53 protein-coding genes, 1 tRNA gene, 2 pseudogenes and 1 riboswitch (1 of these 57 running past the window's edge) are annotated in these 57,671 nt (G+C 43.2%); of the genes and pseudogenes, 33 read left to right on the top strand and 23 right to left on the bottom strand.

The features are described 5' to 3' along the window. Positions 1 to 348 carry the 5' portion of a hypothetical protein gene (locus tag PseudUWO310_RS01955; RefSeq protein ID WP_142598556.1) on the bottom strand. 105 nt of this gene lie to the left of the window's left edge, so only the first 348 of its 453 coding nucleotides appear in the window; it begins with the start codon at positions 346 to 348; its stop codon lies beyond the left edge, outside the window. After that, positions 345 to 839, bottom strand: coding sequence for a hypothetical protein (locus PseudUWO310_RS01950; RefSeq protein ID WP_142598555.1), 495 nt, complete (start codon positions 837 to 839; stop codon positions 345 to 347). The genes PseudUWO310_RS01955 and PseudUWO310_RS01950 overlap by 4 nt, the downstream gene beginning before the upstream one ends. Positions 840 to 1,324: 485 nt before the next feature. On the opposite strand from PseudUWO310_RS01950, the gene PseudUWO310_RS01945 reads away from it, so the two are divergent. The 10 genes from PseudUWO310_RS01945 (at position 1,325) to rpsB (ending at position 8,845) form a co-directional block, all read left to right on the top strand. Next, positions 1,325 to 1,654 carry a hypothetical protein gene (locus PseudUWO310_RS01945; RefSeq protein ID WP_055075113.1) on the top strand — a complete coding sequence of 110 codons (330 nt, stop codon included), beginning with the start codon at positions 1,325 to 1,327 and terminating at the stop codon, positions 1,652 to 1,654. A gap of 120 nt (positions 1,655 to 1,774) precedes the next feature. Next, entirely contained in the window at positions 1,775 to 3,298 is a 1,524-nt protein-coding gene (locus PseudUWO310_RS01940; RefSeq protein WP_055075114.1) for an AAA family ATPase, read from the top strand. A gap of 174 nt (positions 3,299 to 3,472) precedes the next feature. Next, complete coding sequence (locus tag PseudUWO310_RS01935) at positions 3,473 to 3,823, top strand: DUF1257 domain-containing protein (protein ID WP_009625432.1); 351 nt, start codon at positions 3,473 to 3,475, stop codon at positions 3,821 to 3,823. 287 nt (positions 3,824 to 4,110) lie between these two features. Continuing rightward, positions 4,111 to 4,794, top strand: coding sequence for a hypothetical protein (locus PseudUWO310_RS01930; protein ID WP_142598553.1), 684 nt, complete (start codon positions 4,111 to 4,113; stop codon positions 4,792 to 4,794). Between the two features lie 139 nt (positions 4,795 to 4,933). Next, positions 4,934 to 5,182 (top strand): 30S ribosomal protein S16, encoded by a 249-nt coding sequence (gene rpsP / locus PseudUWO310_RS01925; RefSeq protein ID WP_009625435.1) that lies wholly within the window; start codon positions 4,934 to 4,936, stop codon positions 5,180 to 5,182. 26 nt (positions 5,183 to 5,208) lie between these two features. Continuing rightward, positions 5,209 to 5,586 (top strand): KH domain-containing protein, encoded by a 378-nt coding sequence (locus tag PseudUWO310_RS01920; protein ID WP_142598551.1) that lies wholly within the window; start codon positions 5,209 to 5,211, stop codon positions 5,584 to 5,586. 74 nt (positions 5,587 to 5,660) lie between these two features. After that, positions 5,661 to 6,920 (top strand): competence/damage-inducible protein A, encoded by a 1,260-nt coding sequence (locus tag PseudUWO310_RS01915; RefSeq protein ID WP_142598549.1) that lies wholly within the window; start codon positions 5,661 to 5,663, stop codon positions 6,918 to 6,920. 33 nt (positions 6,921 to 6,953) lie between these two features. Beyond that, on the top strand, positions 6,954 to 7,097 hold the full coding sequence (locus PseudUWO310_RS22685) for a hypothetical protein (protein ID WP_190315874.1): 144 nt from the start codon (positions 6,954 to 6,956) through the stop codon (positions 7,095 to 7,097). Between the two features lie 224 nt (positions 7,098 to 7,321). Continuing rightward, positions 7,322 to 7,840 (top strand): hypothetical protein, encoded by a 519-nt coding sequence (locus PseudUWO310_RS01910; RefSeq protein WP_142598547.1) that lies wholly within the window; start codon positions 7,322 to 7,324, stop codon positions 7,838 to 7,840. Positions 7,841 to 8,065: 225 nt separating this feature from the next. Then, positions 8,066 to 8,845: a 30S ribosomal protein S2 gene (rpsB, locus tag PseudUWO310_RS01905; protein ID WP_009629489.1), complete on the top strand. Its 780-nt coding sequence runs from the start codon at positions 8,066 to 8,068 to the stop codon at positions 8,843 to 8,845. A gap of 70 nt (positions 8,846 to 8,915) precedes the next feature. Here the strand turns inward: rpsB and PseudUWO310_RS01900 are convergent, their stop codons facing one another. Further along, complete coding sequence (locus PseudUWO310_RS01900; RefSeq protein ID WP_142598545.1) at positions 8,916 to 10,109, bottom strand: anhydro-N-acetylmuramic acid kinase; 1,194 nt, start codon at positions 10,107 to 10,109, stop codon at positions 8,916 to 8,918. A gap of 137 nt (positions 10,110 to 10,246) precedes the next feature. Then, positions 10,247 to 11,260 (bottom strand): ribonuclease T2, encoded by a 1,014-nt coding sequence (locus PseudUWO310_RS01895; RefSeq protein WP_142598543.1) that lies wholly within the window; start codon positions 11,258 to 11,260, stop codon positions 10,247 to 10,249. Between the two features lie 427 nt (positions 11,261 to 11,687). On the opposite strand from PseudUWO310_RS01895, the gene PseudUWO310_RS01890 reads away from it, so the two are divergent. Then, the gene (locus PseudUWO310_RS01890) at positions 11,688 to 12,653 is read left to right on the top strand and encodes an alpha/beta fold hydrolase (RefSeq protein WP_142598541.1); all 966 of its coding nucleotides are present in this window, start codon (positions 11,688 to 11,690) and stop codon (positions 12,651 to 12,653) included. A 337-nt stretch (positions 12,654 to 12,990) separates the two neighbouring features. Here the strand turns inward: PseudUWO310_RS01890 and gnd are convergent, their stop codons facing one another. After that, the gene (gene gnd, locus PseudUWO310_RS01885; protein WP_142598539.1) at positions 12,991 to 14,415 is read right to left on the bottom strand and encodes a decarboxylating NADP(+)-dependent phosphogluconate dehydrogenase; all 1,425 of its coding nucleotides are present in this window, start codon (positions 14,413 to 14,415) and stop codon (positions 12,991 to 12,993) included. 756 nt (positions 14,416 to 15,171) lie between these two features. Here gnd and PseudUWO310_RS01880 point away from each other — a divergent pair. Further along, the gene (locus PseudUWO310_RS01880) at positions 15,172 to 16,281 is read left to right on the top strand and encodes a hypothetical protein (RefSeq protein WP_142598537.1); all 1,110 of its coding nucleotides are present in this window, start codon (positions 15,172 to 15,174) and stop codon (positions 16,279 to 16,281) included. Between the two features lie 437 nt (positions 16,282 to 16,718). Here the strand turns inward: PseudUWO310_RS01880 and PseudUWO310_RS01875 are convergent, their stop codons facing one another. Together PseudUWO310_RS01875 and deoC are read right to left on the bottom strand one after the other, a co-directional pair. Beyond that, positions 16,719 to 17,228, bottom strand: a complete 510-nt coding sequence (locus tag PseudUWO310_RS01875; protein WP_142598535.1) for a hypothetical protein — start codon at positions 17,226 to 17,228, stop codon at positions 16,719 to 16,721. 319 nt (positions 17,229 to 17,547) lie between these two features. Next, entirely contained in the window at positions 17,548 to 18,204 is a 657-nt protein-coding gene (deoC, locus tag PseudUWO310_RS01870) for a deoxyribose-phosphate aldolase (RefSeq protein WP_009628707.1), read from the bottom strand. 143 nt (positions 18,205 to 18,347) lie between these two features. On the opposite strand from deoC, the gene PseudUWO310_RS01865 reads away from it, so the two are divergent. The 3 genes from PseudUWO310_RS01865 to PseudUWO310_RS01855 all read left to right on the top strand — a co-directional run bounded on the left by PseudUWO310_RS01865 (position 18,348) and on the right by PseudUWO310_RS01855 (position 22,864). After that, complete coding sequence (locus PseudUWO310_RS01865) at positions 18,348 to 19,379, top strand: DUF2325 domain-containing protein (RefSeq protein WP_055074366.1); 1,032 nt, start codon at positions 18,348 to 18,350, stop codon at positions 19,377 to 19,379. A 105-nt stretch (positions 19,380 to 19,484) separates the two neighbouring features. Continuing rightward, complete coding sequence (locus PseudUWO310_RS01860; RefSeq protein ID WP_055074365.1) at positions 19,485 to 19,757, top strand: TIGR03643 family protein; 273 nt, start codon at positions 19,485 to 19,487, stop codon at positions 19,755 to 19,757. Positions 19,758 to 19,963: 206 nt separating this feature from the next. Then, positions 19,964 to 22,864, top strand: a complete 2,901-nt coding sequence (locus PseudUWO310_RS01855) for a CHAT domain-containing protein (protein ID WP_142598533.1) — start codon at positions 19,964 to 19,966, stop codon at positions 22,862 to 22,864. A 118-nt stretch (positions 22,865 to 22,982) separates the two neighbouring features. Here PseudUWO310_RS01855 and PseudUWO310_RS01850 read toward each other — a convergent pair whose 3' ends face one another. The 4 genes from PseudUWO310_RS01850 to PseudUWO310_RS01835 all read right to left on the bottom strand — a co-directional run bounded on the left by PseudUWO310_RS01850 (position 22,983) and on the right by PseudUWO310_RS01835 (position 26,053). Then, a complete protein-coding gene (locus PseudUWO310_RS01850; protein WP_142598532.1) occupies positions 22,983 to 24,053 on the bottom strand; it encodes a response regulator in 1,071 nt (356 codons plus the stop codon). A gap of 334 nt (positions 24,054 to 24,387) precedes the next feature. Next, positions 24,388 to 24,780 (bottom strand): DUF1636 domain-containing protein, encoded by a 393-nt coding sequence (locus tag PseudUWO310_RS01845; protein ID WP_142598530.1) that lies wholly within the window; start codon positions 24,778 to 24,780, stop codon positions 24,388 to 24,390. Between the two features lie 31 nt (positions 24,781 to 24,811). Then, positions 24,812 to 25,017: riboswitch (cobalamin riboswitch) on the bottom strand. Positions 25,018 to 25,324: 307 nt separating this feature from the next. Beyond that, complete coding sequence (locus PseudUWO310_RS01840) at positions 25,325 to 25,603, bottom strand: DUF2973 domain-containing protein (RefSeq protein WP_142598528.1); 279 nt, start codon at positions 25,601 to 25,603, stop codon at positions 25,325 to 25,327. Between the two features lie 132 nt (positions 25,604 to 25,735). Beyond that, positions 25,736 to 26,053: a DUF2605 domain-containing protein gene (locus PseudUWO310_RS01835; protein WP_009628715.1), complete on the bottom strand. Its 318-nt coding sequence runs from the start codon at positions 26,051 to 26,053 to the stop codon at positions 25,736 to 25,738. 110 nt (positions 26,054 to 26,163) lie between these two features. On the opposite strand from PseudUWO310_RS01835, the gene mazG reads away from it, so the two are divergent. After that, positions 26,164 to 26,973 carry a nucleoside triphosphate pyrophosphohydrolase gene (mazG, locus tag PseudUWO310_RS01830; protein WP_142598525.1) on the top strand — a complete coding sequence of 270 codons (810 nt, stop codon included), beginning with the start codon at positions 26,164 to 26,166 and terminating at the stop codon, positions 26,971 to 26,973. A 184-nt stretch (positions 26,974 to 27,157) separates the two neighbouring features. Here mazG and PseudUWO310_RS22680 read toward each other — a convergent pair whose 3' ends face one another. Both PseudUWO310_RS22680 and PseudUWO310_RS01825 read right to left on the bottom strand, forming a co-directional pair. Further along, entirely contained in the window at positions 27,158 to 27,334 is a 177-nt protein-coding gene (locus tag PseudUWO310_RS22680; RefSeq protein ID WP_190315873.1) for a hypothetical protein, read from the bottom strand. A gap of 215 nt (positions 27,335 to 27,549) precedes the next feature. Next, a tRNA-Leu gene (locus tag PseudUWO310_RS01825) sits at positions 27,550 to 27,630 on the bottom strand. Positions 27,631 to 27,785: 155 nt separating this feature from the next. Here PseudUWO310_RS01825 and PseudUWO310_RS01820 point away from each other — a divergent pair. After that, positions 27,786 to 28,706 carry an alpha/beta hydrolase gene (locus PseudUWO310_RS01820; RefSeq protein ID WP_142598523.1) on the top strand — a complete coding sequence of 307 codons (921 nt, stop codon included), beginning with the start codon at positions 27,786 to 27,788 and terminating at the stop codon, positions 28,704 to 28,706. 238 nt (positions 28,707 to 28,944) lie between these two features. On the opposite strand, the gene gatB is transcribed toward PseudUWO310_RS01820, so the two are convergent. The 4 genes and pseudogenes from gatB to PseudUWO310_RS23190 form a co-directional block, all read right to left on the bottom strand. Further along, positions 28,945 to 30,426 carry an Asp-tRNA(Asn)/Glu-tRNA(Gln) amidotransferase subunit GatB gene (gene gatB / locus PseudUWO310_RS01815; protein WP_142598521.1) on the bottom strand — a complete coding sequence of 494 codons (1,482 nt, stop codon included), beginning with the start codon at positions 30,424 to 30,426 and terminating at the stop codon, positions 28,945 to 28,947. A 114-nt stretch (positions 30,427 to 30,540) separates the two neighbouring features. Further along, a pseudogene (locus PseudUWO310_RS23845) lies at positions 30,541 to 30,803 on the bottom strand (Txe/YoeB family addiction module toxin). Next, on the bottom strand, positions 30,800 to 31,042 hold the full coding sequence (locus tag PseudUWO310_RS01805; protein ID WP_142598519.1) for a type II toxin-antitoxin system Phd/YefM family antitoxin: 243 nt from the start codon (positions 31,040 to 31,042) through the stop codon (positions 30,800 to 30,802). Before PseudUWO310_RS01805 ends, PseudUWO310_RS23845 begins: the two are co-directional and overlap by 4 nt. A 241-nt stretch (positions 31,043 to 31,283) precedes the next feature. Further along, a complete protein-coding gene (locus tag PseudUWO310_RS23190) occupies positions 31,284 to 31,469 on the bottom strand; it encodes a hypothetical protein (RefSeq protein WP_223805497.1) in 186 nt (61 codons plus the stop codon). A gap of 265 nt (positions 31,470 to 31,734) precedes the next feature. Between PseudUWO310_RS23190 and PseudUWO310_RS01795 the strand changes: the two genes are divergently transcribed. The 6 genes from PseudUWO310_RS01795 (at position 31,735) to groL (ending at position 37,839) form a co-directional block, all read left to right on the top strand. Continuing rightward, positions 31,735 to 32,052 carry a hypothetical protein gene (locus tag PseudUWO310_RS01795; protein ID WP_231663696.1) on the top strand — a complete coding sequence of 106 codons (318 nt, stop codon included), beginning with the start codon at positions 31,735 to 31,737 and terminating at the stop codon, positions 32,050 to 32,052. A 668-nt stretch (positions 32,053 to 32,720) separates the two neighbouring features. Further along, complete coding sequence (locus tag PseudUWO310_RS01790) at positions 32,721 to 33,680, top strand: orange carotenoid-binding protein (RefSeq protein WP_009626163.1); 960 nt, start codon at positions 32,721 to 32,723, stop codon at positions 33,678 to 33,680. Positions 33,681 to 33,847: 167 nt separating this feature from the next. Continuing rightward, positions 33,848 to 34,621, top strand: coding sequence for a fatty acid desaturase (locus tag PseudUWO310_RS01785; RefSeq protein WP_142598517.1), 774 nt, complete (start codon positions 33,848 to 33,850; stop codon positions 34,619 to 34,621). An 89-nt stretch (positions 34,622 to 34,710) separates the two neighbouring features. Next, on the top strand, positions 34,711 to 35,403 hold the full coding sequence (locus PseudUWO310_RS01780; RefSeq protein WP_223805496.1) for a 5-formyltetrahydrofolate cyclo-ligase: 693 nt from the start codon (positions 34,711 to 34,713) through the stop codon (positions 35,401 to 35,403). 315 nt (positions 35,404 to 35,718) lie between these two features. Beyond that, positions 35,719 to 36,030, top strand: a complete 312-nt coding sequence (gene groES / locus PseudUWO310_RS01775; protein WP_142598515.1) for a co-chaperone GroES — start codon at positions 35,719 to 35,721, stop codon at positions 36,028 to 36,030. Between the two features lie 144 nt (positions 36,031 to 36,174). Beyond that, positions 36,175 to 37,839: a chaperonin GroEL gene (gene groL, locus PseudUWO310_RS01770; RefSeq protein ID WP_009626159.1), complete on the top strand. Its 1,665-nt coding sequence runs from the start codon at positions 36,175 to 36,177 to the stop codon at positions 37,837 to 37,839. Positions 37,840 to 38,134: 295 nt separating this feature from the next. Here the strand turns inward: groL and PseudUWO310_RS01765 are convergent, their stop codons facing one another. Further along, positions 38,135 to 38,698 (bottom strand): antibiotic biosynthesis monooxygenase, encoded by a 564-nt coding sequence (locus PseudUWO310_RS01765; protein ID WP_142598513.1) that lies wholly within the window; start codon positions 38,696 to 38,698, stop codon positions 38,135 to 38,137. A gap of 376 nt (positions 38,699 to 39,074) precedes the next feature. Between PseudUWO310_RS01765 and PseudUWO310_RS01760 the strand changes: the two genes are divergently transcribed. The 4 genes from PseudUWO310_RS01760 (at position 39,075) to PseudUWO310_RS01745 (ending at position 46,361) form a co-directional block, all read left to right on the top strand. Further along, positions 39,075 to 39,785 (top strand): DUF1995 family protein, encoded by a 711-nt coding sequence (locus PseudUWO310_RS01760; protein WP_142598511.1) that lies wholly within the window; start codon positions 39,075 to 39,077, stop codon positions 39,783 to 39,785. A gap of 250 nt (positions 39,786 to 40,035) precedes the next feature. Beyond that, positions 40,036 to 42,786 (top strand): phycobilisome rod-core linker polypeptide, encoded by a 2,751-nt coding sequence (locus PseudUWO310_RS01755; protein WP_142598509.1) that lies wholly within the window; start codon positions 40,036 to 40,038, stop codon positions 42,784 to 42,786. Between the two features lie 285 nt (positions 42,787 to 43,071). Then, positions 43,072 to 44,085, top strand: a complete 1,014-nt coding sequence (locus PseudUWO310_RS01750; protein WP_009626155.1) for a type I glyceraldehyde-3-phosphate dehydrogenase — start codon at positions 43,072 to 43,074, stop codon at positions 44,083 to 44,085. 329 nt (positions 44,086 to 44,414) lie between these two features. Beyond that, positions 44,415 to 46,361: a CHASE2 domain-containing protein gene (locus tag PseudUWO310_RS01745; RefSeq protein ID WP_142598507.1), complete on the top strand. Its 1,947-nt coding sequence runs from the start codon at positions 44,415 to 44,417 to the stop codon at positions 46,359 to 46,361. 216 nt (positions 46,362 to 46,577) lie between these two features. Here the strand turns inward: PseudUWO310_RS01745 and PseudUWO310_RS01740 are convergent, their stop codons facing one another. Together PseudUWO310_RS01740 and PseudUWO310_RS01735 are read right to left on the bottom strand one after the other, a co-directional pair. After that, a complete protein-coding gene (locus tag PseudUWO310_RS01740; RefSeq protein ID WP_142598506.1) occupies positions 46,578 to 48,452 on the bottom strand; it encodes a hypothetical protein in 1,875 nt (624 codons plus the stop codon). Positions 48,453 to 48,468: 16 nt separating this feature from the next. Beyond that, on the bottom strand, positions 48,469 to 48,801 hold the full coding sequence (locus PseudUWO310_RS01735; RefSeq protein ID WP_142598504.1) for a hypothetical protein: 333 nt from the start codon (positions 48,799 to 48,801) through the stop codon (positions 48,469 to 48,471). Between the two features lie 20 nt (positions 48,802 to 48,821). Here PseudUWO310_RS01735 and trpC point away from each other — a divergent pair, with 20 nt between their 5' ends. The 4 genes from trpC to PseudUWO310_RS01715 all read left to right on the top strand — a co-directional run bounded on the left by trpC (position 48,822) and on the right by PseudUWO310_RS01715 (position 52,488). Beyond that, a complete protein-coding gene (trpC, locus tag PseudUWO310_RS01730) occupies positions 48,822 to 49,685 on the top strand; it encodes an indole-3-glycerol phosphate synthase TrpC (RefSeq protein WP_142598502.1) in 864 nt (287 codons plus the stop codon). Positions 49,686 to 50,154: 469 nt separating this feature from the next. Then, positions 50,155 to 51,054, top strand: coding sequence for an alpha/beta hydrolase (locus PseudUWO310_RS01725; protein ID WP_142598500.1), 900 nt, complete (start codon positions 50,155 to 50,157; stop codon positions 51,052 to 51,054). 376 nt (positions 51,055 to 51,430) lie between these two features. Continuing rightward, entirely contained in the window at positions 51,431 to 51,832 is a 402-nt protein-coding gene (locus tag PseudUWO310_RS01720; RefSeq protein WP_009626150.1) for a pre-16S rRNA-processing nuclease YqgF, read from the top strand. A gap of 212 nt (positions 51,833 to 52,044) precedes the next feature. Continuing rightward, the gene (locus PseudUWO310_RS01715) at positions 52,045 to 52,488 is read left to right on the top strand and encodes a photosystem I reaction center subunit II PsaD (RefSeq protein ID WP_055076687.1); all 444 of its coding nucleotides are present in this window, start codon (positions 52,045 to 52,047) and stop codon (positions 52,486 to 52,488) included. A 176-nt stretch (positions 52,489 to 52,664) separates the two neighbouring features. On the opposite strand, the gene lnt is transcribed toward PseudUWO310_RS01715, so the two are convergent. Beyond that, on the bottom strand, positions 52,665 to 54,260 hold the full coding sequence (gene lnt, locus PseudUWO310_RS01710; protein ID WP_142598498.1) for an apolipoprotein N-acyltransferase: 1,596 nt from the start codon (positions 54,258 to 54,260) through the stop codon (positions 52,665 to 52,667). Positions 54,261 to 54,441: 181 nt separating this feature from the next. On the opposite strand from lnt, the gene PseudUWO310_RS01705 reads away from it, so the two are divergent. Together PseudUWO310_RS01705 and PseudUWO310_RS01700 are read left to right on the top strand one after the other, a co-directional pair. Further along, on the top strand, positions 54,442 to 55,764 hold the full coding sequence (locus PseudUWO310_RS01705) for a class I SAM-dependent methyltransferase (RefSeq protein ID WP_142598496.1): 1,323 nt from the start codon (positions 54,442 to 54,444) through the stop codon (positions 55,762 to 55,764). Between the two features lie 62 nt (positions 55,765 to 55,826). Beyond that, on the top strand, positions 55,827 to 56,726 hold the full coding sequence (locus tag PseudUWO310_RS01700; protein WP_142598494.1) for a hypothetical protein: 900 nt from the start codon (positions 55,827 to 55,829) through the stop codon (positions 56,724 to 56,726). A gap of 10 nt (positions 56,727 to 56,736) precedes the next feature. Here the strand turns inward: PseudUWO310_RS01700 and PseudUWO310_RS01695 are convergent. Next, a pseudogene (locus PseudUWO310_RS01695) lies at positions 56,737 to 57,021 on the bottom strand (transposase); the annotation flags it as partial. 135 nt (positions 57,022 to 57,156) lie between these two features. After that, on the bottom strand, positions 57,157 to 57,303 hold the full coding sequence (locus tag PseudUWO310_RS22675; RefSeq protein WP_190315872.1) for a hypothetical protein: 147 nt from the start codon (positions 57,301 to 57,303) through the stop codon (positions 57,157 to 57,159). Positions 57,304 to 57,671 lie beyond the last annotated feature (368 nt).

Raw genomic sequence — 57,671 nt, 5'->3', positions numbered from 1 at the left:
GGGATTTTTGCCACTACGACAGTAAACACCATCGGGACCTTGGACGAGTAGGGAGAGATTGCGATCGCTAATTAACTTCAATGCTAAAAAACCAAAATTCTTTTGTAATGTCAAAGAATGATTGGCAGACTGCTGTGTTAAACCTTGACATTGTCCATTAGCTTTGCGGTTAGCAACTGACTGCAACGGTAAACCTCCACTTGCATTCCCAGAATAAACCTGAGGATCGGGAGTGAATTTCGGTGAGATCGGTCTTAAGACTTCCTGACTCATCGCAGGGGTCGCGGATAGCAAAACTGCTATTAGGGAGTATCCCAATACAGCAATCGGTAGTTTCAATAATTTCATTTTTGACGTATTTCACTTAAAGACAATGTGTAACTAAAGGAGTGGTTAATATTTTTAGAACCAACCCAAACCTGATAAATCCCCTTAGGTAAACGGCGACTAGCTTGAGGATTGCGTCCACCAGCCTCACCGTTAGCACAAATGACAATACCATTTGGTCCCTTAACCAACATTGTGGGCTCATCATTGATATTGCCTGTATAAATCAAAAAATCCATTAAAGGAAAAGTTTCGGTCAAAGTAATCGTGTGATTGGGTTTAGCATTGGAAAAGCCACGACAATTATCAGCAATCCCCGCAATGCTAGCAATACTGACTTTCCCCCCAGCATTTCCGTCTAAAGTGGCAGGATCAGGGCGAAAGTTACGCCCAAGCGTGAGTGCACTTTGAGCAAAGCTAGGTGTAACGTTCGTCAAAGTTATGGCAATACCTGCTAAAGCTCCCCAACCTAAATTAAAGATGTTGGAATGACCAATTTTAGAAACGTTCATAACTCACTCCATGTAGGATGCATTAGCAACGTAGATGCATTTCAAGTGTATTGTTTGGGATTCATGTTGCTAAGGATCATGACCAAATTACTGCCAATCTTGTTCCTAAGGATAAGTTTATAGCGATTCTTGAATCTGGGTAAAGAGATTTTCGGCAATTCCTAAAATTTAGGCAAACAACAAACCAGAAGCATATATAGCTACCTCCAGTCTTATTAGGACAAAATTAAAACCCAAAATCATGTTGTCGCGCGGAGCGCGACAACATGATTTTGGGTTTTATGTCCTGATACAGTTGGCGGTGGCTATACTCCTTTCCCAGTCAAGAAATAGCGGTATGGGGCTTTGCCCCGCACCGCTATTTCTTTGGCAGTAATATAATGAAATGTTAAGATATTACTGGCATAGCGACATAACGGCTTGACAGCAGAATATTTCACCTGTACCTTAAATACATACCCGGGTATTCACAGTTCTTAACCACTATGCAAGATAAGCAAAAGGTAACGCAAAAAGTTACGTTCTATCTCCCCGAACGACTACACCAGCAGCTTAAAATTCGTTCTGCGATTGATGGGGATTCGATGTCAGACTTGGCAGAAAAAGCAATTAGTTTTTATCTTGCCCATGCCGATATCGTCGAGTCTTCTGGTGTTGGGCATACCCATCAAACCTATAGTTGTCCTAGCTGTTCCCAAACAGTTGTGATCCGTAATGGTGAATTACTAGCGATCGGGGGCAACCGAAATCAACCTTCACCAGTCACCGTCAGTAAAGCTGATAGTCAAGATGAGGAACTGGTTTCTATCGGTTAAATCAGCTTGTTAAATCAGCCTTGATCAGCTTTGAATTAGCTACTTATATACCCAAACTATTCCTAGACATTTTTTCTGTAGACAAGGTGAGGACAGAGGCATAGACCTCAGTATTACTATATGCAAGAGCAACTTAGCATTTTAATTCAAGCCCAATATCCCTTGATCTACCTCAATACGCCAGAGGAAGAAAGAGCAGAAAGGGCGATCGCTACTATTTCTCAGATAAAACCCGTACGTCGCATGTTTACATGGACAGTTACCCATGGCATAGTCGAGTACGGACAAACAACAGGCACTGCCCAGCACAACACTGAGTCAGCCGAAGCAGCCCTAAAATGGATCACAAGAGCCGATCAAAAGGATCCAGCCATCTATGTTTTTAAAGATGCACATCCTTTTTTCGACCATCCAGTGATTGTTCGTTGCTTGCGTGATGCAGTAGCTAACTTTAAAGGCACTCAAAAAACTATTATTTTGATGTCGCCAATCCAAGTTATCCCTGTTGAATTAGAGAAAGAGATCGTTGTTCTTGACTTTCCTCTGCCAGATATTAAAGCGATCGAAGAGGTTCTCGATCAACAGCTCGGACAGGTTCGCACTAAAAAGGTGTCAGCCGAAACCCGCGAAAAGTTGGTTAGAGCCACCTTAGGCTTAACCCAAGATGAAGCTGAAAAGGTCTATCGCAAAGCTCAGGTTACCAATGGTAAATTAACTGAAGAAGAAGTCGATATCGTCCTTTCTGAAAAGCAGCAATTGATTCGTCGAAATGGAATCCTCGAATATATCGAAGATGAAGAAGACCTAGAAGCAGTAGGGGGACTTGAAGAACTAAAACACTGGTTGCAACAGCGTTCCAATGCTTTTAGTCAGAGAGCGCGTAACTATGGACTACCCCAACCTAAAGGGATGTTGATTCTCGGTGTCCCTGGCTGTGGAAAGTCACTGATTGCGAAGACGACAGCTAGACTCTGGTCATTACCCTTAATTCGTCTCGATATGGGAAGGGTTTATGATGGTTCCACCGTTGGCAAGTCAGAAGCAAATCTACGCAATGCTTTAAAGGTTGCAGAATCAATCTCGCCAATGATCCTATTTATTGACGAACTTGACAAAGCTTTTGCTGGTGGAGCGGGTTCGGCGGATTCGGATGGTGGCACATCATCGCGAATATTTGGCACGTTCCTTACATGGATGCAAGAGAAAAAATCACCTGTATTCGTTATGGCTACGGCTAATCGGATCGAAAAGCTTCCAGGGGAATTCTTACGCAAAGGTCGTTTTGACGAGTTATTCTTTGTAGACTTACCCAATGCTGAGGAACGCCGAGACATCTTTAAAATTCACCTTTGCAAGCGTCGTCCTGATGTCGAAAAGTTAGAAAGGTTTGATTTTGAACAACTATCAAAGGTAAGCGATGGTTTTTCGGGGGCGGAAATTGAACAGGCGGTAATTGCCGCTATGTATGAAGCTTTTGCCCAAGATCGGGAGTTTACACAGCTAGATATCATTTCGGCTGTAAAATCGACAACTCCTCTCTCACGCACGATGACTGAGCAGGTTGCTGCTCTGCGTGACTGGGCAAGAATGCGGGCAAGACCCGCAGCTACTTCAGTCGCTGAATATCAGCGTATGGAGTTTTAAAAAGCTTATCCTGCTGTTTTGTCGGCAGCAGGGTTAAGGCTAGATTCTAAAGAATGTCTTATTGAAAGGCAATCGATCTAGCAGCTAACATAGGAGTAAGAACCACCAAAACTCTTATGTCTCTCGCCTGAGTTAACAGTTGAGTTCACATTTATTTACAGGAGCAAAACTATTATGTCTCATTTCAGCACTCTTCGCACAAAAATTACTGATGCCGAAGTCCTCAAGTCGTCTTTGCGCGATCTGGGTATCACTGTCAAGACTGAAGCTGATGTTCGTGGTTATAACAGCCAACGCATCCGTGCCGACATTGTGGCTACTTTAGAAGGTGACTATGATTTGGGTTGGTCTCGTAATACTGATGGCTCTTTCGATCTGATCGCCGATCTCTGGGGCGTTGCCAAAAAGCACAACCAGACCGAGTTGATCAATTCGATCAATCAAAAGTATGCTGTGAACAAGGCTTTGACTGAAGTAAAGCGTCCTGGGCTAAGCAATGCCAACGTTAAACTCGTCTTGCAGTAAGAGGCATAATCTTGCTATCTAATTATGCAAATTAACGGGCTAGTTATACATAACTAGTCCGTTTTTTCATTAGCTATATCTACCATAGCTGCCGCCAACTGTATCAGGACATAAAACCCCAAAGAGAGTTGCCGCGCTCCGCGCGGCAACTCTCTTTGGGGTTTTGATTTTGTCATAACAAAACTGGCGGCAGCTATACCAATTCACTGGGTAGGGCTTGCGGATCTTCACATTTCTTGCTTTTAAATGTAGGATAGTGATACATAACTTGAAATATTGTCGCCCTAATGGAAATAGCGATCGCCCTTTTGCAGCATTATAGTTTCGATTTGGGTGGGTATACCATCAATGATTTGACTCGTGCTTGGGGGAATTTTCGACCTGAATGGGTGCGTCAGGCGGTAATTGAATCTCTATTTCAAGGAAGATATAAGGCTGTCTCTGTTAATCAAATTCTGCATCTTTGGGAACGTAAAGGGGAACCCAATTGTCGCTACAATCGCGAGTTTGAGCGATTGGTTTGTGGTGATGTAGCTGTAATTTACGAAGATCGGATTTTTTATACGCCTCCAAGAACGGCAAATCGTGAAACTGCGATTTCAGAAATCCCCCCATTTAAAACAAACGAAGCATCTGCTGAGCCTATGCCCTTTCCACGTCGGTCAATGCTGGGAGCAGTTAAAATCCAACCCACAACTCAAGCTGCTCCGATCGCTGAACCTAAGCCTCTAAGATACCCTAGTCGTTTAAGCTCTCCTTCAGGGACTTCTGAACCTGCCAAGGTCTATCCTGTAGTTGCTGAATCTGAGTATTCTGAGGTTTATCGATCGGCTTACGAAAATATGACTTTGCTAGCTGAGACTTCACTGTTTGTTGATAAATTGCGATCTATGTGTGGCGATCGCACATTTCTAAACATTGCTGAAAACCTTCTCGATAGTAATGAAGTAAAAGTCCCGATTGAAAATTAGTACCTTGTTTAGAACCTTGAAAAAAGTTCTTCGTAAAAAGCTCTTAACCAAACGAGACAAGGTTATCTAAATAATGTTATATTAATAAGCCTGCTAAAATATTGAACTGGATCACCCCTAAAACTAGAGCCATAAACCCATGATGAAGTTGAGACTAAAGCGATTTGGCAAAAAATTTGAAGCCAGCTATCGTATCGTCGCCGTAAACAGCACCAGCCGCCGTGATGGTCGCCCCCTTGCTGAGCTTGGTTTCTATAACCCACGCACCAAAGAAACCCAACTCGATGTACCTGAGATCGTTACTCGCATTAAGCAAGGCGCTCAACCTACGGATACAGTACGTCGCATCCTTGAAAAAGCTAAGGTATTCGATCTCGTTACTGCCTAATTCTAAATATCTGCCAATTTAAACTTGTGCCAGACTACAATGCCTTAATTAGTTTTTTGCTGAAGCCATTACTAGCTCGTCCAGATGCCTTGCGGGTAGATTTTGAGTCAAATAGCAAAAGCGATCGCGTCTGGATTAGAGTTGCTTTCGATCCAGAAGATCGGGGGCGAATTTTTGGTAAAGGGGGACGAATGATCCAAGCAATTCGGACAGTGGTTATGACTACTGCCGAAGAAGCTGGGCATAATGCCAGATTTGAAGTTTTCGATCCTACCCCCAATGTAAATTCTGACGGCTATCAAGATCGCCAAACTGATCGTGATGGGCAAAGCGAACCGAAGGAAAAGGTTGAGCGTCCTCGGATTGACGTGGAAAAGCCAAAGCGGCGCGAGATAAATAATTAAAATAAAGGGGGCGCTTAGCGCCCCCTTTATTTTAATTTGTGTAATTTGTGCAATTTACGATTGGGAGCGAACCTATGAATGTCGGTGCAGAAGTTCTTTGTATTGGTACTGAGCTATTGCTCGGAGAAATCCTCAATAGTAATGCTCAGTATTTAGCACAGCAACTAGCTTTGCTGGGAGTCCCTCATTTTTATCAAACAGTGGTCGGGGATAATCCCGATCGCATTCATCAGGCCTTAGCGATCGCCGCCAGTCGCTCTAATTTAATTATTACTACGGGTGGGTTGGGACCTACACCTGACGATCTCACTACGGAAGCGATCGCGAATTTTTTTGATACTCCCCTAGAAGAACGTCCTGAGATCTGGGAACGTATTCAAGAGATGGCAGCCCAAACGGGTCGAACGCTTACCGCCAACAATCGCAAACAAGCCTTGCTACCTAAGGGAGCAGATATTCTACCGAATCCCGTGGGCACAGCTCCAGGCATGGTCTGGGAAGCAAGACCAAACTTGTTGATTTTGACTTTTCCTGGGGTTCCCAGCGAGCTTTATCCCATGTGGCAGCAAACCGCTTCTCCATTGTTAAAAGCGCGTAACTACGGAAATGGCACATTTCACTCCAAAGTATTGTTGTATTGGGGAATTGCTGAGTCAGCGCTTGCTACGAAAGTTAATCACTTATTCGCGCTTCAAAATCCTACCGTTGCTCCCTATGCTAATTACGGACAGGCAAGACTGAGAATTACGGCAAGGGCAAATTCTCAGGAGGAAGCGATCGCTTTAATTGCTCCCGTTGAGGCGGAAATTCTCGAACTGACAGGTGAGTTTTGCTATGGTGCTGATGAAGATACACTAGCGACGGTGGCTGGCAGACTTTTGCAAACATCTGGTCAGACCTTAGCGGTAGCTGAGTCCTGCACAGGTGGCTGGCTTGGGGAAACTTTAACCGAGGTCTCAGGCAGTTCCAGTTACTTCCTTGGCGGTGTGATCAGTTATAGCAATGATGTCAAAGTTGATTTACTCAATGTCGAGCCTCAAGCACTCGAGCAATATGGGGCGGTAAGTGAGATCGTTGCCCAGCAAATGGCGATCGGTGTTAAAACCAAATTGCATTCTGATTGGGGAATTAGTATCACAGGGATCGCTGGACCAAGTGGGGGGACAGACGCTAAACCTGTAGGCTTAGTTTATGTGGGGATCGCCCACCCCGATGGCAAAGTCGAGGCGATCGAGTTGCGTTTTAGTCCCTCTAGAGGTAGAAATTGGATTAGAAAAGCAACTGTAATGTCAGCTTTAGATTTGTTTAGGAAAAGATTTGTTATGATTGGGTAAATAAACCTAGACGATGATAGGGAGCCAAGTATAGTGAAAGCGATCAAGAAAGCACTGAAAGAGATCGGCGAAATTCTAAATCGCGTTCTGGAAGCCCTATTGGGTCAAAATCAACCCCAACCAGAGTTGATTCCTATACCCGTAAGAAGTAACTCAAGACGCAACCATCGCCGTTAAGGTTATAAGACTCGCAATGCGGGTCTTATATTTTGCTGGGGGAATATGTAGAGATCGCTCGTTGCATTTAGTTATATGGCGTTTGAACTTGACCATTTTTTTATCTGTACTGATATAAATGCTTGGGAAGCAGATCGTTTAGTATCCTTTGGATTCACAGAAGGGTCAGCTAGCATACATTCAGGACAAGGCACAGCCAACCGTCGTTTTTTTTTCGCAATGCGATGATTGAAATGCTGTGGGTGCATAATTTAAAAGAGGCTGAATCTGAGTCAATTCGACGCACTGGGCTTGGGGAAAGATGGGCATATCGTCACTCTACCTGTCCTTTTGGAATCTGCTTGCGGTCAGTAGCAGCAAACAATAGAACCTTGCCATTTTCTCATTGGGCATATCATCCACCCTATTTGCCTGAGACTATGAGTATTGTTGTAGGCACAAACAGTAATTTATTAAATGAGCCCTTGCTTTTCCAGACTCCTTTTGGGAAACGTCCAGATCAATATCCTCCCGAGAAAGCCCAGCCCCTAGAGCACCGCAATGGTTTGCGTGAAATAACTCGGTTAGGAATGGTTAGTCCTACGGCAAATAATATTTCACCAGAATTTCAAGCGGTGATTGATAGCAATATTCTCACCATAAGAGAAGGCAAAGATTATTGTATGGAGATTGGTTTTGATGGAGAGTTAAAAGGTAACCAATTAGACTTTTGTCCTGAATTACCCATACGCTTATTTTGGTAGTCCATTTATAGATAAAAGAATTGACTGGCGGTGCTTCGCACCGCCAGTCAATTCTTGGGGTTTCGACAGCTATATATCGTTATTTTGCTATTGAGCCACTTATGCGCTATCCTAGACAAGCTGTTAAAAAACACACGCTTGAGGTTTCGGGTGTTTAGAGTTACTTGTAACTACTAGATTCCATCTCAGGCGCAAGGATAAACCCGAACACAGGAGAAAATTTAAATGGGAGTCGTAACCCTAGCACAATTGCTAGAGTCAGGAGTTCACTTCGGACATCAAACCCGTCGCTGGAACCCCAAGATGGAGCCTTACATCTTCACCGAGCGTAATGGCGTTCATATTATTGACCTCGTGCAAACCGCACAGTACCTCGAAGAAGCCTATGCTTATTTGCGTCAAGCTTCTGAGCAAGGTAAAAAGGTATTATTTGTAGGCACTAAGCGTCAAGCTGCTGGTCTCATCGCTCAGGAAGCGGCTCGCTGTGGTAGCTACTACATCAACCAACGCTGGTTGGGTGGAATGCTCACCAACTGGACGACCATTAAGACCCGTGTCGATCGCCTCAAGGATCTCGAACGTCGCGACGAAAGTGGCGCACTTGATCGCTTGCCTAAGAAGGAAGCATCGACCCTTCGCCGTGAAATGGAAAAACTGCGCAAGTATCTCGGCGGGATCAAGCTTATGCGTAAGCCCCCCGACATCGTGATCGTGGTTGACCATAAGCGCGAATACAATGCCGTTCAAGAATGCCAAAAGCTCAGAATTCCCATCGTTTCATTGCTTGACACCAACTGCGATCCCGATAGTGTTGACATCGGGATTCCTGCCAACGATGATGCAATTCGCTCGATCAAGTTGATCGTCGGTAAGCTTGCCGATGCTATCTATGAAGGTCGTCATGGCGATATCGAAGATATCGAATATGAAATCTCTGCCGAAGAAGCAGAAGCCTATGTCGAAGATGAAGCGATCATTACTGGCGATGAAGAAGAAGAAGTTTAAAGCTTCATAAAAAACTACATAAATCACATAAATAAAGAGAGGGTGCTTTGCACCCTCTCTTTATTTATGCTTAGGCGATCTTACCCAATAAAACCGATCGCTTCGCACCAGTGACGCTAGGTAAATTACCATTGCGCTCTTTCAGTCGCAGGTAGCCTAAAACAGCAAAAGCGATCGCCTCTTTACTATCACCATCAAGCCCTAGGGCATCGGTACGCATAACCATCGCAGGTGCTAACAAATCCTGTAAACGCTCCAGCAGGTAACCATTGCGTCCACCACCACCACCAACTAAAACTTCATCAGGAAATGTGGGTAGGAAATCTCGATAGCTTTTGGCGATCGCTCGGACCGTAAATTCTGTCAGCGTCGCCATAATATCGTAATTGCTTAAATTTTGGCATTCCGCTAAACAATTGTCTAAATAGGCAGGGCTAAATAACTCTCTCCCCGTCGATTTTGGCGGTGCAGTCACAAAAAATTCTTGTTGTAGCCATCGATCAATCAATACTAAATCTGGCTTCCCCTGACGGGCGATCGCCCCATCGCGATCAAAGGGTTCACCAAATAATTTTTGGGTCGCCATATCGATCAATACATTGCCCACAGCATTATCAAAGCCAAATACGCCACCAGCGTTAAAACCAAGCTCTGTATCAGCTTCTATATTAGCTATAGAACTTGGCGGCAAATAGGTGACATTACTAATGCCACCTATATTTTGGCAAGCGCGATATTTGTGGGGATCGGTCAATAACAGGGCATCCACCATGGGTACTAGAGGCGCACCATGTCCGCCTGCTTCGATATCTGCCGTCCGAAAATCAGAGATCGTTTGAATTCCCGTCAATTCAGCTATTACTGCGCCTCGCCCCAGTTGTACGGAGTAACCTAATTCCGTTTTACCATTCTGATGATCGCCCATAGCAGGGGGACGATGAAACACCGTTTGTCCGTGGGAAGCAATTAGATCGGGTAAGCGATCGCCATGGTGCATGATGGCGATCGCCGCTTGGGAAAAACTCTCGGCAATGCGATCGTCGAGTTCGCATATTTGTTGTAGCGATCGAGGCTCCCCTGCACAAACGGCAAGGATTTCCGACCGCAGATCCGCTGCATAGGGATAGGTGTATCCTGCAATGAGCTTAGTTTTGAATTGACCTTGGCAATCAACTATTTCCACCAAAGCTGCATCGATACCATCGACCGATGTCCCACTCATTAAACCAATTGCTAATACTTCTGTCCCTAGAGCTTTACCCATGCTATTAACCGATCCTTTTATCTCGACGATTACCAAGTATAGCTATAGCCAAATAAGTTAAGACATAAAACCCAGAAGAGTGTTGCGGCGCTTCGCGCCGCAACACTCTTCTGGGTTTTGTTTTTGTCCTAAAATAATTACAAACCAACAGCGTCAACAATCACGCGATCGCAAGATAGTCCACCACTAGGAACCAACACATCAGCTAGCTTTTGACCAACCAGAGGACGCTTGATCTTTAGTCTGATTTCAGACACAAGACTGTCTTCTTTGCCACATTTTAAGTTTAAGCTACCCGAAGCGCCATCACCAAAACTACTATCAAAAGCCCGTTTTACATCCGTTAGAGTAACAGTCTTACCAATATTAGACGCAAACAAATCTCTTACCTGCGAAGCGTTAAATTCTTCTACTAAACCAATGGCAAGATCGTAGTAAGTATCTGCATTACGTCCATCACAAGTCCCATGTTTGTACCATTCATGGCGATCTAAATTAGATACGAGACCTGGCATGACCTTTGATAACTCAGCTTGGGTTTGAGCATCAGTCTGTACAGGGGGCAAAGATGACCAGTTGCCATTTTCGTCTCTATTGATGTCATCTGAACTCACACCGCAATAGGAAAGCTTATCTGGCCAAAGACCATGCAAAGTAAAATTAGTTGCATCATAACTAGTAGGTGATTGTTTGATGCATTCAGTCTTATTGGGGTGGGTTTGACAAAAAGATGATTGCCAAGATAAAGCTAGCAAATACCGATCGGCACAACCTTGAATAGGGCAGCTCTGATTACTCTGGGTACTATCCTCTTTACTATTGCCAGCTACTGTAGGTTTAGTAGTAGGCGCAATAGCAGTAGGCTGAATATCCCCATTGAGATCGTTTAAGCTCAGTTTGCCACAACTTTTGGCAACCCATTTGTTGATCCCATCGACTTTAATTGCAACAAAGTCTCCATCTTGTTTATTTAGTCCAGTCGCACTATAGGATTCCCCAGCCTTAAGACTTACTGGTTCACTTTGATTTTTAATACCAGCATAAGCCACACAATTATTAGCAACAAACTTACCTTTAATAGGGTAATCAGCATAGCTAAACTGTTGTCCTAGTAGTAGGAAAGCCAATAATAAACTAATGATAAATCTCATATAAATTGCCATATATGACTAATAGTTGATATGTAATTTATCATATTCAGCCAATTTGCAATTTAAAGTTGTTTTAAGCATTGTTTAAATGTATTTCCATACTTAAAAAATAAAATTAAATCCCCAAAATAATGATGGCGCAAAGCACTACCATTATTTTTTATTATCCTAAGCAATATCGATCAGTACATATAGCATTCCTAAATCATCTATGAGAAAAATAGGGCTGTGCACAGTCGAAACCACTCTCAACTCATTTAGGATTGCCATAAGTACCTCAGCAGAATTAAAATCCTGATTAAATATCTGAGGAGCACAGCTCCCCCCACAGGCTTTTGGGTTCTATATTTAATTGCGCCTAGCTACTTAAGAAAGATAAGATGAATACTTAAGTTACTTACTCATTAAGTACCCCAAGAGGCGGATAATGCCGATATCAATACTGGTTATTCTGCTAGTTTTTACGACACTTTATCAAGCAATCTCTAGCTACTTGGAGAATAGGCGATCGCCAATTGGTCAACTGATTGATGTTGGTGGATATCGGCTGCATCTGTATACTTTGGGAGCATCCCAGCCGACAATTGTTCTAGACCATAGTTTAGGCGGCGTAGAAGGGTATCTCCTGATAGAAGAATTAGCCACAATAGGACGAGTATGTATCTACGATCGCGCAGGATATGGATGGAGCGACCATAGTCCGCATCCTCGCACGAGCGAGCAAATTGTACAAGAGCTAGATATAATGCTAACTCAAGCAAAAATCGAGCCACCCTATATTTTGATAGGCGATTCTTTTGGTAGTTACAATATCCGACTATATGCTCATTTGTTTCCTCATAAAGTTTTAGGTCTCATCTTCACTGATGGACTTCATGAGATAGGAATGCTGAATATGCCCTTTCAACTAAAGGCGCTCAAGTTGTTTTTTCTGTCAGGCTTTGTGATGTCTATTTTGGGCTCAGCCTTGGGGATTATCCGATTATTAAAAACATTGAGAATATTTGAATTAATCAAGCCAGAGTTACAAAACTTTTCCGAAGCATCTCGCGATCGGGTGAAGCACTCTTTTTGTCTTCCAAAACATTGGATCACGATGAGCCAAGAGATTACCAGTCTAGATAAAAGTTCAGAGCAAGTAAGCGTTGCTAAGAACGTTGGGGTATTGCCCATCGTTAACATTAAATCAGCTTCTTTCTTTAAACCCACTTTTTGGACTAGATTGATTCCTTTGCGAGGAATTAATAAGTTGCGGGATAAAATGCACCTAGAGTTAAGTAAATTATCAACAGATTTTTTACAAATTGAAGCAAGTCAAAGTGGTCATTTTGTATGGGTAGACCAGCCAGATTTACTTGTAACTGCCGTAAAAATGGTAATCGAAAAAATTTAATTGTCTCATTATGCGCTCTATGTTTTTCTTCCCAAACAAATAAAACTTACGCAACATCAGCTCGGATTAAGCTGGTAAATTTTAAAAGCCCAAAAGTAAAAGCCTTGCTACGCAAGGCTTTTACTTTTGGGCTTTGAGAAAAGGTTTGCGGAGCAAACCCTTTCTCAAAGCCCGTTTCAAATTATCCCGAACTGACGTTACACAAATAAACCAAGCACTTGAGTGCTTGGTTTATTTGTATAGCTGTCGCCACTCGTGTTAGGACAAAATCAAAGCTACAAAAGATAAGTGGCGGCGCTTCACGCCGCCACTTATCTTTTGTTTTTTTAAGTAAAAATTATTTCATCCACTCGGTGTGGAAAAACTCACCTCTGGGCTTGTCGGTACGCTCGTAGGTATGAGCGCCGAAGTAATCGCGCTGAGCCTGCGTCAAGTTTTGAGGTAGGCGATCGCGTCGGTAACTATCGAAATAATCGAGAGAGGCACTGAAAGCGGGGATCGGAATACCCAATTGGGCCGCCGCAATTACCACCTTACGCCATGCCGATTCCTTAGTCAGAATTGTTTCTTTAAAATCGGGATCGACTAGCAAGTTAGATAGCTGGGGATTGCGTTGGAACGCTAGCTTGATCTTGTCAAGGAAAGCCGCGCGAATAATACAACCACCTTTCCAAATGCGGGCAATTTCACCAAGATTTAAGTCGTAGCCAAAGTCGCGCGAAGCTGCCCCAAGTAATGCCATGCCTTGAGCGTAGGAACAGATCTTGGAGCAATAAAGCGCATCGCGAACAGCATCGATAAATTCTTGGCGATCGCCTTCATATTTACCAGAGGTCGAACTTTTGAGAACCTTAGAGGCAGCAACTCGCTCTTCTTTGTATGAGGACATCACCCTTGCGGTTACCGCCGCAATCATCGTAGGGATCGGTACACCCAAATCAAAGGCACTTTGTACTGTCCATTTCCCCGTCCCCTTCTGACCCGCCGCATCCAGAATTTTATTAACTAGCGCATCCCCAGTCAGATCGTCAACCTTCGTAAAAATATCTGCCGTAATATCGATCAGATAGGAATCAAGCTCAGAAGTGCGCCATGCCGTGAAAGTGTCATGCAACTCCGCCGCACTCAATCCTAAACCCGTACTGAGCAGATCATAGGCCTCGGCAATCAGTTGCATATCGCCATATTCAATGCCGTTATGCACCATTTTGACGTAATGCCCCGCACTACCTTTGCCAATATAGGTAACGCAGGCTCCATCATCAACCTGAGCAGCAATTTTAGTCACAATTGGCTCGATTTCCGCATAGGCAGACTTTTGTCCGCCAGGCATCATACTAGGACCATTAAGCGCACCTTCCTCGCCTCCGCTTACGCCCATACCAATGAATTTAAGATTGATTTTCTCTAGCTCCACAGTACGGCGATCGGTATCGTTATAGAGCGAGTTACCACCATCGATGATGATGTCACCTTCGTCTAAGAAGGGCTTTAATTCCTCGATCACCGCATCCACAGGCGCACCTGCCTTGACCATGATCAATATTTTGCGGGGACGCTCTAGGGAAGCAACAAAATCAGCGATCGTAAAAGTACCTTTAAAATCCTTGCCAGCAGCACGAGTCGCTAAAAACTTATCAGTTTTATCACGACTTCGATTGTAGACACTCATCGAAAACCCATTGCGCTCAATGTTTAGAGCGAGGTTTTCACCCATCACAGCCAAACCAATCAATCCAAAATTTTGCTTGTCAGATGCCATAAAATCCTCTCTATTCATGAACGTCCATGAACGAAATATGATGCATTCTCAAAGTAAAGACAATTTTTGCTGAACTTAAGAACAAAGGTATCGTAAGCGCTGATTTGGTGGGGATCGCAAATCCTTTGTAAATCCTTAATACAATTGGTCAAGCAATTGATCGAAAAAGCAAATCAACCCAACAAAAAACAAATCGAACAAATCAAACAAATCAAACAAAAAGTCTATAAAACATAAGGTTTGCTCATGTAACGCTGACTTTGGGGCTTTGAGAAAGGGTTTGCCACGCAAACCCTTTCTCAAAGCCCGTTTCAAATCATCCCGAATTCACATTACTTATTCCCTATGAAATTCTATGAAGTATTCAGGGAAGTATTAGCAGGTAAGACTTAGAACAGTGTATGCTTATTTGAGTTAGGATATTTAAAATATGCAAATATGCATATTAACTAAAGGCTAGAGTATTGGAGCTAAAGTAAAATTTAGCTACATTGCTAAACCCAAATAAATAGCTATTCAGCCCATTAGTGCGGGGATACGTTGGACTACCTAATATTTCATTTTTTTGCGGAACTTTGTTTAGGTAGGTTTCAAATATGCAACCATCTCAGGTCTGACTGAGATAGATATCAACTAGGATCGTTTTTGTACTAATTGTATAATCATGATTTATTGTTGATTGGTTGACATATTTCGCTAGCAATCGCTCAGTAAGGTCTAGTCCGCATTAGACAGCTTATTTTTCTGGAGGTTCAGATGAGTAAAACCAATAAGTCCAGCCAATCCGATGATTCAAATATTAGATCACCAAAATCTGTTACACCTAAACCTCCGATTAAAGATTTGCCTAAATTAGAAGTTGTCAAAGTTATTGCTCCAAAGGCTCCAGATGCCAATCAGCCTGAAGAGATTAAGTCTGTACCTCAAAAAGAGGAAGTAGTTAAATCTGTTCCTAAGGTGATCCCTGCTGTGGCAAGGGTCAAAACACCGATCGCCAATCGGACTGGGGAGATTCCACCTACCATAGATAAAAGCCCTGAAGAGTCTCAAGAGACGAAAGTCTGTTTGCAGCCAATACCCGATGCAACGGAACCATTTCAGTACAGAGCCATTGGGGTAATCAGTGGAAAGTATATTGCCAATGAAGATAACTTTGCCAAAGGGCATATCTTGACGACCGATGGTTCTCAAGTTGATGCTGTGTTACTTGGCAAAATTATCTCGATTGTCAAAAAACGTTTGCAAAGCGATCGCGAATACTTGTGGGTTGTATATCCTAGAACCAATGATAAAGCAGGTAAGTTACATGTACAGATATCTGGCGTGTGGGCTCCTGTAGAACTCGGAAAGACAGATATACCTGTCGATCCTAATATTCAAGATGGTTATTTCTCTGTACGTGGAGAGATCTCAAGCCAGTCTATTGAAGATAATGCTGTCATCGTTAAAGTACGCCGTACTGAGCAGAAGTTTGACAAGCAAAAAGATAAAGTCACCAAAGAATATACTAAGTTTAAAGTTAGACTCTCAGGACTATTGCCCACTGATGCGGTGGGTCAGTTTTGGAGCGTGAACGTCCAGCGCCAAGGAGATATTTTGACCATTATTGATGGGGAATTCATTGGAATTATCCCCTCTAAAGGCAAACGTGGGGCTCAATCGAAGGGTCGCCCCAGTGGTGGCGGTGGCAAGTTTGCCCCAAGGAAGTATGGCAGCGATCGCCCCTATAGCGATCGACCATTTAAGCCATCCTATACGGGTGATGGTGGCAGTAGTTCGATCTATCCTCCGCGCCCGAAATTCTCCGAAGACCGTCCTCCCGTGCCGAAGCCATTAATTAAACGCAAAGAGCCAACTGACAACTAAAGCGATAAAAACAAAAAGACTCTCGCAAAGCGAGAGTCTTTTTGTTTTTATCGCTTTAGTTGCTCTTATATATCTGCTATCAACTGTATCAGGACATAAAAACCCAAAGAGAGTTGCCGCGTTCCACGCGGCAACTCTCTTTGGGTTTTTGATTTTGTCCTAACAAAACTGGCGGCAGCTATACCAATTCACGAAAGTGTTGTCACACTTTCGTGAATTAAACACCAACCCCAGTAAGGGTTTTCAAAGCTCAAAATGGCTACGCCATTTTGAGCTTTGGTATTATTAACGTCAGTTCGGGTTAAGCTGGCAAATTCTCAAATCCCAGAAGTAAAAGCCTTGCTTAGCAAGGCTTTTACTTCTGGGATTTGAGAAAGGGTTTGCGTAGCAAACCCTTTCTCAAATCTTGTTTCAAATTATCCTGAATTCACGTTGTCTTAAGGTTGCAATACCATACTCCATTCTTTATTTTGGTTGTCCCAAAAGGGAGCATCTGTTTCACCGACTATGTTTGGGCCCCAATAGGTGCGGGAACCATCCGTAGCAAAGGCAAAAATTACATCACCTTTACCGATCGCAATTTTGTAATTTGGTAAGGATAGCAACAAGCCTTCTTTACCGCCTTCATTGGGGGCAAAGTCCCAATTCAGGGGTTCGATCGCTTGCCATACATTCTGAGAGGTCACTCGCGAGAACAGGACAATCCGCACCGATCGCTCCGTACGGTTGCCAACACGAAGACTACCAATATTTTCGCCATCATTGAGACTAGGACGAGTAAAGGTAGCTGGTAGGGGAGGAACAATTACTTTTGTCGCTTCATTGTTTTCGGGAATATCGCGGGCGGGGGGAACATTAAACCGCTGCCAGAGGGAAACACCTGTCAAGGCGATTAGCATTCCCAGAGCCATCGAATAAGCATATTTGACATCAAGAGTTGGTATCACAGCTTAGATTTTGATGTTTATATTTCTATTTTAAGTGTCTTGATTTACGGATCAAGAATTTACATGCAAATTGTTTAGGATTGACAGACAAACAGGACAGGGTAAATATAGGGCTGAGTGCTGAGCATAATTAAAAGTCATATAGCCAATTTGATGTCATTACAAGGGAATAAGACATAAAAACCAGAAGATTGTTGCGGCGCTTCGCGCCGCAACAATCTTCTGGTTTTTATTTTTGTCCTAACATGACTGGCGGCAGCTATATGTTATTTCTTTCGTGGGAGAGGCGTATTTGAATTAGTTTTGAATTAGTTTTGAATTAATTTTTGGTATGGGCGATCGCCACGGCGTGGGATGTACCGATGCGTGTTGCGCCTGCATCGATTAAGGCGATCGCCTGCTCTCTCGTCCGAATCCCCCCTGAAGCTTTAATACCAACTTTGTCCCGCGAGATTTCTTTAAGAAATTTCACCATTTCTACAGTGGCAGCTCCCGCCCAGCCCGTGCCAGTTTTCAAAAAGGCAACACCAGCATCCATGCATACTTCGGCGGCGAGTTCTCGCTCATCATCAGTTAACAAACTTAACTCTAAAATTGCTTTGACGGGTTTGCCCGTCTCCTCACAAATTTGCGCGATATCTTGATGTAATAAATTAGTCTGTCCCGTTTTGAGCCATCCAAAGTTAATCACCACATCTAATTCCGTCGCCCCATTTTCTACCGCTTCCATCGCTTCATAAAGCTTAACGTTTGATGTAGTTGCGCCACTGGGAAAACCAATCACCGTACAAATTTCCACCTTAGTTTTGAGAAGTCGCTCTGTCGTACGTTTAACATTACAGGGATATACACATACGCTAGCAAATCCTAGGCGATCCGCTTCTTCACATACGCGATCAACTTGTTCGTGACTAGCGGATGGATCTAGAAGGGCGTAATCGATATAGGCGGCAGGATTGATGTCAGTTTGAAGCATAAAACAATACACACTTAGGCGAGTGAGAGGTTACATTGGAGATTAGTGACGATAACTTCTTATAATTACTTATTCACGTCACTTCTCACGACTTAATTCTCGACTTATTAAAATCAAGCAAATATAGGCAAATATAAGTAAATATGCATATTTCCGAATTAGATGAACTGGAAGCATCGGTTAGCGATTTGCTCACCATGGCAAAAGTAGAATTAGAACAAAATCGCCTACAGCAACAACGCGATCGCCAAATTCAAGAAGCAGTAGCCCAAATTGAAGCAAGATTAAAACCACTGTTGGCAAAGGTCGAACAAATGCTGCAAGAATATTGCCGCGAGGGTGGTCACCAAGACAGTGAGACTAAGCAAAGGCTAGAGAAAAAAGCTGCCGATATCCGACAGGAAATCGCCGAAGCCCCAGTCCTAGCCGCTCAGATCGCCGATCGCCAATTGATCCTCAGTGAAGAAAGACTACTAGATGAACGAATAACCGAACAAACGGCTCAATGGCGACAGGAATTAAAAGCAGATCTATTAGAGATGATCGAAGAACAACGCGATTTCTTTAGCGCTACCGACGCTTCGATCGCCGTTCGAGGATATGCCAATGACTTAAAAGCGATTGGTTGCCTCGAAGAAGTCGTCGAGGCGCTGATCAATCAAATAAATTCCCACAGTGAAGAAGGACCCGTCGCACGCCTTCGGGGCAGCCACGAACAAACTCTGACCTTTATTTATAACAAAGCTCTTGAAAATCGCTCCCGTGTGGATCGCGCCCCCGATGTACAGCCTAATGCCAGACATCGCAAATCAGAAAAACGTCCTGCTTTGTACACCGATCTCATTGGTAAGGTATTAGTCTTCGGAGGACATGATCGCTTACAAACGGCTGTAAAGAATCGGTTACGCGATTCGGCAATTAATTTAATGTGGTATACCGAGCAGGATGGCTTGCAACTTGCCGCGCAGGGTGAAAGCCAAATTGCAGGTGGAGATTTAATTATTATCGTGACAGGTTATGCCAGTCACTCCCTCACCGAACGAGCGATCGAAGCTTGTCGTCGAGCCAATAAAACCTATGAAATCGTCAATACAACGGGTATGACCAGACTACTCGAAGTAATCGAATCGGGACTAAAGGCGAAACAGTTAGCACGCCATTGGAAACAAGGATAAAACCAACCCAATAAAGAGTTGCGGCGCTTCGCGCCGCAACTCTTTATTGGGTTTGATGTCCTCACTTAAGTGAATATAGCTATAACAAAAATTTTAGATAACTTTATGGGTACACAGAGGATAAACGAAGCAATAACTGCCGCCGATCTCGATCGCATTGTGGAAATGGCATGGGAAGATCGCACCAGCTTTGATACGATTTACGACCAATTTGGCATTTCTGAATCTGAAGTGATTAAAATCATGCGTAAGTCAATGAAACGCTCCTCATTTTTAATGTGGCGAGAAAGGGTAAGCGGTCGCAAAACTAAGCACGCAAAGACCTCCGAGGCGCAAAGATTTCGCTGTAGTCAACAAGATAAACCAAAGTCTCGCTAAGTATTGATGTAATACGAATTCACGAAAGTGTGACAACACTTTTGTAAATTAAAACCCAAGCCTAATAGGAGTTTAAAAAACTAAAAATGGCTACGCCATTTTTAGTTTTGGTACTAAGTGGCTGGGCACAATTAAATATAAAACCCACAAAATCGTGGGGCAAGCACAGAAAAATTAATATTTAGCCTATTTCTAGGGAGATAACTATGCGCTTAATTCATAATTATGCGGTTTTAGGAATATTGCTAACGGTCGTGGGGATGCCTGTCATCATGCCCAAGATAGAATTACTGGGCTTAGAGGCGATCGCCCAAAGCCCTAATGAGGATTTACGGGTGCAAGAGATTACCGAGGCGGTGAATCTCAAACAATCGGGGCACTATCGCTTAGAAAAGGGCGATCCTGAAGGAGCCATTGCCGATCTCCAAAAGGCACTAGCCCTATTTCGGAAATGGAAATCCCCTTGGGGGGAACGCGATACGCTCAATTTCTTTGGAGATGTCTATTTAAAAACAGGGCAATATGAGAAAGCCATGTCCTATTTTCAGCAAGCCCTCAAAATTGCTCAAGAGCTAGTCAAACTACCCGACAGCGATCCTGCGGATGTTGCCTATACCTTGCAATATATTGCGGAAACCTATGACAAGCAGAGAGACTATCCCCAAGCTTTATCCACCTATCAACAGGCTCTAAATATTTTTCGCGATCGCCTCCAAAAGAAACCCAGCGATCGCGATTCTTTGCGCACGAGTATCAGTTTGACGCTTTCTAGTATTGCTTCACTTTATTTTCGGTCTTCACAATACGATCTAGCTTTGGCTAGTTATCAGCAATTATTGCCAATTCTTGCGGAAATTCCCGACTACTATGGACGCGTCCAAACTTTGAATAATATTGGCGTGATCTATGCCAATAAGACCCAATATGCTGAAGCCCTTGAATCCTATAACCAAGCGTTAGACTTAGTACGTTCTCCCTGCTGTGTTGTCTATAAGGGGGACGAATCCGCGATTCTCAATAATATGAGCGCCCTGTATTTTAGTCTCGGACAAAATAAACGCGCTTTAGAATTAGCCGATCAATCCACCAAAATTTATTTCAAGTTATCCAATGAGAACTTTGCAGGCTTAAAAAAATCGGAAGTAGAATTTCTATACGATGTTTTAGGTGAGGAGAATAGCAACCCCAATCTCACCAGTCGAGGTTTATCCGTACGCGCCAATGTCGGGGATGCGGCGAGTAATGAAGTCACCGTTAATGCGGGCAAAGCCAATAATTTTAATAATCTCGCCCAGCTCTATAGCAATAGTGGCAAATATAAAGAAGCGATCGCTTTTTTCCAAAAAGCTAAAGCCATCTATCAAGACATCGGTAATGAGCTAGGGGTAGGGATTACCCTTGACAATATTGGGAGTACCTATTCACGTTTGGGGCAGGTCGAGCAGGCGATCGCCTTTCACCAACAAGCTCTGACCATATATGAGAAGGTCAAGGATCGGACGGGAATCGGTGTAACTTCAAGCAATCTCGGACGCGCCTATGCCAATCTCAACAAACAAACAGAAGCTCTCTCCGCCTATCAAAAGGCTCTAAATATTGCGCGGGAAGTTGGCGATCGCAGTACCGAAGCCGTCGTTCTTGCCAATATTGGGGATTTGCTCACCCAACGGAAACAAATAGAACTAGCGATCGCTTTTCTCAAGCAATCGGTCAATGTGCGCGAAGCAATTAGACAATCGATCAGAATGTTGCCCCGTGAAGATCGCGCCGCCTACAAACAAAGTGTTGCCTACACCTACCGCAACCTCGCCCAACTACTACTAAAGCAGGGACGCATTTACGAAGCGATCCAAATTCTCGATCTGTTAAAAGTGCAAGAACTTCAAGATTATCTGAGAGATGTTAAGGGCAACGAGCGCACGGCCGCAGGCATTACCCTCTTTGCCCCCGAACAGGTGGCAGTTAAAACCGATCTGCAATCGCTCATTGATGGCTCTCCCCTAGTCGCCCAAATCCAGCAGGTCAGTGCCCAGCAAAGTGACAATCTAGCCACATCGCGATCGCTACTGATCGATGTCCAGAAATTTGGCGATCGGGCAGCCCTATTCTATCCATTACTTTTTGAAGATCGACTTTATTTAGTCCTGTTACCTGCAAAATCAGCGCCGATTTTGCGTTCTATTACGATTGCGCCTCAAGACTTTACCAAAATACTCCAAGATTTTCGCGCTGATTTGCAAGACCCTAGCTCTAATGATGTGAAGGATTCCTCTTCACGCCTTTATCAATATCTCATTAAACCCATTGAAGCCGATCTAAAAACCGCCAAGATCGAACTACTCCTTTATGCTCCCGATGGACAGATGCGGTATATCCCCCTTGCTGCTCTCTATGACGGTAAGCAATGGCTGATCGAGCGCTTTAGCTTTAACTACCTCACCGCCTCTGGTTTCATTAACTTACAGCCCATTAGCAAAGCCCCCCTCAAAGCGATCGCCGCCGCCTTTACCCAAGGCTCCATCAAATTTGCAGTGGGTAATGAGAAGTTCTCTTTTACAGGACTGCCTTTCGCCGCCAAAGAAATTGATAAAATTGCCGATACCTTCCCCAACACAACTAAATTAGTTGATGCTTCCTTTAGCCGCAATAATACCGTGGCTCAATTTGGAGAATACGATCTGATCCATTTAGCGACCCATGCCGCCTTTGTCAGCGGATCGCCTGAGGATTCCTTTGTATTAATGGGCAATGGCGATCGCCTAAATTTACGGGAATTACGGGAATGGAAACTGCCCCATACCCAATTGATCGTTTTAAGTGCCTGTCAAACTGCCATTGGTGGATTAGTTGGGAGTGGCGAAGAAATTCTCGGATTTGGCTATCAGATTCAACGAACTGGAGCGCGAGCAGCGATCGCTTCGCTCTGGACTGTGAGCGATCGGGGAACGCAGGTACTCATGGGAAATTTTTATAGCCAGCTACAACAGGGTAACAACATCATCAATTCTTTACGCCAAGCTCAACTCGGCTTATTGCAAACCAAGGACAATGAATTCCAGCATCCTTATTTTTGGTCGGCATTCATCTTGATCGGTAACGGCAATTAAGTTATGGCTAGCAAAACCCGAAAGGTTTGCTTAGGACATAAAAACGCAAAGATGAGTGGCGGCGCTTCGCGCCGCCACTCATCTTTGCGTTTTTATCCCAAGTCACGAAATTACTAAACTAGCGCTTGCAATATTTTTCAACAGTGGTCAGTAACTCTTTTTCCCCAAAGGGTTTAGTTAAATATTCCGTAGCCCCAACCATCCGCGCTTTAACGCGATCGATAAATCCATCTTTTCCTGTCAGCATAATAATCGGAACCTTAGCAAAGGCACTGGACTTACGGAGCATTCCACATAGCTCATAACCATCGATTTCTGGCATAGTGATATCGCACAAAATCAGATCGGGCTTGTGCTGAAAAATCAAACTCAAAGCCTTCGTCGGACTGGAAACCGCCATCACTTGAAAGCCGTGATTATGCAGAATATACTCCACCGCGCGGCAGATGGTCACACTATCATCAATACATAAAATACGTGGAGACTGAACTTTAACCTGTTGGGGCGCACTCAGAGCTAAGGGGTTAATCGTCACTTGTCCCAAGGCGATCGCATCATAGATCTGCTGTCCGATCTGGCTAATATCTTGTCCCGTATATCTGGTCAGTTGTCGGAGCGTCGTTTTGCCATCGATCCAAGCACTTAGATGGGGCAAAGCTTCGCGATCGAGCAGTATGGGACATTGATCGAGGGACTGCAATACTGGATAAAACTTCTTCCATGTCTGAAGCTGTTGCGAATATTGCGAACTAATTTGCGAAAATTTAAATCTGGTTAACCTTGGCGTAAGAGCCGTACTAATTTCAAAAACAAAAGTACCTTGATAGAGTCCGATAATATCAAAAAGGACTTCGCGGATGGTTCCTTCGAGAATTGACTTAGTTTGGTCGGGGCTTAAGATATTCGCTTCTAGAAGCGCCCAAATTTGTCCGTATTCTAAAACATTAATCCCCAGTTTCGAGCTAGACAAACGGTCGAGCGCTTGGTCTAAGCCTAAACCATGCAAATAATCCTGTAGTCGAGTCAAATTGCTATCAGTGTCGGTAGCATAGATTAATTCGCCATTATCAAAAAATAAAAACCAGAATTTTCCAGTGCTGGATTCAATTAACAACTCACCAGTTCGTTGCCCACACTCGATCAGGTGGATAATAGTATGGATGTCAATTTCTCGGAGCGTGCCTTGCATGAGGTGTTACAAATTTGTTTTTTGAATTTCGGTTTTTGAATTTCGGTTTTTAAATTTTAGTTTTTAAATTTCAGTTCTATACAAAAAATCTATCGACATTATCGGAATTACAATCGCCCCTTGATTTTAAATCTTTTTAGAACAGTTTACGCTGAAATAAAACAGTAAAAGCCTCGCTAAGCGAGGCTTTTACTGTTTTATTTCAAATTTTTTAACAAAATTACAAGTTAAGCAAACCAAATTTGTTCTATGAATGTATAACTACAGTCAAGTGACTGTAGCTATATATGAGAAAAAAGGGCTTGGACTTTGCTCAGTCAACAATACTTTGCGGTCAAACAGGTGGTATGCGAGCAATTACGCCACTTTTTAATGGCTCAGGACGCTCTTTCCATGTGAGACTGCCATCGGCGCGATCGCAATATATTTCCGCACAGGATAAAATCGCCGAGGCTGTTGTGGGCATATTTTCCGTATCAATGGGCAAATCCCCAAATAGATAGGAATATTTACCCTCGGAGACAAAAGTAACGACACAAGCATGGCTACAGGCGCTCATGCATGACACAGCACGGATCTCAAACTGCGATCGCAATTTATCACTCGCCCGTTCTTGATGCAATTGAGAAAGCTCTTTTAGCAGGGTTTCACCACCACTAATTCCTACCTTTTTGCCATTTTGCCAAGTGCTGGCACAGGTAGTACAAACTAATAGACTATGATTCATCCGTACCTCGCAGATGATATGGGGATCGTGAAATTTACAGCAAACAGTCGGCGGGCATCCTGACTTATAAATTAGGAGCAAATTAAGGGCAAATTAGAGCCACTTAAGGGCAACGACATCAGCTAACCTCAAGCTCTAAAATATTCACAGTTGCGGGACAGTGACGGGTTTACACCGTACTTTCCCCCTTACGTCTCGTAGCTGCTACCTACGAAAACCGACCTGATCTATCCTATACCAAGTTAAGAAATGGCTACGCCATTTCTTAACTTGAAAACCCTTACTAACATGAGTTCAGGATAATTTGAAACGGGCTTTGAGAAAGGGTTTGCATAGCAAACCCTTTCTCAAAGCCCAAAATTAAAAGCCTTGCGTAGCAAGGCTTTTAATTTTGGGCTTTTAAAATTTGCCAGCTTAACCTGAACTGACGTTTACTAAGTGGCTGGGTATAATTAAAACCCAGAATCAAAAGCTGTAGCGCACGTTGCACGTGCGCTATAACTTTTTGGATTGAGTATCGTTTACGCTTTGCTTTTTTAACTGCTTATTTTTCGCCACTAGGTGACGAATTGTAGAGAGCATCAAGCCTTGAGCGGGCATCATCGACATTAATGGACTTAATAACCATTAGTGGTTCGTCAATATATTTGCCATCCTTATCCCATAACTCAGGGTGTGCGTACTGAGGTGACACGCGGCGGTTGCGATTATCTTGATAGCCACGGGATTCATTTTGAGAAAGTGCAATCATGCTACGAATAAGATTGCTAATGGCAAAAATAGAGAGCACAGTAAAAGCGAGTATGTAAATAATTTGTACCATGTCTACTTTCCTGAAAAAATATATAAATTTAAGTGAAATAAGGAAGCCCTGATGGAAAAATAAGAAGACACCAGATTTAGATAGATACTGATAGAGGGCTAATCGGTGCAGGGAGAGATCGAAATTAAAATTTTAAATTACTTGATTACGATAGTAGCGCATCCCTACGGCTTGGCACTCCATTAACAGTTGATGCCAAGGTTTCATAGTTGTCATATCTACACCAACTTGATGCCCTGTAGCCCGAAATAGTGAGACTGACACTGCAACCTCTTTGAGAGCATTTTCAACCCGTTCTAGCAAACTTTTTTGATCCTTTTCTGACAAAAAATCTATGCGTTCGTTGGATAGTAATTTCTGAGAACGGTCGAACCAATAGGTAAAATCTTCTAGTAAAGGCTCTAGAAGTTTTCTCAGCATCTCAGGATCGGGACTAGCAGTATTACTCATTGGGCAGATCTCTGGCGACAAGATTGACGCTATGTAAGTTTGTTAAAAGCAATATTTTTATTGAAGTTATTATAGCATTTTGTTACTTTTCTTAACATTAAACAAATATTATGAGTTTCGATAATTCGGCAAACTTGATAGCCTTGCAACATTTGATCGATGTTGTGGCGAACCTGCGATCGCCCGATGGTGGATGTCCTTGGGATTTGGCGCAAACACCTGAAAGTCTGATTCCCTATGTGATCGAAGAAGCCTATGAGGTGGTAGATGCTATTCAGGGCGCAGATAGTCAAGCGATCGCGGAAGAGTTGGGAGATCTATTAATGCAGGTAGTTTTGCAATCTCAGATTGCCAGTGAAACCCATACTTTTACGCTTGCGGAAGTTGCCGAAGGCATTGCCCAAAAATTAATTCGTCGCCATCCCCATGTCTTTGGTGATGTCAAAACGGAAAATATGGACGAAATCCATCAAAATTGGGAAAGAATCAAGGCGGAGGAGAAGGGTGAAAATCTAGCGGATACTCAGAAACTCATCTACAAACTCAAACGCTATGCACGATCGCTGCCCCCTTTAACCGCAGGCATGAAAATCTCTCAGAAAGCCGCAGCGAATGGGTTTGAATGGGACAATGTGGAAGGGGTATGGGCAAAGTTTCACGAAGAGTTAGGGGAATTGCATCAAGCGATCGCCCATGAATCTAAGGAAAACCAACAGGCGGAACTGGGAGATTTATTATTTACCCTGATCAATGTCGCCCGTTGGTATGACCTCGATCCTGCCGCTGCTTTACAATCTACTAACCGTAAATTTATTCAACGGCTAGAAACCATCGAACAGTTAAGCGATCGCCCCATCGAAAGTTTTACGACTGAGGAACTGGAGCAGTTCTGGCAAAAGGCAAAAGAAAAGCTTAAATAGCTAAAACCCACAAGATGATTGGCGGTGCGAAGCACCGCCAATCATCTTGTGGGAATTCAAAATCAAACCCAATAGAGAGTTGCGGCGCTTCGCGCCGCAACTCTCTATTGGGTTTGATTTCCTGACTTAAGTGAATATAGCTATACAAAAGCTCAAAATGGCGTAGCCATTTTGAGCTTTTGTATTACTGGGCAGTAGGAGGGGGTGGCAAAAAGCGGGAGTCAGAAATTTCAATTAACTTGTCAATGGAGGTCTCGGCTAAAAGCTTACGAGCTTTAGCAAGATATTCCAAATTAGGGCATTTATCGCCGAGGATACAGCCATTGGTACATTCTTTTTGACAATCAACTTGGCGAGACATGGATTTAAAAGCATTAAGTAAACTAGATTTCAAGATTACTATAGCTGTCGCTTGGGTTTGCAGCTACTCCCAAATTAGAGGTTGCGGCGCTTCGCGCCGCAACCTCTAATTCTTGTTTTGTATGTCTATTTCTTTGGTGGGAAGGGAGTAGCTACAGTAACAGATAAGGATGGTTGGTGCAAAGCACTAACCATCCTTATCTGTTTATTTTTATATGCGGTCAGAGAGACTCGAACTCTCACAGCTTTCGCCACCACCACCTCAAGATGGCGTGTCTACCATTCCACCATGACCGCAATTGCATTTCAAGTGCTTTACTATATTACAGCAATAGTACAAATATGCAATATATTTTGCCAAAATATTGGCAAAATATATTTTAGAGTTTTCGGCACTGTAATGCTAAAGGCTCTAAAATTGGCTTCAGATTACAATATCTAAATTAAATTCAATGTCTGAATCATCTCTAGAATCAGCGCAGAATAAACAAGCTCAGGATCGATCGCCCAAACCTTGGGTGCGTCCTGTAGCGATCGCAGGCATTGCGATCGCCAGTTTTTATGGTTCTGTTTGTGCGGGATTGTGGTTTGGGCAAACGAGGCTAGTTTTTTCGCCAGAAAAGGAAATTACCACTACGCCTGCAAATTTTAATGCCACCTATGAAGATGTTTTAATTCCCGTAAAAAAAGCCGATGGCACGGGCGAAAACATTCATGGTTGGTGGTTACCAAATATCAAACAAGAGGAAAAAGGCAGTCTTGGCGATCGCAAGGTAATTTTGTATTTGCATGGTAAGGGCAAAAATATCAGTGCTAACGCCAAACATGCTAATCGCTTAATGCGGATGGGTTTCTCAGTTCTCGTATTTGATTATCGAGGCTATGGCAGGAGTGAGGGATCGTTTCCGTCAGAATCGTCGGTGTATACCGATGCCCAAACCGCTTGGGACTATCTCATTCAAAAGGGTTACAAGCCAAACCAGATTTTAATCTACGGTCATTCTTTGGGTGGAGCGATCGCGATCGATCTGGCTATCAAACATCCCGATGCCCTCGGAGCGATCGTTGATGCTTCCTTCACTTCGATGAGCGACATGGCACAGCTCGATCCCAAATATCGCATTTTCCCCATCGATTTACTCATCCATCAACGTTTTGATTCGATCTCAAAGGTGCGATCGCTTGCCATACCCGTACTTTATATTCACGGTACTGCTGACGAAGTAATTCCCGTATCGATGGCGCAAAGTCTCTATGAGGCAACCCCCTCCAGAAAGCAAATCGTGATCATTCCCAATGGCGGACACAACAATAATGCTGCTACCAATGAGCCTTTATATTTGAATGCCATCCGCAGCTTTTTTAATCTATAGCTGTCGCCAATTGTAATACCAAATCACAAAATGGCTACGCCATTTTGTGATTTTAAAACTCTTACTGGATTTGGTTTTCAATTGCCAAAAGTGTAGCCACACTTTTGGCAATTGGTATAACCCCAAGAATTGACTGGCGGCGCTTCGCGCCGCCAGTCAATTCTTGGGGTTTGATTTGTCCTCATTCAAGTGACTGTAGCTATAGAACATAAAAAAGAGGCGCTAAGCGCCTCTTTTTTTAGACAGCTAGTTTATCCACAATCAATTTATTCGTGGACTGTGGTTCGGCTCGTCCTTGGGTTTTCTTCATGGTTTGACCGACAAAGAAACCTAATAACTTGGTTTTACCAGCCTTATATTGCTCGACTTCCTTCGGATTCGCGGCAATAATTTCATCGATGATCTTCTCAAGTTCCGCACCCGCAAGAACGGTTAAGCCTTTAGATGCCACAAGATCCTTAACAGAACCACCCTTAGTAATTAGCTCTGGCAAAATGTCCTTAGCAATTTTGCTGCTGATCGTGCCATCGGCAATTAAAGCAATCATCTCGGCTAAAATCACAGGCGTGAGCGCAATATCGCCGATCTTGAGTTTGTTCTCATTGAGATAGGCGGTAACGTCACCCATTACCCAGTTAAATACTTGCTTTGGCTCTGCCCCTGCGACGATCGTGGCATCAAAGAATTCGGCAATAGTGCGATCGTCGGCAATCAAAGCAGCATCGTAGGGAGTCAGTCCAAACTCATCGCGATAACGATGGCGATTTGCCATAGGCAGGGTGGGAAGTTCGGAACGATATTTCTCTAGGGTTGTTAAAGGCACTTCGATCGCCATCAAGTCAGGTTCAGGGAAATAGCGATAATCGCTGGCTCCTTCCTTAGAGCGCATACTAATTGTTCGCTGACTATTCTCTTCCCAAAGACGAGTTTCTTGCTTAATGGTCTCGTTGCCAGATTCGAGCGCTTCCACTTGACGATTGATTTCAAAATCGATCGCCCTTTGAATGGCGTTAAAGGAGTTCATATTTTTGATTTCTACCTTTGTGCCAAACTTCTCTTGACCGACAGGTCGCACAGAAATATTTACGTCACAACGGAGCGAACCTTCCTGCATATTGCCGTCACACACCCCAAGGTAACGCATAATCCGTCGGAGTTCCTGAGCATAGGCCGCCGCCTCTGCGCCCGATCGCATATCTGGCTCCGATACGATTTCGCACAGCGGCACACCCGTACGATTGAAATCTACGAGGGAATGGCTGGAACCCGATAGGCGATCGCTACCACCATGAACGAGTTTTCCTGCATCTTCTTCCATATGCAAGCGCGTAATCCCAATGCGTTTGGTGCTACCGTCTTCTAATTGAATTTCCAGCCAACCATGCTCGGCGATGGGCAAGTCATATTGGGAAACTTGATAGTTTTTGGGAAGATCAGGATAAAAATATTGCTTGCGATCGAATTTGCTATGGGGCGCAATTTGACAATTTAAAGCTAGTCCAGCCTTGACTGCATATTCCAAAACTTTTTCGTTAAGTACAGGCAACACCCCAGGCATTCCCAGACAGACAGGGCAAACATTAGTATTGGGAGTTGCGCCAAACTGGGTCGAGCAGTTACAAAAGATCTTGGAGTTAGTTGTCAACTGACAGTGAGTTTCCAACCCAATAACGGCTTCATACTGTGTCTTGGTTGTTGTCTTGGTGGCGGTTGCAGTCATAGCAGTACTTTTGAAAAGTTTTTGGCAAGAAGATATTTTAAGGCAAGAAGATATTCTAGTATGGGGGCTGTAATATTTTCACTACAAGCTGTCTAACTATTATAGCGATCGCGCTTACTCGTAATGCGTCCACATCCTGATTATTTTAATGGTTTGCTCTGATTCGATCACCTGATAAACAAGTCGATGTTGGATATTTATTCTGCGGGAATATGCGCCCGCTAAATCACCAACCAACTTTTCATAGGGTGGCGGATTCTGAAATGGATTCACCTGAATTATGGCTAAAAGTTCAGTAACCTTGTCTTTGAGATTAGTTGCAGTAATTTCTTAGCATCCTTTTGAGCTTGCTTGGTGTATACCAATTTCCACTTCACCATTCCGATGTCTCGCTACATTCATTAATGGGAGTTGCTAAACCTTCCACAATTGATGCGCCCACCTCAGGAATTGAGAGCAAATAGATTGTTTCTTGAATTCCTTTCCAATCTTCTTCGGAAACTAGAAAAGCATTAGATGTAGTTCCTGAAATTAGGATAGGCTCATGGGACTGTGAGACTTCATTGATCAGATCTTGAAGTTTAACTTGAGCTTCGGTTAGAGATATTGTTGACATTTTTCGTGTTCTTCAAGAGTTGAGATTAGTAGACTTAATTTGGATGATATTTCCAAATTTAAATTCATAATTAATCCTCAAATTTCCCTAGATTCAGATCCCTCAGAATCTTTCGCATTCTTGTAAGGTCTAATTGAGCTTTAACTAATTTTGTGTTGCTTCTAATTGTATTAAGCATGAAACTTCAACGACAAACTATTTTCTATTGGTACATATGCCGCATCTCGTAAAGCTAGAAACTCTAAACTATAGCCATCATAACGCTAGACTTCAAGCACACCAAGAAGCGCATAGATCGGTAAACAGTTTCTCCAGAAAGCAGTCGAAACCCTTCTAAGGCGATCGCTGCTGGCACTGCCTCTTTATAGGCAAAGTGTAAATAGGATGCGTTATGGCTGACTCCTGTCTTTTGAGCTATTTTACGCAAAAGGTATATATCCCCTCGGTAATCAGTAGTATTGCCTCGTAAGGTTTGTTTAGGAGATAAAGCCCCAAAGATGAGTGGCGGTGCGAAGCGCCGCCACTCATCTTTGGGGCTTTATCTTGTCCTAGCTACACAGGTAAGCAAAGCAATTGCGGTGAAAGCCTTAAAAAAATAAAGAAATCTAGTAGGAATGGGTCGATCCTGACATAAGTTGTTATTATTCTTTATATAAATAAATGTTTTCTTTCTGGTTTTGATAATGCAAGTAATGAATGCTGGTTGGACTCAAGTTGAGGAAGAGGTTGCTCGAAAAGCTTTTGATATTGCCTACAAACGCGAAACAAATGCCCTTATCGATTCAGTACGCAGTAAAGCAAGCTGCTTAAATGAAATAGAAGATATGTGGCATTTGCACGACTTTTTAAGCGTTAAACGTCACGAAGTTGACGGTCGTTATGACTATAATTTACCCATGCTAGTTTTCGTATTTGCGGGGTTGATTAAGGACGGGTGGATTACAGTCAAGGAACTTGAAGGTTTGAATTCAGACAAAATTGCCAAAATTATGGCACTTTCCTACATGTAGGTAAGTAATAGAGAATCTTCTGGCTTGAAAGTATTGAAAAGTTTCCTAGCTCTAGTTCCGATCTTTGTTTAGGGCAAATCAAGCCTCAAAGATGGCGGTTGGGCTACTCTCTGAAACTACTTTGGGGACTTATATCCAAAGTAAGCTTTGCCATGGCATATAACCTAAGGATTGATATCTTCCTTGGGTTATATTTTTTACGCATACATTAAGAATAAATTAAGATAGCAAAAGCACAAAAATTAAAATTAAAGTTTTTCTTAATATCTACCTTTAGAGGTTTTGAGAAAGCAATCAGAATGTGAGTATATATACTCAGGAAAACTCAACTAGCAAAATGCAGTGATTTATGGCTTGTTTGCTTTGAAATCACTGAGCGTCCCAAGCAAAAGTTATTTGTAAGCATTTAAGTTCTCCATTGAGAGCTCGATCGGCTGCAATTTTGATAACTTTAAAGTTCTATATAGGGTTCTATATCGAACTTGGGAGTTAATTGAATTCCTTCATGTAAGTAGCTATGCGCAATTAAATGTAAAACCCAAAAACCTATAACGTATGCTGTGCTTACATTACAGGTTTTATCTTTGGTTTTTAATTATGCCCAAATACTTTCGCACATGAACTTAAATCCTACTTAAATCCTTCAGCCAAACTCCAAAAACATTCCTATGACATATACCATTTCCTCAGCCAGAAATATTTTTCCTAACACCCTAGCAGCTGATGTCGTACCCGCTACTACCGCAAGATTTAACCAGCTCACTCCTGAGGATCAACTAGCTTGGATTTGGTTTACTTACCTTGAAATGGGCAAAACCGTAACGATCGCTGCTCCTGGTGCTGCCAGTATGCAGTTGGCTGAGTTAACATTGAATGAAATTAAGAAGATGAGTTTCCAGCAACAAACTCAAGTCATGTGCGACCTAGCTAATCGCGCCGACACCCCCATTGGGCGTACCTATGCTATTTGGTCTCAAAATATCAAACTAGGCTTTTGGTATCAACTCGGCAAGTGGATGGAAGAAGGAATTGTTGCTCCTATTCCCGAAGGCTATCGCCTTTCCGCCAATGCCTCGGCAGTGTTAGAGACCTTGAAGAATTTAGATCCAGGGCAACAAATCACAATTCTACGTAACTCAGTTGTAGATATGGGATTCGATCCTAATAAGTTGGGTGGATATACTCGCGTTGCCGAACCAGTAATGGCTCCCAAAGAAGTCTCAAAGCGCACTCAGGTTAGCATCGAAGGGATCGACAATCCCACCGTATTGTCATACATGAATAACCTAAACGCTAATGATTTTGACGCTTTGATCGATCTATTCCTCCCCGATGGCGCTTTACAGCCTCCATTCCAAAGACCAATTGCTGGCAAGGATGCAGTTCTGCGATTCTTTAAGGAAGAATGTCAAAATCTAGTACTCGTTCCAGAAAGAGGTATTTCTGAGCCAGCAGATGGTGGCTATACCCAAATCAAAATCACAGGTAAAGTTCAAACTCCTTGGTTTGGATCTGGAGTTGGGATGAATATATCTTGGAGATTTTTACTCGATCCTAACAACAAGATTTTCTTTGTGGCGATCGATCTGCTTGCATCTCCTAAAGAACTGTTGAACCTCATTCGCTAGACCTATACCTAGAGAGAGAGCGTAACGCCAGCAGGCGTTACGCTCTCTAGATTTGATTTTAACTATGCTGAACTACTTAAAAGACTTTGCCACAAAATGCAAAATCGCTTTAGTGTTCTTTATATTTCCCGATATTTCCAGAATTGTAGTGGCGTTCGCGATAAATTATGAATAATTACAGTAATCTGCGATCGCATAATTCGTCTGATCTCTGGCAAACAAAAGCATTCACAACTGATGATTGGATTGGAATATTAATCGTCATTACTATTCTCAGCCTATGGTTTGTTAGTTTATATTCGTTGCTTTCGGTTTCAGTTTTCGATATTTCTTGGGCGGGACTAATTGTTTTAATTTTGGGAAGGACGTACCTTCATACGGGCTTATTTATTCTTGCCCACGACTCAATGCATGGAAATTTAATTCCCAGTAATAGAACTCTAAATAAGATCATTGGTCGTCTTATGGTGGGAATTTATGCATCTCTTAATTACGATCGCTGCGCAGTAAACCATGCTAATCACCATCGCTATCCTTCTCAAAACGGCGATCCTGATTTTCATGGCAACCTTTCCCATCCAGTATTTTGGTATTGCAAGTTTCTGAGCGAGTACTTTTCATGGCGATCGCTAATTTTATTTTTGGCTAGCGCGATCGCCATATTCTGCGCTTTGATCCTGTTATGCAAGGTTTCAATCGTTAACTTAATTCTCTTCTGGCTCGTTCCTCTTGTACTTAGCTCGTTGCAGCTATTTTTCTTTGGGACTTATCTTCCCCATTGTCAAATCCATCAAAATCCCAATTTTTCTCCTCGCCTTGAGTCTAATTTTTATGCGATTTTATGGTCTTTTCTGAGTTGTTATAACTTCGGTCATTATCATTGGGAGCATCACGAATATCCCCAAACCCCTTGGTTCAGACTGCCAAAAGTTCATAGGTAAAGCAGCACGAAAATTCAAAACCCAAAGTATGATTGGCGGCGCGAAGCGCCGCCAATCATACTTTGGGTTTTTTACCAATTCACGAAAGTGTGACAACACTTCATACCAAAACTAAAAATGGCGTAGCCATTTTTAGTTTTGGTTTTACTAGTAAAATCGATGCGACAAATCCTGATCGGAACGATCGCCAAATCAATCGCCAAATCAATCGCCAAATGAATCGCCAACTTAAAAGGCAAATTAGAAAAACATCCCTTGACCTCCGCAGCCATATCGATCGGGAAACTTGGCTGCAAAAAAGTCGAGCAATTAGCGATCGCCTTGCAAATTGGCAACCATTTCAACAGGCGCAAAATATTCTCGCTTTTACCAGCTTTCGGCTAGAACCAGATTTAAGCTCGCTTTGGCAAAGATTTCCTGACAAAAATTGGGGATTTCCCCGTTGCCTTGAACAAGATCTGCTGTGGCATCACGTCGAGATCGCGGATTTTGAGAGCAGTATGCGATCGGGTGCTTTTGGGATCCTCGAACCTCGCCATGATTTAAAGCCGATCGATTTAGCAAGTATCAATCTAATTTTGATTCCTGCGGTAGCTTGCGATCGCCAAGGTTATCGCTTGGGCTATGGTGGAGGCTTTTATGATCGGTGGTTGCCTCGTTCCATAGGCTTAAAAGTAGGACTTATTTTCGATGAATTTTATGTGGATGAGTTGCCTCACGATCCTTGGGACATCCCCTTAGATGCAGTTATTACCGAAAAGTACAACACAAATAAAGATTAGTAACTGGGCATAATTACAACCCCAAAAGCTGTGGTGCACGCTGCGCGTGCACTACTCAAACCCCAAGAATTGATTGGCAGCGCTTCGCGTTGCCAATCAATTCTTGGGGTTTATGTCCTAGGACACTTGGCGACAGGTTGCAATTTCTTTGGTACGGTAAGCCGATCTAGTTCCCTACTCATTTCGCAGTATATTAGCACTCAGTGAGACAGAGTGCTAAAGCACGCAAGATATAACTAAAGCAGGTTTAAATTCCTAGCTTGAGCCATACCTTGCAGAGTCCACTCTGATTAGATTTTAAGGAGGTATGACATAGTGGCATCGTTAACCCTAAATACTGGTACATTACAACCCCTAGGCGATCGCCTATTGGTAAAAGTAGCAACAAAAGAAGAAAAAACTGTTGGCGGTATTTTCTTACCAGATACAGCTCAAGAAAAGCCACAAATTGGTGAAGTTACAGCCGTCGGTCTTGGTTCGCGTAATGACAAAGGTACTCGCGTAGCTCTAGAAGTTAAGGCAGGCGACAAAGTACTTTACTCCAAGTATGCAGGCACAGAAGTCAAAATTGACAACGTAGATTATTTGCTACTCGCGGAAAGAGATATCCTCGCGATCGTTGAATAAAGCTATTAGCTATTAGCTGTTAGCCGTTAGCTTTCAAGGCTCTTCATACGGAAGCAATCGAAAAGAGCTAAAAACTAATCGCTAAAAGCCAGTTACCAAATCCCCGTTACCAAATCCCAATTACCAATTACCAGATTAACTAAAATGGCTAAAATCGTAGTATTTGATGAAGAATCTCGTCGCGCCCTTGAGCGTGGTGTTAATGCCCTTGCTGATGCCGTACGTGTAACCTTAGGACCTAAAGGACGTAACGTAGTTCTCGAAAAGAAATATGGCGCACCTCAGATCATCAATGATGGTGTAAGCATCGCTAAAGAAATTGAACTAGAAGATCCTCTAGAAAATGCGGGTGCTCAGCTAATTCGGGAAGTTGCCTCGAAAACCAATGATGTCGCAGGTGATGGAACCACCAGCGCCACCGTTCTGGCTCAAGAAATGATTCGTGAAGGGCTGCGCAACGTAGCTGCTGGCGCTAACCCAGTTGGCGTACGTCGTGGCATCGAAAAAGCAGTTGCTCACCTCGTTGATGTCATCGCTCAAAAAGCAAAGGCAGTTGATTCCAACGCTGAAATCGCTCAGATTGCCACCATTTCTGCGGGCAATGATTCTGAAGTTGGCGAAATGATCGCCCATGCCATGGATAAGGTTGGTAAAGATGGCGTAATCACCGTTGAAGAATCCAAGTCTCTTACCACCGAATTAGAAATCGTGGAAGGTATGCAGATCGATCGCGGTTACATTTCTCCTTACTTCGTCACTGACAACGAACGTCAATTGGTCGAATTTGAGAACGCGAAGATCTTGATCACCGATAAGAAAATCAATGTCATTCAAGACCTTGTTCCTATTCTGGAAAAAGCTGCTCGTTCAGGTGCACCCCTCGTAATCATCTCTGAAGATGTTGAAGGCGAAGCTCTCGCAACCTTGGTAGTCAACAAGCTCAGAGGTTCTCTGAATATCGCTGCCATCAAGGCTCCTGGATTTGGCGATCGCCGTAAAGCGATGTTGCAAGATATCGCCGTTCTTACCGATGGTCAGGTAATTTCCGAAGACACTGGTTTGGAACTTAGCGCCGCCACCCTAGAAATGCTTGGTACTGCTCGTAAGATCACCATTTCCAAGGACAAAACAACTATCGTTTCTGACATTACCAATAAGGCAAATATCGATAAGCGTGTTGCCCAAATCCGTAAGGAATTGGATCTCAGTGACTCTGACTACGATAAGGAAAAGCTCCAAGAGCGGATCGCTAAGCTCGCTGGTGGCGTAGCCGTGATCAAAGTCGGTGCTGCGACTGAAACCGAACTCAAGGATCGCAAGCTTCGTATTGAAGATGCACTCAACTCTACCCGTGCAGCCGTTGAAGAAGGTATTGTTCCTGGTGGTGGTGCAACCCTTGCTCACCTTGCGGTTGAATTGCTAGAGTTCAAAGCAACCTTGAAGAACGAAGAAGCGATCGGCGCTGAAATCGTATCCCGTTCTCTCTCTGCGCCTCTTCGTCAAATCAGTGATAACGCTGGTTTAGAAGGAACCGTTGTGGTTGAGAAAGTTAAGGGTATGAGTTTCAATCATGGCTTTGATGCCCTCAAGGGTGAGTATGTTGACTTGATCGCTACTGGTATCATCGACCCTGCGAAGGTTGTGCGCTCTGCACTCCAAAATGCTGCTTCCGTTGCTGGCATGGTCTTAACCACCGAAGCTCTCGTAGTTGAGAAGCCTGAGAAGAATGCTGGCGCTGGTGCTGGTGCTGCTGGTATGGGCGGCATGGGCGGTATGGGTGGCATGGGCGGTATGGGTGGCATGATGTAATCCATCATTCACTTTTTATACCAAGTTAAGAAATGGCTACGCCATTTCTTAACTTGAAAACCTTGATACCAAAGCTCAAAATGGCTACGCCATTTTGAGCTTTGGTATTAGGACATAAAAGCCCAAAGATGAGGGGCGGTGCTTTGCACCGCCCCTCATCTTTGGGCTTTTACAGCAATTATCGATCAAACGAACCACAAGGAAACTTTTGAAAGCGTTGCAAAGCAACGCTTTCAAAAATTTCCTTGGTTTGGGTTTGAGCGCAAAGCGCTGTAGGAAAAAATTAAAGCCCTATCTATTTTGGATATAGCCACCGATAGAATAGGCGTGTTAATTGGGGCATGAGAAAATAAGCAAGCAGCCATACTATTAATCCACTGGTAATAATTTGCTTCAGCAACCAAGGCAAAGGTTCTAATAGAGGATTTAATATGCGTCCAACAACTAATGATAAAAATAACACCCCCAACCAAGTTATCAATGCAATTTTATAGCGTTTAGGAGGATATTTTTGGGGTCGCTTTGGCAGCTCAAACCATGTTTCTAAACCAGTCAGAACCTGTACATTTTCAGGTTGTTGAATTAGTGGCTGTACAAGCTCGATCCATTTATGGCGTTCCTCCGACTCCAACCACCTCTTGAGATTTTGATGGTGATCGAAATGCAAGACAATTACATATTCCGTATTTTCTTCTAGATGGGGGCGGAGAATTTGCACGCCGAGATGACCATCAAAGGACTTGGCAACTGGGACAATTCCCCGCAACCAATCTTCATATTCTTTTTCAAGATTGCATTTGACGGAATGAGCAATAACCGCAGTAACGTGATAACTTTCGGCGGATATAGAATTTGTCATGGATGATTAACTCGATTCGCTTTAAAGGCAAATACTATTATTTGCGTACTAAATCTGTAAAGTGCCTACTTTTTAGTAAGTTTTTTTAGTCAGTGACTGTAGTTAACGTGAGTTTAGGATAATTTGAAACGGGCTTTGAGAAAGGGTTTGCTACGCAAACCCTTTCTCAAAGCCCAAAAGTAAAAGCCTTGCTAAGCAAGGCTTTTACTTTTGGGCTTTTAAAATTTGCCAGCTTAACCCGAACTGACGTTAGTTATAAAAACTAAACCCAGTCAGGATTTTCAGAGCACAAAATGACTAAGCCATTTTGTGCTTTGGTATTAGGATCTATAAAGATCTATCCTCATATATCCTCAATTTTAAAAAATTCGCTTTTATGTCTCAATTAGCTGAGTCAATCCTACTACCAAATAATTTAGAAGATGCCACCGAACAGGCGATCGCAGCTACCCATCAAGCGATCGCCAATGGCGCAACGCGTGTACTTGCCGATCTCCGATTTCCCGAATTAAAAGCGATGCCGATCGCCTATGAGTTTGCAGCGAGTTTTAATCAACAATATGGCGAAGCATGGCAGGCAATCTTTTCCGACGCAGGGGCCGCAGCTCTCGCCAAACGGGAATGGGTGGATCTGAATGTATCTGTACGTGGTGTCAACGAAGGTCGTAGGGCCATTCGGGAAGAGGATCGCGCATTTTTATTAATCGAGCCAACTTCCATCGAAGTCGAGCAAGTGGAAAAGTTAGTTCAACTTGCTGGCGATCGCCCCTTTGTCATGCTCAATCCGCGTCTGGAGAATAGTGAAGTGGGCTTAGGCTTAGCTGCCAGACAAATGCGCGATCGCTTTTTAAGTACCTTCGAGACTGCCTACTACATCAAACCCTTAGAACTGGGTGCTTTGTGGCGTTGCTATCCACAAACATGGCAAGTCTGGCTCCAGACCGAAGAGGGAATGCAAAAGCTCGCAGAAGTAGAACAACGCCCATCTAGTGACGATATTGACCGCCTATTTCGCCAGAAGACTGGTAAGCAATCAGGCTCCTTTTTAGGACGGTTGCAACAGTTTTTTAATGCCCTAGCCAGATGAGCATGTACTGATAAGCAGTTAACCCCAAAGATGAGTGGCGGCGCTTCGCGCCGCCACTCATCTTCCTGATGATGCTATAGCATCATCAGGAAGATCGCTTTACAAAACTTATCGTTAGTTTTTGCTTGAAATACCTGTAAACGCGGCATTTTCTGATGAGATAGAGTTAGATATTTAGTTGGAAAACCCTATACTGGGTAGTTATTATTTCGACTTTTTACATACCCTTTAAAGATCACAAGGCAGACACATGAGCGTAACAGCGTCAAGTGGTGCAGTAAATGCCCGCCCTCGTTTATACCAGACCGCTATAACTTCCACAATTTCCCAGATAGAGCAACAAGATCGCTTTGCGACCCGTAGCGAACTAGATGATCTGTCCACATACTTTCAATCTGGACAAAAGCGCATCGAAATTGCGGCAATTCTGACCAAAAACTCTGACAATATCGTTTCCAAAGCTGCTAGCCGTATTTTTACGGGTGGTTCGGCAATGGCATTTTTAGAAAAGCCCAAGGACGCAGAAGAACTTGAAGTAGACCGCGCTGGTCGCGTGGTTGATATCAAGCGCGGCATGGAGCTTGGCACAACTATTTACGCTGAAGCAAGTGAAGGTGGCTTTTTAGGCACAATCAAGAATTTCTTCAGTAATACAGGGCTGACGGGGGTTGTCGATGCTGCCCCTGCCAATTTCCGCCCCATTAACATTTCTCGTTATGGTGCAGACCGCATGAAGAAGTCCCTGCGCGACTTGTCATGGTTCTTGCGCTATGCCACCTATGCAATCGTTGCTGGCGATCCGAATATCCTTGCTCAAAACGTGCGTGGATTGCGGGAGATCATTGAGGCAGCTTGCTCGACCGATGCTACCATCGTTGCTCTGCAAACCATGAAGCAAGCGGCTGCCAGCTATTTCCTCAGCGATTCTGCGGCGATCGAAATCATCAAGCAGTATATGGATGTGGCGATCGCTGAATTCAAAGCCCCAACCCCATCACCCAAAGTCCGTCAGCGCAATTCTCCCGATCTTCAAGGTCTTGCCCTACCTCAGATCTACTACAACACTGCCGAACGTCGTCAGAAGTTTGTGATGAAGGCTGGGATGACTGGAGCCGAGAAAAATGAAGTGGTTAAGGCTGCTTACCGTCAAGTTTTCGAGCGTGATATTGCCCGTGCTTACAGTCAAGGAATCTCTGACCTAGATTCTAAAGTAAAAAATGGCGAGATCTCGGTGCGCGAGTTTGTGCGTCGTTTAGGGCTGTCGCCTCTATATCGCGATCAATTCTTCTTGCCTTTCATTAACTCCCGCGCTGTGGAATTAGCCTTCAAGCATTTCCTCGGACGCTCTCCTGAAAGCCGTGAAGAAGTTGCAGCTTACTTTGCGATCGTTTCTAAGGGTGGTTTACCTGCCCTCGTCAATGCCCTAGTCAACTCTAGAGAATATAGCGACTACTTTGGCGAAGAAACCGTACCTTACCAACGTGGCTACGGACAGGAAGCCCAAACCGCCCGTAACTGGGGCGCACAGTTTGACCTGTTCAACTACTCTGCACCTTTCCGCAAGGTTCCCCAATTCATTACCTTATTTGCTTCGTATCAACAGCCTTTGCCCGATCAGCATGTTTACGGAGCTGGCAACGATCCTCTCGAAATCCAATTTGGTGCTATTTTCCCCAAAGAAACTCGCAACCCCAATGCCTCACCTGCACCTTTCGGTAAGGATACTCGTCGCATCTTGATCCGCAATGGCGCTGGTATCACGAACCAACTGGGCAATCCCGCTGCCACAGGTTCGATCGATCCTATGAGCCCCAAGGTGTTCAAGCTCGATCAAACCCTGCGCGATAACGTCAAGATTGGTAAAGGCGCAAGAAAGTCTTCCGTTAAGGGCTTGAGCATTACCAATTCAGAGACTTCTACCCAAGCCGTCATTCGCGCTCTTTATTTGCAAGTTATTGGATTTATCCCCTATTCTGGTCAGCGCCTCACGGTTGCAGAAATCAAGCTAGAAAATGGAGATATCACCGTCCGCGAATTTGTACGGATGTTGGCGAAGTCACCCACCTTCCGCGATCGCTACTGGAGCAAGCTTTATGTATGTAAAGCGATCGAATATATCCACCGTCGCCTTTTAGGTCGTCCTACCTATGGTCGCCCTGAAATGAACGCTTACTTCGACCTCGCATCGAAGAAAGGCTTCTATGCAGTGGTTGATGCCATTCTCGACACCAAGGAATACGAACAAGCCTTTGGCGAAGACACGGTTCCTTACGAACGCTATCTCACTCCCGCAGGTGTATCGCTCCGCCATAACCGTGTCGGTACGTTGAGCGAAGACAAGGGTACAAGAGTTGATATCGCAACCACACCTAAGTTTATTGAATTGGGTCAAGTTACCGAAGTCCGCTCTGAAGTATCCATCAACGATCGCATCAACCAAGGTGTAGCCAAGAAACGCGAACAACGCAAGATCTTTAAACTCACCACCACCGATCCTGTGGAAACAGCAGCGTTAGTGCGTGCAGCCTATCGTCAAGTGTTCGAGCGTGATATGGATGCTTATGTGGCTAGCGAACAGTTCAGCCAATATGCTTCCAAACTGGTTAACGAAGAGATCAGCGTCAAGGAATTTATCTTGGCACTTGGGACATCCGATCTTTACATCAAGGAATTCTACACCCCATTCCCTAATACCAAGGTAATTGAATTGGGTACTAAGCATTTCTTGGGACGTGCGCCTTTAGATCAAGCGGAAATCCGTAAGTACAACCAAATTTTGGCAACTAAAGGTGTTAAGGCAATGGTAACCGATATGGTTAATAGCCTCGAATACCTCGAAGCCTTTGGTGAAGATGTTGTACCCTACAACCGTTACGAAACCTTCCCAGCCGCTAACTACCCCAACACTCAAGAGTTGTATAACCGCTTGACCAAGCAAGACAAGTCCATTGTCGTGCCTAGTTTTGCACCCGTTAAATCGAAAATCCCTACCAGCGTTTAATCCAAATTTCCAAAATGGCAACGCCATTTTGGAAATTGGAATGTACTAGGACATAAAACCCAAGAATTAATTGGCGGCGCTTCGCGCCGCCAATTAATTCTTGGGTTTTGATTTGTCCTAATTCAAGTGACTGTAGCTATATAACAGGACTTGCGACAGCGATAAACATCCTTGCAACTAAGGGCAAAATTTTGATTGAAGTGGGAATAAATTGGTGACGGTTTTTCGGTATCATAAACATCAGATTAAAGTAAAAAATTAAATTTATATAAAGGGCGATAAGCAGTGACTATCAGGGTAGCGATTAACGGATTTGGACGTATCGGACGTAACTTTCTCAGATGCTGGGCTGGACGCACAGAAACAAACATAGAAATAGTTGGACTTAACGATACATCCGATCCCCGAACCAACGCTCACTTGCTCAAGTACGACTCCATGCTGGGCAAATTTGCTGGTGAAGTTAGTGCCGATGACACAACCATTACCGTCAATGGCAAAACCATTAAGACCGTTTCCGATCGCAATCCCGACAATTTACCTTGGAAAGATTGGGGCATCGATCTAGTTATCGAATCTACAGGTGTCTTCATTGACAAAGTTGGTGCTAGCAGACATATTGGCGCAGGGGCAAAAAAAGTATTAATCACCGCTCCTGGAAAAAATGAAGATGGCACATTTGTCGTTGGCGTAAATGAGAAAGATTACAACCATGATGTCCATAACATCATCAGTAATGCTAGCTGTACGACTAACTGTTTAGCCCCCGTTGCCAAGGTACTTTTAGAGAACTTTGGGATCGTCAAGGGTGTAATGACCACCACCCATAGCTACACTGGCGACCAACGTTTGTTGGATGCTAGCCATCGCGATTTGCGTCGGGCTAGAGCGGCGGCACTGAGCATTGTACCTACCTCCACTGGTGCTGCTAAGGCAGTTGCCCTAGTACTACCTCAACTAGCAGGCAAACTCAACGGTATTGCCTTGCGCGTGCCAACTCCTAACGTTTCCGTAGTAGACTTCGTGGTTGAAGTGGAAAAACACACGATCGCTCAAGAAGTTAACGAAGCATTCCGTTTAGCTGCGGAAGGCTCCATGAAAGGGATTTTAGAATATAACGAATTGCCTCTCGTATCTATCGACTATCGCGGTACAGATGCATCCTCAATTGTTGACTCTTCCCTAACCATGGTTATGGGCGGCAATATGGTCAAGGTTGTGGCATGGTATGACAATGAATGGGGCTATAGCCAACGAGTTGTTGATTTGGCAGAAGTTGTTGCCAAAAACTGGAAATAAAATTTAAAATTCCACAAATCCAAAAAAGAGAGGGAGGTGCAAAGCACCTCCCTCTCTTTTTTGGATTTGTGGCATCAGTGAAATACCGCTATTTCGCTGATGTCCAGACCTATTGCCATGCAGTTAGATGGATTAAAAATCACACAAATTCTAAGCAAATTCCAAGCAAATTCCAAGCAAATTCTAGTCACATGCTTATTTGTGAGGAAAAGTGAACTATTACAGCAATGATATCCAATTGCTATTGTTGTAACTAGCCCTGCCAAATTTGACGATAGAAAGTAATCTCACTCTCTTTCCTGATCAATTGTCAAAATGAAATTGTCAAAATGAAATTTCCTGCCACTTTGGTTAATTTTGGAGCTTTTTGCAAGCGCAATCACCAGCAGCTAGTGGCTGGATTGATTACTTTTTCTTTGTCTTTAGGACTAATTGGGCTGAGGCAAATCGGCAGCTTTAAAGAAGCGGAGCTTTGGGTATACGACAGTTTGATGCGATCGCAACTCCATGAACCAACCGATCGTCGCATTGTTATTGTCGAAATTTCCGAAGCAGATATTCAAAGATTTCGCTGGCCCTTTAGCGATCGCCTATTTGCTAAGTTAATCAACCAAATTTCATCTGCCAAACCCGCCGCGATCGGCATTGATAAATACCTTGATATCCCCGTTCTCGAAGGTCGCGATGAATTAGTTGCCGCCGTTAAAAATGCAGGCAATGTAGTTAATGCTCAGTTTGTTGCCTTGGTTGAAGGAAGAAAAGGGGTCGATGCTGCTCCAGATCTAGAGAAGATTAGCAAGTATGGTTTTGTCAATTTCCTCACAGACAAGGGCGCGATCGTCCGACGAGCTTCGGTAGTGGGTGATTCAGGTTCGTTTGCCTTTGAGATCGCCAATTTATATTTGCAGAATCTCTACCATCGACAACTGGAGTTTAATCCTAATACCATTCAATTTAAAGCGGGAAAACAAATTATTCCCCGACTAACAGCTAATTATGGGGCATACCGCAAGGAAGATGATGGCGGTTATCAAATGCTAATTCGCTATCGAGGTCAGCCAAGATATTTCGAGCATATTCGAGCGGCTGATGTTATCGATGGGCTTGTTGCGCCTGAAAGACTGCGGGAGCGTATAGTCCTAATTGGGGTGACCGCAGAAAGCCTGAAAGATAGTTACCCTACCCCAGTCACTACGGATGGAGAAGTAATGTATGGGGTAGAGATCCATGCCAATATCATCAGCCAATTAATTGGGGCTACTTTAGACGATCGCCGTTTTATCCAAGTTTGGTCAAACGATCTCGAAAGTATCTGGATTGTGGCTTGGGCGATCGTCGGTGGGGCAATGGCAGCCCTCATAACCCATGCTGTTAAAAATATTGGACTTTTAGCGACTATCTCTGGCGGGCTATTTGGGTTTAGTTACTTCGCGTTCAGTCAAGCTCTGTGGCTGCCTTTATTTCCGTCACTATTGGGCTTTATTTCGGCAAATGTACTGGTCATGGCTTATCAGTTAGCAATCCAACAATCTGAACGCAAAGTATTAATGGGTTTATTTTCGCGCCATGTCTCTAAAGAATTAGTCGATATTATTTGGGCGAACCGCGAACAGTTTATGCAGGAGGGCAGGATCACAGGGCAAGAGGTGTATGTGACCGTCCTATTTACGGATATGCGCAACTTTAGTACGGCTGCCGAGGCGCAAGCTCCTGGAGAAACCTTGAATTGGCTCAATAATTATTTAGGCACGATCGCCAATGAGGTTTTGGCTCATGGCGGCATGGTCGATAAATATATTGGGGATGCAGTGATGGCAGTGTTTGGCGTACCGATTCCCCACGGCAATGAGACGGAACGCACGCGCGATGCCCAATGTGCGGTCGATGCGGCTTTAGCGATCGCCCACAAACTAGCTGCCATGAATGATGTTTGGACTGCCCAAGGATTACCCCCTGTTAGTACGGGGATTGGCATTAATTCTGGCATTGTCATCGCTGGCAGTTTGGGCAGCTCCGAGCGCTTGGAATATTCAGTTTTAGGAGATACGGTGAATATTGCGGCAAGATTGGAGAGTTTTAATAAAGAGGTGGATGGGGGACCCCATCATATTTTGATCAGTGAAGAGACCTATAAGCGCTTGGACAACAATTTTCAAACTGAGTTTGTAGGCAAATATGCCCTTAAGGGGAAAACACAGGAAACAGGAATTTATCGTGTATTAGATATTCAAAAAAGAACTAATCAACGCAGTCCTACAAATTTTGCCAATAAATAAAAGGCGGCGCAATGCGCCGCCTTTTATAGCTCCAAAGCTCAAAATGGCAACGCCATGTTTGAGCTTTGGTATAACGTGAATTCGGGATAATTTGAAACGGGCTGAGAGAAAGGGTTTGCTACGCAAACCCTTTCTCTCAGCCCAAAAGTAAAAGCCTTGCGTAGCAAGGCTTTTACTTTTGGGCTTTTAAATTTGCTAGCTTAACCCGAACTAAATTTATTTAGTTAATACCTTGACAGGTGTTGAGGTTGCCGATAAATCGGTGACAGCTAAAGAACTATCAGTGGATTGATATGCTGATTTATTTTCCACTTTGGCATCTGATTTGGCATCTGATTTGGCATCCGACGCTGCCTTTGATATTGCTTTGGCATTTGTGCCGAGGTCAGAAGACTTATCAAGAGGCTTAGAGGATGGCTTTTCACTGGCTGAAGATACTTCAGGTTTAGTTGCTTCAGGTTTAGTTGCTTCAGGTTTAGTAGGGAAAAACTTACTCGCATCAAAATTGAAGTTTTTGAAGTAGTTTGAAGAGGCTTTTGGTGCGATCGCCTTCGAGTCTTTTTCTTTCGAGTCTTTTTCTGAAGTTGCAGTCTCGGAAGTTAGAGTCTCGGAAGTTGCCGCATCGGATGGCTCAGTCGATACCTTGGGCAAGGGCGCAGGAGTAACCGCCTTAGCAGGTTCGGTTAGAGGCGCATACTTGCTACGAAAGATGGTGGGTGCAGTTTTTGCAGGTGTGACGGGTGCAGTTTTTACCGAAATCGGTGCGGGGGGCTTCACAGTTTCGACTTCGGGGGCATTCTTAGGAGCCACTTTGATCGCTGGTGCTGTATTTGCAGGAGCAGTTATTGGCGCTGCTGGGGCAGATTTTACTTTAATCGGCACAGACTCGATCACAGGCAAGGATTTTGTAAGTGGGGCTACGGGAACCACAGGCACTACGGGAATTACGCTCGTAGCTTTAGCATCTTTATCGCTATTAGGAGAATCCGCTGGCTTGACTTCTTGCTTCAGTGGCTCGACGGCAGTAGATGGAGAGCTAGCATTTTCCTCTTTGGGGCTTGTCGCATCAGTTACGGGAACAGGGCTAGCCGACTCGACAGGCGTTGGGGTAGGAGCAACATAGTCGGGATTGACAATCAAGTCAATATTGGCAATCTTTTCACCACGAACAAGACGGGCTAGGGTATCAGTGCCATTGGGTTGATAGTTAATTACATGGGCGGTGCTGTTAAAGACATTGGCGATCGCATCCCCATCTGGCTCGATCAATTCCAATTTCACCCAGTTTTGTCCAGCATTAAATCCCTTGAGGTAGATCGGTTCCCAGCGATCGAAGGTGAAGCTTTGTCCGTCAACTGTCGCTCGAACTTGCCAGTCATTGATCGCGAGATCGTCTTTACTCAGCTCAGGTAAAGGTACATTTTGCACATAAAAGTCGAGCATGATCGGCTCTGCCCCATAGGTTCCCACGGGACGGCTATAGGTTAGCAAAGGTACTTTTGCTTCAGGAGCATTTTCGCCAGTCTTGGTCAGAACGTGAAAAGTGGTCTGGGCATAAGCACCCTCATTCTTGAAACTCTCATGCCAAGGTCGCGAAGCAAAGGCGCGGATCGTATGGGTTCCCGCACTCAGATGCTCGAAAGTTACGGTTTGATTGAGGTCGTAGAGCGCTTTGTACTCTTGATTATCCAGAGTCACATGGACATGGGGACCGAGTCCAAACTCAGCATTTTTAAAAATTGGTAAGTTTTTTACGTCAAATTTGACCGATACGTCAGTGTTAGGGATCACCTCATCAGGTTTTGGGCTAACGATACTGACCTGTGGCGTATATTTTTCGAGAAATCGGCTCAAGCGTTGGATTTCGGTAGGTGGAGAAACCTCAACAAGGCTGACGCTAGGGGTCGTTTTCTGATCGGAATTTTTACTTACTGGCTTACTATCCCCACCGCAGGCTGTGAGGTAAAAGCACAGGGCGATCGCCAACAACAAACTGGATAACTTTTTCCAAGGGATACTTTGCCAATATGCTTTAACTCGCGAAGTTTTTTGCTTGCCTTCGGGTTGGTTAGAGTTTGCGATCGCGCTCATAAAAACTATGCTCAACTCACATTACACAGGCAAATATACCGAAAAATGAGCGCTTTGCTTGTAAAGAAAACCCATAATTTATAAAACAATTTACGAAAAAATAACGGTATTGCCAAATAGGTAAGGATGGGCGGCGCAAAGCGCCGCCCATCCTTACCATTTGATTAGCATCCAAATTACTGCGCTTTGCGCTCAAACCCAAACTAAGAAAATTTTTGAAAGCGATGCTTCGTAACGCTTTCAAAATTCTTCTTGTGGTTCGCTTGATCGATAATTGCTGTAAGACTGCCAAAGTAACTCTAGGTGCCTTTTTGGTAAATTGTTCTATGCTAAAAGTTATCACTTTCATGCTCAAAATTTTTCCCATCAATGCAAGTACGCCGCCAATCTGAAACTGCTCGTCCTAAAGGCTATGCGATCGCCGATCCCACTGACACACCTCAAAATATTTTAGAAAAAATTGTCTGGCACAAGGAACGGGAGGTCGCCCAAATGTATGCCAAGGAGCCTCTAGAATCCCTTAAAAATAGAGTGGGGCGATCGGCGCGAGATTTCTATGGCAGCTTGCAAAATTCACAGACTCAACCCGCCTTAATTGCCGAAGTCAAAAAAGCCTCCCCCAGTAAAGGCATATTTCGACAAGACTTCGATCCCATCGCGATCGCTCAAGCCTACGCCCAAGGTGGCGCAAGTTGCCTCTCAATTTTGACCGATCGCGAGTTTTTTCAAGGGGGCTTTGAATATTTACAACTGGTACGTCAGGCCGTTGATTTACCGCTATTGTGCAAGGAATTTATTATCGATCCCTATCAAATCTATCTGGGGCGATCGTGTGGGGCAGACGCAGTTTTATTAATCGCCGCTATCCTCACCGATGAGGAATTAACCACATTGCAAGCGTTAATCCATCAATTAGGCATGACGGCTCTCGTCGAAGTGCATACACAATCGGAACTTGATCGGATTTTACAGATTCCTGATATACGTTTAATTGGCATTAACAATCGCAACTTAGAAAATTTTGTCGTAGAACTCGAACAAACCAAAATTTTAATGGATGGGCTAACTCCAGAAGCGAGAAATCAATATCTCTGGGTCAGCGAATCTGGCATTTATACCCGTCAAGACTTAGATTTTGTACAAACCTGCGGTGCAAGTGCCGTACTTGTCGGCGAGGCTTTAATTAAACAAGAGAATATTGCAGAAGCCGTTAATAAATTACTAAGCAACTAAGCAAAAACAGAGAGCGTAGCGCCCGCTAAGCAGGCGATATGCTCTTCTAGTTTTATAGCAAGGAATACCAAAACCCGTAAAGTTTCGCCCCTACGGGGCGAAACTTTACGGGTTTTGGTTTGTAATGAATTATGCCTAGCTACTTACAGCAATTATCGATCAAATAAAACACTAGAGAAATTTTGAAAGCCTTGCTTTGCAAGGCTTTCAAAATTTCTCTAGGTTTGGGTTTGAGCGCAAAGCGCTGTAGGAAAAAAATAGGACGCTCAGCGAACATATCCCGATCGCTGAACGAAGTCGAAGCCTCTCTTCAAATCATTTAGGATAGCTGTATAAGTACTTGTGCAAAATAAATTACGGAACCATATAAAGTTGCGCCCCTGCGGGGCGCAACTTTATATGGTTGGATCTGTAATTAATTATGCCTAGCTACTTATTACTTTGGTTAAAAACATGAGATTTTAAAGACATGAGCCAGAATCTACGGTCATTATTACAAATATTTCAGAGTTTTTTACTGCCCGTAATTCGGATTTTGGTATTTGCTTATCTTGGTCTAGCGATCGCTTTATATTTCGGGCAATCCAATCTGATCTATATGCCGAGCAAAGATTTATTGGAAACCCCAAAAGACAATGGATTAAAATTTGAAGATATTCAACTAACCACCAAAGACAATATTAATTTAGATGGCTGGTTCGTACCTGCAACCGACAGCGATCCCATTGGTAAAAGCATAATTTTGTTTTGTCACGGCAATGGCGGCAACATCAGTAATCGCGTGAGTTATCTACCAATTTTCAGGGATTTAGGATTATCCACCCTCCTATTTGACTATCGTGGCTATGGCAAAAGTGATGGAAAACCCACCGAAGAAGGAACCTATGCCGATGTCGAGGCTGCTTGGCAATACCTAACCCAAGAAAAACAAATTCCGCCCAAGAAAATTATTATCTACGGCGAATCCTTAGGTGGCGCGATCGCCTCTTATCTCGCGCAAAATCTCGCGCAAAAGACTTCACAGGACTATGGACAAGACTATAAAAATGCGGCAGGAGGCTTGATACTGGCATCAACATTTACCTCAGTCAGCGATCGCGCCGCCGAGCTTTACCCATTTCTGCCAATTCGCCTACTATCGCAATTTTCCTACAACTCCATCGATCGCCTACCCAAAATCAAGATTCCCGTCTTGATAATTCACAGTATCGACGATGAAATCATTCCATTTCATCATGGCGAGAGAAACTTCCAATCTGCCAATTCACCTAAAAAACTCATTAAGATCAGAGGCGATCATAATGGTGGTTTCCTAGATTCTCTCGAAACCTATCGCACTGGGATTAGCGAATTTGTCCAGAGAATCTAGGTAGCTAGGCATAAGTAAACTTAAAACCCAGAAGAGCATACCGCCCGCTGCACGGGCGGTATGCTCTCTGGTTTTGGTTTTTAATTATGCCTAGCAAATTGGCTACTTTACTCAAAAAGCTATTTCTCGAAAGGCTATATTGTAGAAAGTAGAAAGCAATATCAAAAATTACTAACTAATAAGTAAGTGGGCTTAATTAACTATAAAACCCTAAAACCTGCGGCGCACGCGCAGCGTGCGCCGCAGGTTTTAGATCTAGATTTTAATTATGCTGAGGTACTTAAAAGCCAAAAGCCAAAAGCTAAGAGCTAAAAGCCAATAGCCAATAGCCAATCCCCAATCCCCAATTACCAAACTTAAATTACCAAACTCATCCGTGCTACTAGGTTTCGATCCAGGAAAACAAAAATGCGGTGTCGCTGTCATGGGCTTAGATCGTAAGCTGCATTTTCAGGCAGTCATCCCCAGCCTAGAAGCGATCGCCAAAGTCGGCAATTTATTAGAGAGCTATCCCATTTCGTTGATGGTGATGGGCGATCAGACTGCCTCTAAGCAATGGAAAGCCGAATTACAAGCCACATTCCCCGACCTACGGATCATCACCGTAGACGAGCGTTTTAGCAGCGAAGAGGCGCGTCAAAGGTTTTGGCAAATTTATCCCGCCCAAGGCTTAATGAAATTAGTCCCACTCGGAATGCGATCGCCCCATCGCCCCATCGATGATATCGTAGCTGCCATCCTCATCGAACGCTATCTTAGCCGTCTCATTAGTTCCTAAATAAAGAGGTAAGGATGGGCGGCGCAGAGCGCCGCCCATCCTTACCTCTTTAGGACAACCCATAAACAAGAAAACAATATCCCCATGGTTTCTCCAAAAGTTTTGTCAAGCTTCGTAAAGTAACGTTAAGTAAGCTTGAAGCAGGGGTATATAGGAATGATATCTTTGCAAATGATAACAAAGGCGTATACGCAATTTGGGAGAAAATCTCAATGTCAGAAGAACAAGCAACAGCGACTGCACCTACCCCCAAGGGTAAAACTCCTATCTGGGGCGGTAGCACTGGTGGTTTGCTCAACGCAGCCTTCACCGAAGAAAAGTACCTGATCTCTTGGGAAAGCCCCAAAGAACAAGTATTTGAAATGCCTACAGGCGGTGCTGCGACTATGGTCAAAGGCGATAACTTGCTTTACTTAGCTAAGAAAGAGCAAGCATTAGCTTTAGGTACACAGTTGCGTAAATTTAAGATCACCAACTATAAGATTTGGCGCGAATTTCCCAATGGCGACCAAGTTTATCTACATCCTAGCGATGGTGTATTCCCTGAGAAGGTGAATGCTGGTCGTGTTGCCGCAAATAGCGTCAGCCGCAAGATTGGTGATAATCCTAACCCCGTAAGCGTTAAGTTTACTGGTAAGGCTACTTACGATGTCTAATTAATAGCTAAAGCTATTACCCTATCGCTCTCATTTATTTTTAATTTTTACAAAAGCTGTCGCGATCGCAAGGTTGCGGCAGCTTTTGTATAGCAACTGTATCAGGACAAAATGAAAACCCAAAATAGTGTTGCCGCGCTCCGCGCGGCAACACTATTTTGGGTTGTTTATATTTTTTAACTCATGAGACGATGTTTGGCATAAATAGCAATACCCGTGACACCAAGTAAAGGAGTCATCCAATCGCCCCAGAGCACATAGAGAGTCTTCGTATCCCTTAAATAAACCGTTTCTGCATGGGTTTCGTAGGTGTTGACCTGCGAGAGCCAGATCGTCCGCCCATTGGGATCGACAAAGCCTGAATAGCCAGTATTGGTAGCCCTTACCGCCCAGCGATCGCTTTCGATGGCTCTAGCGACATCTTGAGCATGGTGTTGGGCTGACATGTAGGAAGCAAAATGAGCATTGTTGGAAGCGGAGAGAATTAACTTCCCACCTGCGGCGGTTTGAAATCGGAAGGTAGCTGGATAGGCGGATTCATAACAGATTCCCAAGATAAAGCGCCCCCAAGGTGTATCGACCAGTTGCTCGCTCGAACCAGCTTCCACTTCTCCGCGCAGTGGTGATAGACGCTTAATTAGACCTCCTAAAACTGCTTTAAATGGAATATATTCACCTACTGGCACAAGGCGAACCTTGTCATATTGACTGAGAATCTTATTAGAACCGTCAATTAGAAAGAGACTATTTGTGTAATTATTTGGATCTTCAGTATTCGGATTGCGGGTCTTACCAAAACCGCCCAACCATACGGGCACGCGATATTTCTCAACCGCACGATCAAAAGGTTCGCGACGCGCATCGTAATTTGGATAGAGAAAAGAAATCGCTGTTTCAGGTGTAACGATCATTTCCGCTCCAGATTGAGCCAACTTTTCATAACCCTTAGTGTAGTTATCAACCGCAATTTCCCATCCTCTTGGTAAGACCGTCAGGATATTCGGGAAGTTACCCTGAATAATACCTGCTTTGATCGCTTTGCCATTTGTACTTGCCATGCGATCGCTTTGCATTTCCCATACGCCATAACCAGCCATTGCTAATACAAGCAAAATTGCAGCGATCGCATAGCGCCATTGTTTTACAAAAACAAGCAACGGCGTAATTATTACCTGATGATTTGCTGAGGCAAAGCGATCGCGCCAAGTTTTCTGCAACAGAGTTTCCGCTAACAATCCATTGACAGCCACAATCGCGGAAGTCATAGTTTGCTGACCAGAGAGGCGACTGATTTGCAGAAGTAATAGATCGTGAGGACTCTGGGTATAACCCAGTGCTGTCCAATAAAGTGGTCCCCAACTCCAAACAATCTCCAAACCACTAAAGATCGCACAGGCAATAACCAGCCGACTCGGCACATTCAATTTCTGGGTAAATAATGCCATGCCCCCTGCCCATAGCCCCGATAATACGGCCCCCCATCCCGCAATCAACAACCAAACTAATGTAGCAATCAAAAAACTATTCCACCAAGGCACACCCATCCATTCCATCGGATGTACACTAGTAATCCAAAATAACGCCATACCGTGATAGCAAAATCCCCATATTGCCCCCATAGCGATCGCTGCCTTCACTTTCAGCCTTTGCGCCAACATCCACAAAGGGAGCAGCGCAATCCACGCCAGCCACCATTGACTAAAGGGATCGGGAGTCAGTCCCATCAACAGCCCCCCAAGGGCAGCAAACAGAAGATTTTGCAAATTTTGCATAGGAAAGCCAGATCTTCCTTGTAATATGATGCAGTCAGTGAGTACGACAAGAAATGATAGTTGTTGAACTAAAATCTAGCACAAAGGATCCCTATCAGAATGCCTATAGGCTCTGATACAATGCAATCGCATTTATTTAGCTAATGTAAAACCTCAGAAATTATCCTTAGGAGCAAATTGTATGACCAATCCTCAATCTGATTTACTAGATAAAATTCGTCAACAGTTTGATAGTAGCCCATATCCCAGAATCCCAATAGATAAATCGCCTAAAGATAGCCCCAATGAGCTATATATCCACAACTTGGTGACCTCTTTCTATTTGAGAGATCAGCGAGTTATAGATACTAAAGGAAAAGTTATTTTAGATGCAGGATGCGGTTCTGGTTATAAGTCCCTTATTTTAGCTGAAGCAAATCCAGGAGCAAAAATAGTAGGTGTGGATATATCGGCAGAGTCAATTAAATTAGCCGAACAACGTTTAAAATATCATGGCTTTGATAATGCAGAATTTTATGTCCTATCCATAGAAGAATTATCTTCTTTGAATTATCAATTTGATTATATAAATTGTGATGAGCTGCTTTATTTATTTCCTGATCCTGTGTGTGCTCTTACATCCATGAAATCATTATTAAATCCTAGTGGGATTATTCGTAGCAACTTACATAGTTTTGCAAATAGAGCTAATATTTATCGCGCTCAAAAAATGTTTGCAATGATGGGTTTGATGGATGAAAATCCTGAAGAGTTAGAGATAGAAGTTGTTATTGAGACAATGCAAGCCTTAAAAGATCATGTTTTACTCAAAACCCAAACTTGGAATCCAAGCTACACAAGTAAAGACAACAAAGTAGATATTTTAATGAATTATTTGTTTCAAGGGGATAAGGGGTATACAATCTCTGACATGTTTATTGCCTTAGAATTATCTGGCTTAGAATTTATTAGCATGGTAAACTGGCGTGAATGGGATATTAGAGATTTATTCAAAGAAGTAGATAATTTGCCTATTTTTTGGGAAATGAGTTTACCAGATCTATCGGTTGAGAATCGTCTCAAAATGTATGAGTTTCTCAATCCAATTCATCGACTGTTAGACTTTTGGTGCGGTCATCCTCAACAAATTCAAACTTTTATACCTTCTAGTACATGGAATGATTTTGATTGGCATAAGGCAAAAGTTTATCTGCACCCTCAACTAAATACTTCCAAGTTTAGAGAAGACTTAGCGGTTAATATTACGGATTGTGGAATTCTAAGTCTTGACAAATATCTATCAACACATCAACAGATTGTGACGCTTGATAGCTCAATGGCTACCTGTCTATTTCCTTTATTGGATGCACCACAAACTATTATGTTTTTAGTTGAACGCTGGAAGCAATTTAGACCTGTAGATCCTGTAACTTTACAACCTATAGATCGGCAGACAGCTTTTAATTTAGTAAAAAACACAGTAATGTCTTTAGAAAGTCTGGATTACCTAATGCTAGAACTTTAAGTTTCATGATTTTATACATCTTTGAATTTTATAGCAAATACATAGTTACAAACAATAATATTATGAAGATAATTTTAGTCAGTGTAGGAAATTTTCAAAAATACTTAATCGATAACATCAGAAATTTACATTTACATAACAACTTAGATGTTACTGTTATAACAGAAAGGGATTACTTTGAATATTTACAAGAATTCGAGAATATTGAGCTGATTGATTGTAAGGAATTAGATGATTTTGATTTCGATAAACAATCAAAATTGGATAGACATTTTAGAGATGGATTTTGGCACTACTGTTCACTAAGATTGTTTTACTTATATTCATACATAAAAAGGTATGGAATTACAAATGCAATTCATATCGAAAATGACACATTGGTATATGAAGATGTAGACAAATTAAAGCCATTATTCAAAAATAAGGTTTACGTCCCATTTGATCATCATAATAGAGTCATTCCAAGTTTTATTTATATTCCTAACCCAGAATCTTTCAGACCCATAATAGAAAACTACAATAAAAATCTAAATGACATGGAGAACTTAGCAAAATTCGATGAATCACTGATTGAACCTTTGCCTATTTTCCCCATAATAGATGACATTGTTTTTAAGTTCAATAAAAACTACAATTACAATTATATTGATTGCATATTTGATGCAGCTGCAATGGGTCAATATTTAGGAGGAGTGGATAAAAGGAATCAAGGTGGTGACACTCGTGGATTTATAAATGAAACTTGTATAATCAAGTATAATCATTTTCAGTTTTATTGGATTGAGAATGAAAGTTTGTATAAGCCGTACATACTTATTGAAGACAAATTAGTTCAGATTATAAATTTACATATTCATTCTAAAGAATTATATAAGTTTTTGTCGGATAAACCATTAGAAAACAAATATATAGAATATTTAGATATTTCTTGGCTAAAGGAGACTGTCAAGCATTTTGTGTAAAGTCTAGAAGCTAGATGTGGAGACGATCCTCAAAGAGGATAGCAAATCGATTAAGGGCGGGTTTCCAATCGCGAATGGGCATTGTCCATTTCTTAGAAATATTCCGCATCGCCAAATAAACCAGCTTGAAAGCAGCCTCATCAGAGGGGAAAATCTGTTGAGATTTAATCACCTTCCGCAAGCTACTATTCATTGACTCAAGTGCCTTGGTGGTATAAATCGCCCTGCGAATCTCAGGGGGGAAAGCAAAGAAGGGGATAATATTCGCCCAATGATTGCGCCAAGACTTGGAGATCGATCTTACTTTTCACGTCATCTCTGAAATGCTTTCTAGGAAAGAGTTTCAGGATTAACTGTATTTGCAATAAGTGTTACTTAATGACAATGTACAACGCTAGAATAAGACTTGTGGCGGTAGGAATATTGGCGGTTATGCTGAAACAGCAAGATAACGGGAAAAGTAAGCTAGTAATACCTGTGCGCGATTGATCGTTGAGGCATGGCTATGCCCTCTCAGGCAAAGGGCTACGCATTGACGATAATCGGCTGTGGTGAGGGTGATTTTTAGTCTTTCCATGTTTCAAATAACATTTTGTAAAGTTTTTCGTAAAGGAATATGCATCCAAATCGATCTTTTTAAGGATTTTTTAATGTTTTAGGCTGCTATCCTTGCTTTGTTGGACAATTATTTGTTAATTCCTTGGACTATAGTGTTTGACACACAAATATTCTTTAAGCACAAAGATCGTTCTTAAAGAATATATTGGGAACTTTCTAACTGCGATTACTTAACTTCATAGTAAGTTCTATCAGCTTAATAGACTTGTCGGGAAACAAAAGCAATGTATAGAAGCAGTTTCACATTTATTTCTGTGGTTCAATCCATATGTAAATACAAAAGCTATAAGTTCAATAAATTGAACCATAACCGAAGTTTGATATCGG

The sequence above is a fragment of the Pseudanabaena sp. UWO310 genome (assembly GCF_006861605.1).
Lineage (GTDB): Bacteria > Cyanobacteriota > Cyanobacteriia > Pseudanabaenales > Pseudanabaenaceae > Pseudanabaena.
Note: the sequence above shows the minus strand (reverse complement) of the source record. Positions and strands in the feature narration are given on the sequence as shown.

Bases quoted from the DNA above. Each gene is read 5' to 3' on its own strand.
- PseudUWO310_RS01850 (WP_142598532.1), bottom strand. From the start codon at position 24,053: ATGCAAGGCACGCTCCGAGAAATTGACATCCATACTATTATCCACCTG.
- PseudUWO310_RS01835 (WP_009628715.1), bottom strand. From the start codon at position 26,053: ATGAGTAATACTGCTAGTCCCGATCCTGAGATGCTGAGAAAACTTCTA.
- PseudUWO310_RS01945 (WP_055075113.1), top strand. From the start codon at position 1,325: ATGCAAGATAAGCAAAAGGTAACGCAAAAAGTTACGTTCTATCTCCCC.
- rpsP (WP_009625435.1), top strand. From the start codon at position 4,934: ATGATGAAGTTGAGACTAAAGCGATTTGGCAAAAAATTTGAAGCCAGC.
- PseudUWO310_RS01865 (WP_055074366.1), top strand. From the start codon at position 18,348: ATGCATATTTCCGAATTAGATGAACTGGAAGCATCGGTTAGCGATTTG.
- PseudUWO310_RS01940 (WP_055075114.1), top strand. From the start codon at position 1,775: ATGCAAGAGCAACTTAGCATTTTAATTCAAGCCCAATATCCCTTGATC.
- deoC (WP_009628707.1), bottom strand. From the start codon at position 18,204: ATGCTTCAAACTGACATCAATCCTGCCGCCTATATCGATTACGCCCTT.
- PseudUWO310_RS01890 (WP_142598541.1), top strand. From the start codon at position 11,688: ATGCCGATATCAATACTGGTTATTCTGCTAGTTTTTACGACACTTTAT.
- PseudUWO310_RS01930 (WP_142598553.1), top strand. From the start codon at position 4,111: ATGGAAATAGCGATCGCCCTTTTGCAGCATTATAGTTTCGATTTGGGT.
- PseudUWO310_RS01755 (WP_142598509.1), top strand. From the start codon at position 40,036: ATGAGCGTAACAGCGTCAAGTGGTGCAGTAAATGCCCGCCCTCGTTTA.
- PseudUWO310_RS01950 (WP_142598555.1), bottom strand. From the start codon at position 839: ATGAACGTTTCTAAAATTGGTCATTCCAACATCTTTAATTTAGGTTGG.
- rpsB (WP_009629489.1), top strand. From the start codon at position 8,066: ATGGGAGTCGTAACCCTAGCACAATTGCTAGAGTCAGGAGTTCACTTC.
- PseudUWO310_RS01915 (WP_142598549.1), top strand. From the start codon at position 5,661: ATGAATGTCGGTGCAGAAGTTCTTTGTATTGGTACTGAGCTATTGCTC.
- PseudUWO310_RS01760 (WP_142598511.1), top strand. From the start codon at position 39,075: ATGTCTCAATTAGCTGAGTCAATCCTACTACCAAATAATTTAGAAGAT.
- PseudUWO310_RS01855 (WP_142598533.1), top strand. From the start codon at position 19,964: ATGCGCTTAATTCATAATTATGCGGTTTTAGGAATATTGCTAACGGTC.
- PseudUWO310_RS22680 (WP_190315873.1), bottom strand. From the start codon at position 27,334: ATGTCTCGCCAAGTTGATTGTCAAAAAGAATGTACCAATGGCTGTATC.
- PseudUWO310_RS01820 (WP_142598523.1), top strand. From the start codon at position 27,786: ATGTCTGAATCATCTCTAGAATCAGCGCAGAATAAACAAGCTCAGGAT.
- PseudUWO310_RS01715 (WP_055076687.1), top strand. From the start codon at position 52,045: ATGTCAGAAGAACAAGCAACAGCGACTGCACCTACCCCCAAGGGTAAA.
- lnt (WP_142598498.1), bottom strand. From the start codon at position 54,260: ATGCAAAATTTGCAAAATCTTCTGTTTGCTGCCCTTGGGGGGCTGTTG.
- trpC (WP_142598502.1), top strand. From the start codon at position 48,822: ATGCAAGTACGCCGCCAATCTGAAACTGCTCGTCCTAAAGGCTATGCG.
- PseudUWO310_RS01735 (WP_142598504.1), bottom strand. From the start codon at position 48,801: ATGAAAGTGATAACTTTTAGCATAGAACAATTTACCAAAAAGGCACCT.
- PseudUWO310_RS01700 (WP_142598494.1), top strand. From the start codon at position 55,827: ATGAAGATAATTTTAGTCAGTGTAGGAAATTTTCAAAAATACTTAATC.
- PseudUWO310_RS01840 (WP_142598528.1), bottom strand. From the start codon at position 25,603: ATGGTACAAATTATTTACATACTCGCTTTTACTGTGCTCTCTATTTTT.
- mazG (WP_142598525.1), top strand. From the start codon at position 26,164: ATGAGTTTCGATAATTCGGCAAACTTGATAGCCTTGCAACATTTGATC.
- groL (WP_009626159.1), top strand. From the start codon at position 36,175: ATGGCTAAAATCGTAGTATTTGATGAAGAATCTCGTCGCGCCCTTGAG.
- PseudUWO310_RS01860 (WP_055074365.1), top strand. From the start codon at position 19,485: ATGGGTACACAGAGGATAAACGAAGCAATAACTGCCGCCGATCTCGAT.
- PseudUWO310_RS01805 (WP_142598519.1), bottom strand. From the start codon at position 31,042: ATGTCAACAATATCTCTAACCGAAGCTCAAGTTAAACTTCAAGATCTG.
- gnd (WP_142598539.1), bottom strand. From the start codon at position 14,415: ATGGCATCTGACAAGCAAAATTTTGGATTGATTGGTTTGGCTGTGATG.
- PseudUWO310_RS01785 (WP_142598517.1), top strand. From the start codon at position 33,848: ATGAATAATTACAGTAATCTGCGATCGCATAATTCGTCTGATCTCTGG.
- PseudUWO310_RS01765 (WP_142598513.1), bottom strand. From the start codon at position 38,698: ATGACAAATTCTATATCCGCCGAAAGTTATCACGTTACTGCGGTTATT.
- gatB (WP_142598521.1), bottom strand. From the start codon at position 30,426: ATGACTGCAACCGCCACCAAGACAACAACCAAGACACAGTATGAAGCC.
- PseudUWO310_RS01880 (WP_142598537.1), top strand. From the start codon at position 15,172: ATGAGTAAAACCAATAAGTCCAGCCAATCCGATGATTCAAATATTAGA.
- PseudUWO310_RS01725 (WP_142598500.1), top strand. From the start codon at position 50,155: ATGAGCCAGAATCTACGGTCATTATTACAAATATTTCAGAGTTTTTTA.
- PseudUWO310_RS01795 (WP_231663696.1), top strand. From the start codon at position 31,735: ATGAATGCTGGTTGGACTCAAGTTGAGGAAGAGGTTGCTCGAAAAGCT.
- PseudUWO310_RS01935 (WP_009625432.1), top strand. From the start codon at position 3,473: ATGTCTCATTTCAGCACTCTTCGCACAAAAATTACTGATGCCGAAGTC.
- PseudUWO310_RS01895 (WP_142598543.1), bottom strand. From the start codon at position 11,260: ATGAGATTTATCATTAGTTTATTATTGGCTTTCCTACTACTAGGACAA.
- PseudUWO310_RS22675 (WP_190315872.1), bottom strand. From the start codon at position 57,303: ATGGAAAGACTAAAAATCACCCTCACCACAGCCGATTATCGTCAATGC.
- PseudUWO310_RS01845 (WP_142598530.1), bottom strand. From the start codon at position 24,780: ATGAATCATAGTCTATTAGTTTGTACTACCTGTGCCAGCACTTGGCAA.
- PseudUWO310_RS01790 (WP_009626163.1), top strand. From the start codon at position 32,721: ATGACATATACCATTTCCTCAGCCAGAAATATTTTTCCTAACACCCTA.
- PseudUWO310_RS01900 (WP_142598545.1), bottom strand. From the start codon at position 10,109: ATGGGTAAAGCTCTAGGGACAGAAGTATTAGCAATTGGTTTAATGAGT.
- PseudUWO310_RS01745 (WP_142598507.1), top strand. From the start codon at position 44,415: ATGAAATTTCCTGCCACTTTGGTTAATTTTGGAGCTTTTTGCAAGCGC.
- PseudUWO310_RS01705 (WP_142598496.1), top strand. From the start codon at position 54,442: ATGACCAATCCTCAATCTGATTTACTAGATAAAATTCGTCAACAGTTT.
- PseudUWO310_RS01740 (WP_142598506.1), bottom strand. From the start codon at position 48,452: ATGAGCGCGATCGCAAACTCTAACCAACCCGAAGGCAAGCAAAAAACT.
- PseudUWO310_RS01910 (WP_142598547.1), top strand. From the start codon at position 7,322: ATGATTGAAATGCTGTGGGTGCATAATTTAAAAGAGGCTGAATCTGAG.